The sequence below is a fragment of the Sphingobium limneticum genome, from assembly GCF_008710155.1.
GTDB lineage: Bacteria > Pseudomonadota > Alphaproteobacteria > Sphingomonadales > Sphingomonadaceae > Sphingobium > Sphingobium limneticum.
Genome location: NZ_VYPZ01000021.1, coordinates 1 through 56,301, shown reverse-complemented (window position 1 = coordinate 56,301; position 56,301 = coordinate 1). Strand labels below are relative to the sequence as shown.

The following is a 56,301-nucleotide window of genomic DNA, read 5'->3' as shown; positions in this document are numbered from 1 at the left end:
CGTCACGCTCGGCATGCTCGGCACCGCCAAGCGCGTCACCATCGACAAGGACAACACTGTCATCGTCGACGGCGCTGGCGACAGCGATTCGATCAAGGGCCGCACGGAGCAGATCCGTTCGCAGATCGAAAACACGACCAGCGACTATGACCGTGAAAAGCTTCAGGAACGTCTGGCGAAGCTTGCTGGCGGCGTGGCCGTCATCAAGGTCGGCGGCGCGACCGAAGTGGAAGTCAAGGAACGCAAGGACCGCGTCGACGACGCCCTGCACGCCACGCGCGCAGCCGTCGAAGAAGGCATCGTCCCCGGTGGCGGTACGGCTCTGCTGTACGCAACCAAGGCGCTGACCGGTCTGACGGGCGTCAATGACGACCAGACCCGCGGCATCGACATCGTCCGCAAGTCGCTGACCGCTCTGGTTCGCCAGATCGCCAGCAACGCCGGTCATGACGGCGCCGTCGTTTCGGGCAAGCTGCTGGATCAGGACGACACCTCGTTCGGCTTCAACGCTTCGACCGACGTGTACGAAAACCTGGTCGCCGCCGGCGTCATCGACCCGACCAAGGTCGTGCGCACCGCGCTCCAGAACGCTGCCTCGGTTGCTGGTCTGCTGATCACCACCGAAGCGGCCGTTTCGGAACTGCCCGCCGACGACAAGGCGCCGATGGGCATGCCCGGCGGCGGCATGGGCGGCATGGGCGGCATGGACTTCTGATAGGAAGTTCGACCCCGGCTCAGGCTGGGGTCGCATGTCACCAGGTGCAAGCCTGACAGAAAAAGCCGGTGGAGCGATCCACCGGCTTTTTTCTTTCCTACAGCGAACTGGGCTGACATGCTGCGCGTCTAGCTGGAGGATATATGCTATCGCTGACGATCGCTCTGCTGCTGTCGGCAACGCCGGCGGCCGCGTCCGAGCCACTGCCGTTACGCCGCTATTTTGCGCCGCAGACCGCGACGCATGATTGCGGTTTCCAAATCATACCGTTGGTCAATGAAAATGGACTGACTGCGGACGCGATTCTGCTGGCCAGCGCGCAGGAGCCATCGCTCCTGATCCCACGCACCGATGGCGCCACGATCCTGCGTTTTACATGGCTGCGCAGCTTTCATGCCCCCATCATCATTCGGCTGACCGTGCCGCGTCGTGGCAAGGGGCAGGTCGATATGATCCGCTTTTCCGGGCTGGGCGGCTATGACTATGGTCAGGTGCAGGATCGCAAAAGCCGCAGGGTGGCGCAGGAAGAGGTCGCCGATTTGCTGGTGGCTGCTGATGCCAAATCACTGATGCCCGCCAAACCCTTTTGCGGTCCGCCTGGCGCGGACGGCGCAAGCTGGCTGATCGAGCGCAGTGACGCAGGCGGGCATCATTTCGCTGAGCGACATTCGCCGCGCAATGGCCCCGTCAAGGATATCGGCATGGCACTGATCAGGCTGGCGGGACTGGAGGGCGAGGACATCTACTGACTTGTGCGGGTAACGACCATCATCGGCAATTCCGCCCGCACTTCGAACCCCAACGAGCGATACAAAGCGATCGTCTTGTCATGCGCGGCATAGGCGTGGAGGAAGGGCGTCTCACCCCTGTCCAGCATCGCCTGCGCCACCACCCGCATCAGCGCGCCGGCCAGCCCTCGGCCGCGCCAGTCGGGGTGGGTGCACACGCCGCTGACTTCGGTAAAGCCGGGCAGGCGCATCCGCTCGCCGGCCATGGCGACCAGTCGGCCTTCGTCCCGCACGCCGATGAAGCGCCCCAGCCTGTGGGTATGCGATCGGAACGGGCCGGGTTTCGTCAGCAGCGCGAGGTCCAGCATGTCCGCTGCATCGCTTTCGTCCAGCGGCACCCAGGCGGGCGGGGGCGCGGTAGCGGGCGTAACGGATGGCGCGACCATTTGCGCCAATGTGGCGGTGCGGGCGACATGGACGCCGGGCGGTGGCGTGATCGCATCTTGGCCGAGTAGCCATAATTCGTCATCCGGCGGGACCAGCGCGGCGAGCGCCCGGCGACTGGTGTCGCTGCCGTCCACCGCTGCGCCGAACGGGCCATGCAGGGAATCGAGTCGGCGGGCATGATCGTCGCCCTGCGCCAGTGCGGACCAGCCATGGGCCAGGCTATGCCAGATCGGGTGGCCGAGCGGGTGGATGATGCGGCTCCTCGGCATTGCGATGGGGAAGAGGAGGGCGGCCTATCATGGCATTTTGATTGCGACAATATTGTCACCGCGACACGACGCAGCATGTTGGATTCCGTAGGTGTCCGGGCGATCGGCGGTCGAATTGCCAATAGATCGTTTACCAAATGGCAATGCTGATCTCCGATAAGGTACAGCACGTGTCCCGGCCACTTCACTTTTTGCGCGATCAGTTGCGCATGCGCTTCGCGCCAGCAACCCAGCAAAGCGCTGAGGTGAAGGACAATCTCGTCAAGGCGCTATATGCGTCGCCGGCCTCTTTGCTCAGCGGCGCGATTTCCGGTGGATCGCTGGGGCTGGTCGTCGCCTATTCGGCGCGACTGACGCCCATAACCGTTATTTCGGTGCTGATCCTGGTCGTCGGGATCAGCCGATCCATTTCTGCCGTCTATTTCCAGCGGCAATTGGCGCACAAGGATGATCTGGCCAGTCCGATCTGGGGCGCGGCCTATGAGCTGGGCGCCTGGGTCTATGCCGCGCTGCTCGGCCTGCATTCCTTTGCGACGCTGACGATGACGGATGCCGCCAGCCTGCATGTGCTGAGCGTCGGCATGGTCGCTTCCTATGCCGGCGGCATTTCCGGGCGCAATGCGGGGCGGGTCCATGTCGCGGTGGGGCAGACCTGCTTTTCGCTGATGCCCACATCGCTGGGCCTGATCCTGGCCGGCGGACTTGGCTATATCGTCCTGGGCGTACTGTGCTTCCTGATGATCTTTGCCATGGCGGAAATCACTAAGACGACCCACAATATCGTTTTGCAGGCGCTGCTGGCGAAAAATGAAAAAGCGCTGCTGGCGCAGAAGTTCGAACGGTTGGCGCGCTATGACAGCCTGACCGGTGTCGAAAACCGCATGGCCATGCAAATGCGGCTGCGCGACCTGTTCGAACAGCGGAGTTCCGATCAGGAGGCGATGGCGATCCTGTGGATGGATCTGGATCGCTTCAAGGAAATCAACGACTCGCTCGGCCATATCGTGGGCGACCAGCTCTTGTGTCAGGTGGCCGAGCGGGTGACCCATGCGCTGGCCGGTCGCGGACATGTGTCGCGCTTTGGTGGCGACGAATTCATCATCATCTGTCCCTATGCCGACCGCGTCGTCGCCGAATCCGTGGCGTCGGACGTGATGCAGGAATTTTCGAGCGAGTTCGAAACGGGCGGTTACTCGCTCACCGTAACGGCTTCGATGGGCATCGCGGTGGCACCGGCCGACGGCCGCGACAGCGACGAACTGCTCCAGCATGCCGATCTGGCCCTCTATCAGGCCAAGCATGGCGGGCGTAATCGGCATAGCCGCTTCGACTGGTCGATGAAGGAACGGCAGAACCGTATCTACGAACTGGAAGTCGGGCTGCGCGCCGCGCTCGCCAATGGCGACCTGCGGCTTCATTATCAGCCGATCTTCAACAGCGAGACGGGCCGCATCGTCATCTGCGAAGCGCTGATGCGCTGGGACCATCCCCGATTGGGACCGATATCACCGGGTGAATTCATCCCCATCGCGGAAAGCAGTTCGATGATCGAGCCGATCACGACCTGGGCGCTGGAACGGGCCTGTCTGGATGCGATGGAATGGGATGATGATATCCGCGTCGCCGTCAACATCTCGCCCGCGCTCATCAAGAGCGACGGGCTTTCGCGCTCGGTGATGGCCGCGTTGCTCAAGGCTGGAATGCGAGCACGGCGGCTGGAACTGGAAGTGACCGAATCGACCTTCCTGGAAGATGATGGGCATACCCATCTGATCCTGGCGGAAATGCGTCGGATCGGCCTGCGACTGGCGCTCGACGATTTCGGTACGGGCTATTCCTCGCTGGGATCGCTGCGCTCGCATGCGTTTGACACGATCAAGGTCGACCAGAGCTTCATGCGCGGGGTTGGCGAAAATCCGCGCGATCGCGCCATCGCCCAATCCGTCGCCTATCTCGCGCGCTCGCTCGACGTGGAAACGGTCGCGGAAGGGATCGAGACGGAAGAGCAGTTGCGCTACGCCCGCGAAGTGGGCTTCACCAATGTTCAGGGCTTTGTGCTGGCTCGGCCGATGCCTGCCGATGCGCTGCTGGAATTGATGGCGCAGATGCGTTCGGACGGGCCGGACATGGTCGGGCTGATGCGTCAGCGGCGCCTCGCCTGAAGCGCCGCTGCGTCAGGCGGGTTCAGCGCGTCAGGCGTGTCTGTGCGGAGGCCAGCCGGCGCATCATCCGCATATCCTTCAGGTCGATCTTCACCGCCGACGCCGCCCAATTTTCGACGATGTCCTTGAGTTCTTCATAATCGAGCGGATCGACCCGTCGTCCGGCCTGGAACACGCCGACATGGCCTGAATGATGGGCGCGCGTGCTGCTGATATAATCGCGTACCGCCGCTTCGCCCTCACCATCCTCTACCAGGCGATGGACGATGCCCAGATCATACATTTCCTCTGCGGTGTAGACCTTGCCCGACAGGATCATGCGTTCGGCCATCAGGCGGCCCAGCTTGCGGGCCAGGATCGAATAGGCGCCCATGCCGGGGAACAGGCCGAACAGCATTTCCGGCAGGCCGAATCGGGCACTGCGTTCAGCGACCACGATGTCGAAGCAAAGCAGCGCTTCGAACCCGCCGCCCAGCGCATCGCCCTGCGCCAAAGCGATGGACACGACCGGCATGTCGCCATTGCGCCAAGTGCGATTGACCACGTCGATGCAGGCATGGCCATAATCGATCAAGCCGGGCAGGTCGCCGCGTTCGATGCAGCCGGCGAACAGTTCCAGATCGCCGCCCAGATTGAAAACGCCAGGAAAGCGGGAGCCGGCAACCAGATATTTGATCGGCAATTGGCCCGCATCGAACAGTCGCTTGCTCTCCACATACCAGCTGCGCACATCGCGCAGCATCGCCATCGAGAAATTCGGCCGCTCCTGCGGCGCCATGAATGCCCACAGGGTTTCCAGCGGCGCATCCCATTGCACGTCGATCTGGCCCAGATCGAACATCATCGACTGGCGAGTCAGTTCGGAAGCGACTGTTTCCGTAGCGTCGAACGCTACGTCTTCAGCCGATGAAAAGGGCTCTTGCGATGCCGTGTCCAATTCTCGTCCTGTCGAACTAAAACGTCCTGAATCAATCATGTGCGACCCCATTTTCCTATTCTGAATGAACAGATCAGGCTCGCAGGCAGCATGCAATCAACCCGAACATGATTGACAGACCGTTAACCATTTTTGCCTTGCACTGTTGCAAGGAGGTCGCCCCAAAAGCCCCAGAACCGGATCGGATGTGGCGCAGATGCCACAAAGGCCGTTGTTGCTCGACTGTAAAATTTTAGGCTCAGGCCTTTGTTAACCTTTGTTAATTATGCCGTCGCCCATGAACGAGCCGCGTCCACATAGCCCCAGCGTCACGCTGGCCCTGCATGACGAGCAGGGTGATCCCTGGCCTTTGCGGCTGTCTGCCGATTGTTTGCGCTTCATCGGCCCCTATCGCCGGATAGAGGGTTTTCACATAGATGCGATGGCTCTGTTCGAGGGCGTGCGAAAAGCGGGTTGAGGCCTGCTTCTTGAACAGACGCCGGTTCGCCATTAGAGCGCGGCGATGACCAAAGCCCGTTTTTCCTTCTCGATCCACGCCACCGATGGCAAGGCCCGCACCGGCGCGATCCAGATGCGCCGCGGTGAAATCCGCACGCCCGCCTTCATGCCTGTAGGCACCGCCGCCACCGTCAAGGCGATGCGCCCGGCCGAAGTGCGCGCAACCGGCGCGGACATCATCCTGGGCAACACCTATCATCTGATGCTGCGCCCCGGTGCCGAACGCATGGCGCGGCTGGGTGGCCTGCACGGCTTCATGGGCTGGGACCGGCCTATCCTGACCGACAGCGGCGGCTATCAGGTGATGAGCCTGAGTGCGCTGACCAAGATGAGCGAGGAAGGGGTCGCCTTCTCCAGCCATATCGACGGGTCCAAGCATATGCTGACGCCCGAGCGGTCGATGGAGATCCAACGGTTGCTCGATAGCGATATCGTCATGGCTTTCGACGAATGTACCAAAAATGGCTGCACCCATGACGAGGCCGCCCGGTCGATGGAGCGGTCGATGCGTTGGGCCAAGCGATCACGCGACGGCTTCGATGCGGGCGGGGATCATGCGGCACGCGCCGCGCTGTTCGGTATCCAGCAGGGGTCGCTGGATGAGGGGCTGCGCCGCATTTCCGCCGAAAAGCTGATCGAGGTCGGGTTCGACGGTTATGCCGTGGGTGGCCTGGCGGTGGGCGAGGGGCAGGAGGCGATGTTCGCCACGCTGGATTTCGCGCCCGACATGCTGCCGCAGGACAAGCCCCGTTACCTGATGGGCGTGGGCAAGCCGGACGATATCGTCGGCGCGGTGGAGCGCGGCATCGACATGTTCGATTGCGTGCTGCCCACCCGGTCGGGTCGTAACGGGCAGGCCTTTACCTGGGCTGGGCCGCTCAACATTCGCAATGCGAAGTTCAATGAGGATCAGGGGCCGCTCGATCCGCGTTGCGGTTGTCCGGTCTGTGCGACGTGGAGCCGCGCCTATCTGCATCATCTGGTTAAGGCAGGGGAAATGCTGGGCGCGATGCTGATGACCCAGCATAATATCCATTTCTACCAGGAACTGATGCAGGGCCTGCGCGACAATATCGCCGCCGGCACCTTGGCCAGCTTCACCGCCGATTTCCGTCGCGATTATCGGAAGGTCTGATCCGGTTTTGGAGCATGATCCGACTAGATTGAATCGGACCATGCTCTAGGCTCTAGAAGTTTTTTGTTGTCCGCATTTTGCGAGCCGTCAGCTGTGCCAGCTGACTTCAAAATGCTCTAGGGGATGACGGTGATGACGATGCTATAGCTGCCCGCCTCACCATCATATTCCAACGGGGTCCGCAACTGGCGCGACAGGCCGGTCAGTACCCGGCCATAACGCTCATCCAGATGGCTGGCCATGTCGTCCGAACTGCAAAGCCCCGTCGATCGCACCGTCAGCCGGGCGCGATCATCACGGTCCGGCTCCAGTTGCACGGAAATGCGCATCGTCGCCTGCGGGGCGAGCATCATCGCCAGTTCGACCAGTTCGGTCAGCAGGAAGGCGATCGGTACGGCCACGTCCTGGCTGATGTGCAGATTGTCGCTGTCGATCTGGATCGCGAACCGACGCGCCAAGGCGGGCGCGGTGCCGCGCAGGCTCGCCGACAATTCGCTGATGAGCGGGCGCACGCCGACGCCGCGATTTTCTTCCAGCTCCGCAAAATGGTTGCGATGGACGACCGACAGCGCATCGACGCGGCGCTGGATCGAGGCATAGGCGTCCGACGCTTCGATATTATGCGCAGACCGGGCGTGGAGGTTGATGAGGCTGGCAATGATCTGGAGGTTGTTCTTGACCCGATGGTGGACTTCGCGGGTCAGCTTGCGCTGCGTTTCCAGCCCTTCCGCCATCTCCGCCTCATGCGTGGCGACGTCCTTGCTGATCTCGTGGAACGTCTCGCCCAGCGCCATGATCTCCAACGCCGGCGTGCGAATGCGCTGCAACGGTTCCAGCACTTCGCCAGGCTGATAGGCGGCGACCACGCGGCGCAACAGCACCAGCGGACGGATCAGCAGGCGGTTGACCACGAACCAGCCGATGGCGGCGGCGGCGAACCACATGACCAGCGGCAGGAAGAGCGACAACATCCGCGCCAGCGTGGCGGGCGGCTCGCGCACGGTCATGGTGAGCAGAATGTCGGGTGGATCGAGCCGCGCGGACAGGCTGTTGCTATGGCCGCTGACGCCGCCGCCCGGCCGGCTGACGACCAGTTGGCGATTACCCTGGCGCAGGGTAAGCTGTCGGTTCTGCAATGCGGTGGCCGGATCGGCCACGCTCTCCAGATGGGCGCGCGAATAATAGGACAGGGCGACCAACCGTCCATTGCCGCTGCGTACGCGGCTGACCAGATGGGTCGGCAGCAATTGGGCGATCGGCCGATCGAAGCGATTGGCAGGGGTGATGCCAGCAGGTTCCGACTGAGACGATTGGCAAAGTATGTGCCCGGCCCGGTCGTAAATGTAGAAATGACCGCCCTCGGCATCATGGGACGTCAGGAAAAAAGCCAGCCGCCGGCACATGCCCTTGTCAGCGGCGCCATTGGCGATCGCATTGACGGTGAGTTCCAGGGCGGTGCGGTCAGACTGTAAATCGGCGGTCAGCTTGCGCGCGCTCTGCGTCACCGCGACGCGAAGCAAGGCTTCCTTTTCCAGGTCGGCGGTACGGATCGCCTGCAAGGAGGCAACCAGCGCGATCAGCCCGAGCGGCAACAGGGCAAGAGTCAAGATGAGGAACATCTTGACCCCGGTCGATCGGAAAAAATGCAGCAATGACTCGATCATCGAGCGGGCTGCCGGAGGAAGGCTGCCCCCCATCATAAACGTCTCAGTCCAGCTTACTCAGTAGATCCAGCATTTCGGAGGGAATATCTTCCTCCACGGCGCGCTGGTAAACAGTGCGCAACGCATGAGAGACATTGCCATCTTCCTTGCCAGCGCCGGACCGGCGCTTGGGTTGGGCGGCGGAGCCCTTCACCTTTGTTTCCGGAGGTGGGACGTCATTTCTGTCGTCATCGGCCACGCCCCGCTCCGTCGTTGAAGAAACCAAAATCAGCCCCTCTGCAGCAATTTCCGCCATGCCGGCGCGCCCGTTTCGCGGGTTTGCGTCATGACGTCAATTCGCACAACCGTGCAATCCATAGGAAAATCACGATATCGTTGAAAAAACCATGTGGATGCGAAACAAATCCGTCTGTCGATGGTTCCGTCCTCCGAAGCATTTTTTACGCTGCACAGCTCTGCGCGGCGATGGGGGCGACGGGGGGTTGTCATAATGACATGGACATTCCATCCTTCGCGGCGTTCCCATGCTTCGGGACAATGATGCCCAAACGGGCAGGGAGAAGACTTGACGATGTCGCTTGGACAGCAACTGCACCCCCATCTTCCGTTCCTGCGGCGCTATGCCCGGGCGCTGACCGGTAGCCAGAACCATGGCGACGCCTATGTCCGTGCCGCACTGGAAGCGATCGTCGCGGCGCCGGAGGAATTTCCCAGCGATGTCGACCCGCGCCTTGGCCTGTACAAGACGTTCCAGGCGATCTGGTCGTCCTCGCACCTCGAAGATCTGCCTAATTCGGGCGGCAACGGTCGTGAGGCGATCGCCCAGGCGCGGCTCGCCCGATTGACGCCGCTGCCGCGCCAGGCTCTGCTGCTGACGGCTCTGGAAGGCTTCACCGTCGATGACGTATCCTATCTGATCGACCTGGACAGCGCCGATGTGGAAGCGCTGGTCGAGGAAGCATTGGGCGAGATCGAAGCGCAGACCCGCGCGAAGGTGCTGATCATCGAGGACGAACCCATCATCGCGATGGATATCGAAACGATCGTCCGCGATCTGGGCCATGACGTCACCGCCATTGCTGTCACTCGCGAAGATGCGGTGCGTGAGGCGCTGGCCGACCGGCCGGGCCTGGTGCTGGCAGATATCCAGCTGGCGGACGATAGCAGCGGCATCGACGCGGTGAAGGACATTCTCGCCGAATTTTCGGTGCCGGTCATCTTCATCACCGCCTTCCCGGAACGATTGCTGACCGGCGAACGCCCGGAACCCACCTTCCTGATCACCAAGCCGTTCCAGCGCGCGACGGTGAAGGCCGCCATTTCGCAGGCGCTGTTCTTCGACGAGGCCACCGCGCCCGCCTGAAGCGCGGGAGGTCAGAAAGTCACGGAACCCCGATCGGAGCGCTGCGTTAATGATGCGTAACGATCGGGAGACGTGTCATGACCGGACAGGAAAGACATATCTCAACCGATGACGCGCGCGCAGGCGCCACGCCCCATGTGGTGCGCTACGTACTCGCCATCTCGCTGGCGCTGGCGGTACTCGCCATGCTGCTGGTGATCTGGCGATAGGCGATGCAACGGAAAGTTGGTTCTTGGCAGTGATCGGTTTAGGGTACGGATGCACTTATGGCTTTGACGACGTCGGTTCATGCGGCGGATGTAGAATCCGATACGAGGGTTGTTCCCATGAATGAGGACGTTGGTGCAGTCGCCGAGAGCGAAATCAGCGGCATCGAAGAGCGCGCGACGCTGTCCGATTCGGACTTCAAGCGCGAACTCGCGGCCGTAATCCCTCATCTGCGCGCCTTCGGCCGATCGCTGTCCGGCAATCGGGACGTGGCGGACGATCTGGTGCAGGAAACCCTGCTGAAGGCATGGGCGGCGCGCAATCGCTTCCAGGCCGGCACGAACATGCGGGCATGGACCTTCATCATCCTGCGCAACCATTATCTGTCGCAGATGCGCCGGTCGCGCTTCCGGGGCGATTGGGACGATCTGACGGCGGATCGCATCCTCGCCGCGCCGGCGGGACAGGACAAGCATGTCGAATTGAGCGATATGCAGCGCGCGCTGCTGCAACTGCCCCAGCCCCAGCGCGAAGCGCTTATCCTGGTCGGTGCAGGCGGCTTTGCCTATGAGGAAGCGGCCGAGATTTGCGGCGTCGCCGTCGGGACGATCAAGAGTCGCGTGGCGCGCGGTCGCGCTGCGCTGGAGCAGATATTGGAGAGCGGCGACTTGCCGTCCCGTCGTACCCAGCAGACCACCGACACGGCGGTGCTGGACGAGATCATGGACGATGTCGATCGCCTGAGCCGTGGCCGCAGCGTCGACACTATCCATGAGGATGACTGATCGGAACGTTCGGCTTCCCTTGTCCGTTATGCGGAGATCAAGGAGAGACTCTATGGGTGACATGCCCTCTGGCCGGGACGACGAACGAGTCCCGCCATCACCGCATATTTCCGTCGTCCGGCGCTCGCATGGCAGTGGCGTGGTTTTCGCGCTGATCGCCGTTGCGCTGGTGCTGGCGATCGGTTTTTTTTATATGACCAACGAGCGACGCGGCGATGCGCAGGCTGACAAGCTGACGCATGCGGCCGGATCGGTGGACGACGCGGCCCGGATCGTGGGCGATGCGGCGCAGAACGCCGCCGACACGCTGCGCAACGAGCATTGAAGCGGATCTGATTTTCGTTCTTTTATAGACGCGTCATCCATCTGGTGATCGTGCGGTACCCGACGGCGCGCCAGCACTCAGCGGCGGGTTCCTGCAAACAGTTGCCCCAGGATTCAGCATTTCTTTGCCATTGTCGGGCAGTGTGTATCCACTGTCGGATTATCTTACAGCTGCTGTAAGGAAAATCCGGTTCCCCCGAAGGTGCGCCACCATGGCGGCCAGCAGGATATGCGTGACGATGATAAGGCTGTTCAAACATTATGTGCCGCATGCGGTGCTGCTGCTGGGACTGCTCGATTTCGCGTTGCTGCTTTGCGCGGCCGAAGGGGGCTGGATATTGCGGGCGCGCCAGATCGGCATGGATGTCGATCATGTGATGACCCGTATGGGGCCGCTGATCAGTTTCGCCGTCGCGATCCAGACCGGCATGATCGCGGTCGGCGTCTATGGCACCGAAGCGCTGCAATCCATCCGATTCGCCTTTGCCCGCCTGCTGGTGGCCGTATCGCTGGGCGTGATTTTCCTGTCGGTTCTCTACTTCCTGCTGCCCGGCATGACGCTGTGGCGGTCCAATTCGCTCTACGCCATGGGGCTGGCCATTGCCCTGCTGGTCACTGTGCGGCTGCTGCTTGGGTCGATGCTGGGCGGGGAGGCGTTCAAGCGGCGGCTGGTGGTACTGGGCGCGGGTAATCGGGCGAACCGGATCAAGGATCTGGAGCAGAAGCGCGGCGCGGGCTTTCTGGTGGTGGGCTTCATCGCCATGAATGACGGGCCGCAAGTCATTCCCGAAGCGATCAACCGCGATGCGGTGTTCAACCTGTCCGACTTCGTCGTCCGGCTGAACGCCAGCGAAGTCGTGCTGGCGCTGGAAGAGCGGCGCAACGCCATTCCGATGAGCGACCTGTTGCGGATCAAGACCACGGGCGTTCATGTGAACGACCTGTCCAGCTTTCTGGAGCGTGAGACGGGCCGTGTCGACCTGGCCAGCGTTAATCCCAGCTGGCTGATCTTTTCCGACGGGTTTTCCGCCGGCCGCCGCCTGTCCAGCATCGCCAAACGCCTGTTCGACGTGATCGCCAGTTCCATCCTGCTGGCGCTGACCGGCCCGATCATCCTGCTTGCTGCCATATTGGTGAAACTCGATACCAAGGGACCGGCTTTCTACCGCCAGCAGCGCGTCGGCCTGTTCGGTCAGGAATTCTGGATCGTGAAGCTGCGCACGATGCGGCTGGACGCGGAGGTCGGTGGGCAGGCGGTCTGGGCGGAAAAGGACGATCCGCGCATCACGCGCCTCGGCTACTGGCTGCGTAAGCTGCGGATCGACGAATTGCCGCAGACCTGGACGGTGCTGAAGGGCGAGATGAGCTTCGTCGGCCCGCGCCCCGAACGGCGCCAGTTCGTCGAGGATCTGGAACAGCATCTACGCTATTATGCCGAACGCCATATGGTGAAGCCCGGCATCACCGGCTGGGCGCAGATCAACTATCCCTATGGCGCGTCGATCGAGGATGCCCGGCACAAGCTGGAATATGATCTCTATTATGCGAAGAACTACACGCCCTTTCTGGACCTGCTGATCCTGATCCAGACCTTGCGGGTCGTGCTCTGGCCCGACGGCGCGCGCTGAGGCGTTAGCGACCATGGGTGCGCTCCTTCAATTTGTCGGCGACTGGGGCCATGCGCTGGCGGCGGTGCTGTTCGCGGCGCTGGGCATCTTTCTGCTCCGTCGCCGAGACGAGGCGCCAGAGCCGCGGCTGCTCGCTGCGGCCCTGTTGCTGACGTCGTGCTGGGCGCTCTACGTGTCCTTCGGTGGCGTGTCGAAGCCGCTGTCGGGCGTCGGCGAAAGCATCCGCAATGCCGCCTGGGTGCTGGCCATGTATGTCATGCTGCGGCGTGGGCCGGTGGGCCGCGCAGGGCCGACGATGGCGGTCAGCGCCGTCTATCTGGCGGTGGCCGGCCTGTTGCTGATGCAGACCGTTACCGACCTTCTCTGGCGGCAATTGTCGCCCGCGAGCGACCTGCATCACGCGCTCGTCACCTGCTCGCTGATCCTGCGCATGATGACGGCGATCGGCAGCCTGTTGCTGGTCCATCATCTTTACACCGCCTGGCCTTCGCGGGAGCGGGGCGGCGTGTCGCTGCTGCTGGGATCGCTGGCGGCGATGTGGACCTATGACCTCAATCTTTACGCGATCTGCTGGTTCGCGCCGCATAGGGTGAATGAGCTTTACGCGCTGCGCGGGTTGCTGATGGGGCTGATCGCGCCGGTGATTGCGGTGGGCATGCGCAAGGGGATGGCGGGGCGGTTGCAATTGTCGCGGGCCATTACCTTTCAGTCGCTCTCCATCGTCGCGGTGGCCCTCTATGTCGCGGTACTGACCGCTGCGGCCGTCCTGATCGAGATGATCGCCGGTCCCTATGCACGCGTGGTGGAGATTGCAGCGGTCTTCTTCACCGCCGTCACCGCGCTGGTGCTGCTGCCTTCGCCGCAGGTCCGGGCGCTGTGGAAGGTGCAGGTCGCCAAGCATTTCTTCCAGCATCGCTATGATTATCGCACCGAATGGATGCGTTTTGGCGACACGATAGGCCGTCCGGGCGAGGATGCCGCGCCGCTCGGCCAGCGCGTCGCGAAGGCGATGGCCGACATCACCGATTCGCCCGGCGCGCTGCTGCTGTTGCGCGATGAGCAGGGTGGGTTGGCGTTCGAGACGCAATGGAACTGGGCCGGCGACCTGTCCGATGTCGGAACGGTCTCGCCCGGCATCGTGGCGCAATTGGAGCAGACCGGTTGGATCGTCGATCTGGGTCGGCGCAAGAGCGGAGAGGGCGCACTCGACCTGCCCGAGTGGATGACGCAGGAGCGGCGCTTCTGGGCGCTGGTGCCGCTGATCCATTATGGTCGGATGATCGGTGCGCTGCTGCTGGCCCCGCCGCCGATCGACCGGCGGCTGGACTGGGAGGATTTCGACATGTTGCGTGCCGCCGGGCGACAGGCCGCGACGCATATCAGTGAGGCGCAGGGCCAGCAGGCGCTGGACGACGCGCAACGGTTCGAGGAATTCAACCGCCGCTTCGCCTTCATCATCCATGACGTGAAGAATCTGGTGAGCCAATTGTCGCTGCTGTCCCGCAATGCAGAGCGCCATGCCGACAATCCCGAATTTCGCGCCGACATGGTGCTGACGCTCAAGGAATCGGTGGGCAAGATGAACGACATGCTCGCCCGCCTGTCCCAGCATAACAAAGGCAAGGCGGAAGAGCCGCGCCCCGTCGCGCTGATCGACCTGTTGCAGCAGGTCGCCCGTACGCGTGCGCGGCAGCATCCCGTGCATGTCAGTGGCGACGCGCCGCTGGCCCTGGCCGATCCGGTGCGGGTCGAACAGATCGTCATCCATCTGCTGCAAAATGCCATCGACGCCAGCACAGCCGACAGCCCGGTCGACCTGCGCCTGTCCGCCGAAGCGGGCGAGGCGGTGGTCGCCATCATCGACCGGGGCAAGGGCATGAGCGCGGAATATATCCGCCGCGACCTGTTCAAGCCCTTTTCCTCCAGCAAGGCGGCAGGCTTTGGCCTGGGCGCGTTCGAGGCGCGGACCCTGGCGCAGGCCATGGGTGGGCGGATCGAGGTGGAGAGCAAGCCCGGTGCGGGCAGCCGTTTCACATTGCGCCTGCCATTGGCGCCCCATAGCGATACACAAGAAAAGGCCGCCTGATGAGCGACACCCGCCCCAAATTGCTGATCGTGGAGGATGATCCGGGCCTTCAGCGCCAGTTGCGCTGGGCCTATGAGGATTATCAGCTGTTCATTGCCGGCGACCGGCAGGAAGCGATCGAGATTTTGCGCGCGGAAACGCCCGACGTGGTGACGCTGGACCTTGGCCTTCCGCCAGATCCCGATGGCACCAGCGAGGGCTTTGCCACGCTGGCGGAGATGCTGAAGATCAAGCCGGATACGAAGATCATCGTGGCGTCCGGCCATGGCGCGCGGGAAAGTGCGCTGGATGCGATTTCCGGTGGGGCTTATGACTTCTACCAGAAGCCGGTCGATATCGACGAACTGGGGCTGATCGTCCGTCGCGCCTTCCATGTTCATGCGCTGGAGCGGGAAAATGCGCGGCTGGCCGAAACCGCGCCGGAGGACAGCCGGGTGCTGGGGCGCATCATTTCGGGTGCGCCCGAAATGATGAAGGTCGCCCGCACGATCGAGCGGGTGGCCGGTGCGCAGGTGTCCGTTCTGCTGCTGGGCGCGAGCGGGACGGGCAAGGAATTGCTGGCGCAGGGCCTGCATGACGCCAGCCCACGTCGTGGTGGCGCGTTCGTGGCGATCAACTGCGCCGCGATTCCCGAGACGCTGCTGGAATCCGAACTGTTCGGTCATGAGAAAGGCGCCTTCACCGGCGCGATCAAGACCACGCCGGGCAAGATCGAACAGGCGCAGGGCGGCACGCTGTTTCTGGACGAGGTGGGGGACATTCCGCTGGCCTTGCAGGTCAAGCTGTTGCGCTTCCTGCAGGAACGGGTGATCGAACGGATCGGTGGGCGTCAGCCCATCGCCGTCGATACGCGGATCGTGTGCGCGACCCACCAGAATCTGGAACAGATGATCGAAGGCGGTGCCTTCCGCGAGGATCTTTATTACCGCCTTGCTGAAATCGTGGTGCGGATTCCGGCGCTCAAGGATCGGCCGGGCGATCCGGCGTTGCTGGCCCGCCATTTCCTGACGCGCTTCGCCCGTGACATGAACCCGCAGGTCAAGGGGCTGGCGCCCGATGCGCTGGCGGCGCTCGATGGCTGGGGCTGGCCGGGCAATGTGCGCGAACTGGAAAACCGGATGAAGCGCGCGGTCATCATGGCCGACGGGAAACTCATCACCGCTGCCGATCTGGACCTGGACGATGAGCGGGCGGAGGGCGGCGACCTCGTGAATTTGAAGGCGGCGCGCGAAATGGCAGATCGTCGTGCGATCCGTCGTGCGATCGCGCGGACCGATGGCAATATTTCCGGCGCGGCCAAGATGCTGGGGATCAGCCGGCCGACGCTGTATGATTTGCTCAAACAATATCAGATGCAGGGCTGACGCCGATGCGACGGTCCCGTCTGATCCTGATTGTCGGGGTGGCGCTGCTGGCGCTAGGTGCTACTGGCATATTGCAATGGCGGGCGCATGAACGCGATGGCAGTGCGGCGCTGACGCGCGGTCTGGCCGCACTCGACAAGGGTGACGCGCGCACGGCGCGGGTCGAGTTGATGAACGCCATCAAGCGCGATCCCAGATCGACGGCCGCCCATGTGGCGCAAGCACAGGCGCTGGTCGATCTGGGCGATGGGGCGGGCGCGCAGGCGGCCGTCGAACGTGCGCGAACATTGGGGTCGCCGCCGGCGGCGACGCGCGCCATCATGGCGCAGGCGCTCCTGTTGCAGGGGGACATGGATGGCGCTCTGAAGGAGGCGCGCGCGTCTGATTTGCCTCCGGAAGCGGGCGTGGTCGCGGCCCGCGTGATCGCGCAGGCTATGCTGGGGCAGGGCGACCTGCCGGCAGCGCGCGCGGCGTTGCAACATGCGTTGGCTAACGCGCCCGGTGATCCTGCCAATTGGGTCGAGCTAGGCCGGTTGCAGATGGTGGCGGGGGATCAGGCCGGTGCGATCATGGCCGCCGACCGCGCGGTTGCGCTGGCGCCCGGCGATGCGAGGGCGCTGACTTTGCGCGGCGAACTGACCCGCGCGCAATATGGCCTGGCTGCTTCGCTCCCCTGGTTCGAGCGGGCACTGGCCGCCAATCCGGATTCGGTGCCGACGCTGGAGCAATATGCCGCGACCCTGGCGGATGCCGGGCAGGCGAGCCATATGCTGGGCCTGACCCGCCGCCTTCTGGCACTCGACCCGTCCAATCCGCGCGCCTGGATGATGCAGGCGGTGATGGCGGCGCGGGTCGGGCAGGGCGATCTGGCCCGCAAGCTGCTGGAGCGAACCAAAGGCCGGCTGGACGATGAGCCGGCGACGCGCCTGCTGCGCGGCATATTGCAATTGCAGGATGGCAATCCGGTGCTGGCGACCGAGGCGCTGGCGCCACTGGTCGCCGCCCAGCCGGATAATCGCACGGCGCGTACGCTTTTGGCGCGGGCATTATATGATAATGACGATTTTGCATCCGCCGCGACGACGCTGGCGCCGATCGTGGCGCAGCGGGATGCCGATCCCTATGTGCTGACGCTTGCCGCGCGGGTGCAGGAGGCGCTGGGCAACCGGGCGATGGCGGATGATATGCTGGCGCGGGCCGCCTGGCCGGTGCGGGCGTCGAGCGATTCATTCGCCAGTGCGGCGGACCCTGGGCTGGCATCCGGTGCGGGGCCGGCCAGCAGCACGACCGCGCGCGACAATATTCCCTATATCCGGGCGCTGCTCAGCACCGGGCGCAATGGTGATGCTCTGGCCCGGGCGCGATTGCTCAGCCGTGCCAATCCCGGTGCGCCCGATGCCTGGCTGATATTGGGCGATACGTTGGGCGCGGCGAACCAGCCGCAGGAGGCGGCGCGTGCTTATGAAGCAGCCGGCAACATCCGGTTCGATCGCGATGCTGCGCTGCGGCTGGCCGCCGCATGGACTCGTGCGGGCAATGCGCCGCGCGCGCGCCAAGTGGTGCAATTGTCCCTGAGTCAGAATCCCAATGACGTGGAGGTTCAGCGTGTGGGCGCCGACATGGCAATGCAGGCGCAGGACTGGCGCGGCGCGCGACGGATGTTGCAGGCGGTGCGGGCACAGATTGGGGACAATGACGCGGTGCTGATGGCGGACCTCGCTCGCGCCGCGATGGAGGATGGCGATCGGAACGCCGCGCGCGCCTATGCGGCGCATGGCTATCGGTTGATGCCCGGCAATCCGGTAACGGCGGACATGTTCGGTTGGGTGTTGCTGCGCAGCGGCGAGAAGGGGCCGGCGGCGGTCGACCTGCTGGAAAAGGCGGTGGCGCTTGCGCCCGGAGCGCCTGCATTGCAACTGCATCTGGGGCAGGCCTATGCCGCAGCGGGGCGCAAGGGGGAGGCGAAGCTGGCGCTGGGCCGTGCGGCGGCTACCGGTCGTCAGGATGCACTGGACGCGCTGGCGGCGCTGTAAGGGCAAGCGCCCTTCGACAAGCTCAGGGCGAACGGATGTGGCGGTTTATGCTTTCGCCAGATCCAGATCGTCGATCCGCAGGCCAAGCCGCCGGATCTGCTCTGCGACGGGCGGCCAGACACTGTCGAGGAAGCGTTCGCGTTCGGCTTCGCGCAGGCGGCGGGTCGCGCCGTCCGAGACGAACATGCCGACGCCGCGCTTCACCACGACCAGCCCGTCATCCTGGAAACTCTGATAAGCCTTCGCCACGGTCAGCGGATTGGCGCCCTGCGCCGCAGCAAAAGCTCGCACCGATGGCAACAGGTCGCCATCGGTAAATTCCCCATCCAGGATGGAGGCGGCGATAATCTCACGCAGGCGGAGATAGACGGGTTTGGATTCGTCGGCCATAGTGCATCAGTGCCATAATACAGCCATGCGGGTCAATCCGCAGAGGTTGTTCGGCAATGCTTTGCGGTTATAATTATCTGTCCCAGGTCGATACGATCGCGTCATATTCTGGCCGGGGCCGTTCTTCCTGCGGTTTGCCGGACGTGCCGATGAACACGAAGCCGACAATCTTTTCGCCGTCCTTGCCAAAGGCGTCACGCACATCGTCGTTGAAGCTGGGCCAGCCGGTCAGCCAACCGCCGGCAAAGCCCAGCGCATGGGTGGCGTGGAGCAGGTTCATGATCGCGGCGCCCGCCGACAATTCCTGTTCCCAGACCGGAATCTTGCTGCCCGCGACCGGGGTGGACAGGGCCACCACCAGTGTGGGTGCCTGATGGGCGAACTGGTGCATCGCTTCGATTTCCAGCCGTCCGGCGTCCGGCTTTTCCGCGCGGTAGGCGGTTTCCAGCAGGTCGGCCAAGGCGGCGCGCTTGCCCTGCGGCACGATGACGAAACGCCATGGCGCCAGCTTGCCATGATCGGGGGTACGCAGCGCCACCTCCAATATCTGGCGCAGTTGCGCGTCGTCCGGGCCGGGCGCGATCAGGTCGCGCGGTTTGCCGGAACGGCGGGTCTGGAGCAGGGCGAGCGGGGAGGAGAGGTCGTTGAACATCGTGCCGACAGATGGCGTGCCCAACGCTTCGGCGCAAGGGTTCAGGCGCCCTTTTGACAGGGCGGACCGATCCGCTCTAGGTTCGCGCCCATAAGCGGCCCCCAGCATGGCGGGCCGGACACAAGAATAAGCAAAGGGTGCCGAATGGCGACTTCGGACATGATTTCTGCCGAGGCAGGGAAAACCTGGCTCGGCCATCCGCGCGGGCTGTATCTGCTCTTCTTCGCGGAAATGTGGGAGCGTTTCTCCTATTACGGGATGCGCGCCATCCTGATCTTCTACCTCACCAAACATTTCCTCTTCGGCGAGGATAAGGCGTATCTCCTCTATGGCGCCTATACCTCGCTGGTCTATATCACGCCGGTCATCGGCGGTTATCTGGCCGACCGGTTTCTGGGGCCGCGCAAGGCGGTGCTGGTCGGCGGCGTGTTCATCGCCATCGGCCATTTCCTGATCGCCATTACCGAGGGACCGGGCGGACAGGATCCGCTGTTCCTCAATGGCTTCTACCTTGCGCTGGCGTCCATCATCGTGGGCACCGGTTTCCTGAAGGCCAATATTTCCGTGCTGGTGGGCGAGCTTTACGCCCGCGACGATCATCGCCGCGATCCCGCCTTCTCCATCTTCTACATGGGGATCAACATGGGCGGGATGCTGGGGCCGGTCGTCTGCGGTCTGCTGGGCGAACTATGGGGCTGGAGCTGGGGTTTCGGCGCGGCTGGCGTCGGCATGCTGGCGGGGCTGGTCATGTTCGTGTGGCTGAAACCCTGGCTGCTGGGCAAGGGTGAGCCGCCCGCGCCGCAACAGTTGCGCGCGCGCACGGCCACCGGGCTGAGCCAGGAATGGACCATCTATCTGGCCGCGGCGCTGGGCGTGGCGGCGATCTGGTTGGTCATTCGCTACGCCGAATTGCTGGGCTATGCGCTGCTCGGTTTTTCGGCGCTGACCGTCGTCTATATCGTGTGGCGGACGGTCGGTACGTTGGGCAAGGTCGATCGCGATCGCATGTTCGCCGCGCTCTTCCTGATCGCGCTCAATCCGCTCTTCTGGGGCCTGTTCGAGCAGACCGGATCGTCGCTCAACATCTTTACCGACCGCAATGTCGACCGCAGCATGCTGGGGTGGGAAGTGCCTGCATCCCTGTTCCAGTCGGTCAATTCGGTTTTCATCATCCTGCTCGCGCCGCTCTTTGCGGTGCTGTGGACCTTCCTCGACAAGCGGCGTCTGGAGCCGTCCTCTCCCGCCAAATTCGGTATCGGGCTGGTGCTGTGCGGCGCGGGCTTCCTCGTGCTGGTCGCGGGCGCGGCAATGGCGGGCGAGAATCTCACGCCGGTCATCTTCGTCTTCCTGATCTATCTGCTCCACACCATGGCCGAACTCTGCTTCTCGCCGGTGGGGCTGTCCGCCATGACGCGCCTGTCGGTGTCGTCGATGGTCGGGCTGGTCATGGGCACCTGGTTCCTGGCCATGGCGGCGGGTAATTTCATCGCGGGCCTGATCGCCCGCGCGACGGGGAGCGGCGAGGCGGGTAACGTCACGCAGGTGCTGGACGTCTATACCCGCATCGGCTGGTTCGCGATCGTGGTGGGGGGGCTGGTGCTGCTCGTCTCCCCCTATGTGAAGCGGCTGATGCATCTCGATCTGATCGGTTCGGAGGAAAAGGCATGAACATGAGCGGCAAGATGCTGCTGATCGCGGCGTTGCTGGCGGGGACCGCCGGCCCGGTCGCGGCAAAGAAGGAGAAGGAGGTGCCGCCCGCTGCGCAGGGATCGTCGGCCGAGCCGGACAATCCTTATCCCTCCACCTACAAGCCCTATCCGGGGCGGCCGACGGTGATCCGCAATGCGACCATCTTCGACGGGGAAGGTGGGCGCATCGACGGGGGCGTGGTCTTCCTGAACGAAGGCCGGATCGTCGCGATCGGCGGGCCGGATACGCCGATCCCGGCCGATATCGCGGTGTTCGACGGGACCGGCAAATATGTGACGCCGGGCGTGATCGACATTCACAGCCATCTGGGCGTCTATGCTTCCCCTGGCGTCGATGCGCTGTCGGATGGCAATGAAATGACGTCGCCGGTGACGCCCCATGTGTGGGCCGAACATAGTATCTGGCCGCAAGATCCCGGCTTCGGCCGGGCGCTGGCCAATGGCGGCGTGACGACGCTCCAGATTCTGCCCGGATCGGGCAATCTGTTCGGCGGGCGCAGCGTGACGGTGAAGAATGTCCCCGCCCGCACCCAGCAGGGAATGAAATTCCCCGGCGCACCCTATGGGTTGAAGATGGCTTGTGGCGAAAATCCCAAGCGCGTCTATGGCGCCAAGGGACGCGAACCCAGCACCCGCATGGGCAATATGGCGGTTGATCGCCAGACCTGGATCAAGGCGCGGGAGTATCAGAAGAAGCGCGCCGCCGGGAAGGACCAGACCCGTGACCTGGGCATGGAGACGCTGGCCGATGTGCTGGAAGGCAAGATCCTGGTCCACAATCATTGCTATCGCGCGGACGAGATGGCCAATGTGATCGATATGTCGAAGGAGTTCGGCTATAAGATCACCGCCTTCCACCATGCGGTCGAAAGCTACAAGATCGCCGACCTGCTGCGTGAAAACGGCATATGTTCGGCCATGTGGGGCGATTGGTACGGCTTCAAGATGGAAGCCTATGACGGGATCAAGGAAAATGTCCCGCTGGTGCAGCAGGCTGGCGCCTGCGCGATCGTGCATAGCGACGATCAGGACGGCATCCAGCGCCTGAATCAGGAAGCGGCCAAGGCATTGGGCGCGGGGCGGCGCATGGGGATTAATATCTCCGATGAGGTCGCCTGGACCTGGCTGGCGATCAACCCTGCCAAGGCGATGGGCATTGCCGACCAGACCGGCAGCCTGAAGGTCGGCAAGATGGCCGACGTCGTGCTGTGGAACGGCAATCCGTTCAGCACCTATACGCGGCCGGAGAAGGTGTGGATCGACGGGGCGCTGATGTATGACAGCGGCAATCCCAAGCTGCGGCCGGTGAGTGATTTCGAACTAGGCCAGATCGGCGCGGGAGACGTGAAATGAGCATGACGCGAACGGTTCTTGCAATGTTGGCCATAGCCATTTCCACCTCCGCGCTGGCCCAGTCCGTCGCCATCACCGGCGCCACGCTGGCGATCGGGGACGGGTCGGAGCCGATTCGCAACGGCACGGTGGTCATCACCGCTGGCAAGGTGGTTGCGGCGGGTGCTGGCGTGGCCGTGCCGGCGGGAACGAAGACGATCGATGCAGGCGGTAAATGGGTGACGCCCGGTATCGTGTCGGGCTTTTCCCGCGTGGGTCTGGCCGAAGTGCCGGGGGTGAAGGAAACCAATGATACCCGCGCGGCCCGATCGCCATTCTCCGCCGCGATCGACGTCGCGCCCGCGATCAATCCGCTCGCCAATCCGATTGCGATCAGCCGCACCGCCGGCGTGACCCGCGCGGTGGTGGTGCCTGCGGCTGGTAATGGGATCTTCGCCGGGCAGGGCGCGGTGATCGACCTGGGCGCGGACATGACGCCCATTACCAAGGCCCGTGCCTTCCAATATGTGGAGATGGGTGAGGAGGGGAAGGATGATGCCGGCGGCAGTCGCGCGGCGACAGTTCTGACATTCCGCATGATGTTGCGGGAAGCGCAGGCATTTGCGAAGGCGCCAGCCAGCTATGATGGCCGGTCGCGCGATGCGCTGCTGAACCGGGTCGATGCCGAGGCGCTGGTACCGGTCGTCACCGGTGCGATGCCGCTGATGGTGCATGTCGAAAGCGCACGGGATATCCTGACCGTACTGTCGCTGCGGCAGGATTTCCCGGCGTTGAAACTGATCCTGGCAGGGGCGACCGAAGGCTGGATGGTCGCGCCGCAGATCGTGGCGGCCAAGGTGCCGGTCATTACGGCCGGGCTGGAAGACCTGCCGTCGAGCTTCGAGAAGCTGGCCGCGACCCAGAGCAACGTCGGGCGGATGGTGAAGGCGGGCGTCAGTGTTTCGATGGGGCTGCTGACGGGCGACGATGCCCTGCAACTGCGCGCGGCGACGCAGCAGGCTGGCAATATGGTGGCGCTCACGAAGGTGCCGGGCGCGACGGGGCTTAGCTGGGGGCAAGCGCTGCGCACTATCACATCGGCCCCGGCCGAGGCGATGGGGCTGGGCGACCGGTTCGGGTCGCTGAAGGCCGGCAAGGCGGGCGATGTGGTGATATGGGACGGCGATCCGCTGGAAATGACGTCGGCGCCGGTTTCGGTGTGGATCGACGGCGTGCAGCAACCGCTGGAAAACCGACAGACCAAGCTGCGCGACCGCTATGCCAGCCCAAGCGAAGGGGCGATGCCCAAAGCGTATGAGTGGTGAGAGGAGAGGGGGGCTGCATCAGTGTAACGTCGCTTCCCCCTCACCCAGCTTCGACTAGGCAGCAAGCTACCAAGTCTGCGCAGCCCTCTCCCCCTCTGGGGAGAGGGGTATCTTGATCCTTGGCTGTATCTTCCGCTAAGGGCGGGATATTCGCATGGACCCGGTGAAATTCCGGGTGGCTATTCCGGCCGCCGATCCGCCGGACAACATCCCACATGATCCAACCCGATGCGCCGCCTTCGTTGCGGCGTCATGTGCCTTGTTGTGGATTTTCTATGACCGATCTCCTGACCCGCTACCGTCGGCAGTGGTTTGTCGACTTTACCTCCGCCCGGCGCGATGCGCTGGCCGGGATCGTCGTCGCGCTGGCGCTTATTCCCGAAGCCATCGGCTTTTCCATCATCGCCGGCGTCGATCCGCGCGTCGGCCTCTATGCCTCCGTCGCGATCGCCATGACGATCGCGCTGATCGGCGGGCGGCCGGGGATGATTTCCGCCGCGACCGCCGCCGTCGCCGTGCTGGTCGGGCCGCTGGTGAAGCAGCATGGCGTGGAGTATCTGTTCGCAGCGACCATCATGATGGGCCTGATCCAGATCGCGGCCGGGCTGCTGCGGCTGGACCTGCTGATGCAGTTCGTGTCCCGATCGGTCATTACCGGCTTCGTCAATGCGCTCGCCATCCTGATCTTCATGGCGCAACTGCCGCAACTGACCCATGTCAGCTGGCACACTTATGCGATGGTCGCGGCGGGGCTGGCGATCATCTACCTGTTCCCGCGTGTGACGAAGGCGGTGCCTTCGCCGCTGGTGGCGATCGTGGTGCTGAGCGTGGCCGGCCTGTGGCTGGGCCTGCCGGTGCATAGCGTCGGCGACATGGGCAAGCTGCCGGAAGGGCTGCCCAGCTTTGCCCTGCCGCATGTGCCGCTGACGCTGGACACGCTGCGGATCATCCTGCCCTATTCGGTGACGATGGCGGCCGTCGGGCTGCTCGAATCCATGCTGACGGCGCAGATCGTCGACGACATGACCGATACGGACAGCGACAAGAAGCGTGAGGCGATGGGGCAGGGCGGAGCGAATATCGTCGCCGCGCTGTTTGGCGGCATGGGTGGATGCGCGATGATCGGCCAGTCGGTCATCAATGTGACGTCGGGCGGGCGCGGGCGCTTTTCGACCTTCGTGGCGGGCGGTTTCCTGCTGTTCCTGCTCACCGTACTGGGGCCGTGGGTGGGGCTGTTGCCCATGCCGGCCTTGGTGTCGGTGATGGTGATGGTGTCGATCGGCACGTTCAGCTGGAATTCGATCCCGAACCTGCGCCGTCATCCTCCGACGTCTTCGGTGGTGATGCTGGTGACGGTGGCCGTCGTGCTTGCCACGCGCGACCTGTCGCTGGGCGTGCTGGTCGGCGTGCTGCTGTCGGGCATTTTCTTTGCCGGCAAGGTGCAGCGCATGTTCGCGGTCGAACGGAGCGAGGCGGACGGGCGGACGGTCTATCGCGTCACCGGCCAGATATTCTTCGCATCGGTCGATCGCTTCACCCGCGCCTTCCGGCCGGAGGATGGCGCTGGCCCTATCCTGATCGACGTGAGCAGCGCGCATTTCTGGGATATTTCAGGCGTAGGGGCGCTCGACAAGGTGGTTGCGCGGTTGCGCGGGGATGGACGGCAGGTCGAGGTGGTCGGCTATAACCGGGCCAGCGCCGACCTGATCGACCGTTTTGCCGTGCATGACAAGACCGGGGTGGAACTGGGCGCTACGCCGCATTGAGACAGCGAGTTGGACAGTCCTATCGCGTGAGCGCGTCGGGCCGACGCGTAATATCATGTCCTATTTGCGTAAGAAAATATCCTACAGGGCGCGATCCTATTTGTCGGTCGCGCCCCAGATATCGCTGGTCTTCACATAGCCGCGCTGCCCCTTCGCATCGAAGGCGCACCAGCTGCCCGAACAATCGCTGAGCCGGCCCACGACGCCGCGTTGGGCGCGGAACAGCGCGCGCGCGCCGTCGCTGGCGGATTCGCGCAAGGGGGCTTCTTCGGAGCGGACGATCGCGGTCGGCGTGTCGCTGAGCAGGCGGACGTGCATCCAGCCCTGCGCGCCGTCGGCATCCTCCACCTTGCGCCACAGGCCCAGCACCTGCACCACCTTCACCGGCAGGTCGCGGCGACGATAGATCCAGTTGGAGGGATAATCCAGGCTTGGCCCGACGCGCATCCGCGCCTCGTCATGCGAGAGGGACGCCCAATAGGGCACCTTCTTGGCCGGCCCGGCCAGCGCAGCGCCGCCCATGGCCAGCGCCGCAGCCATGCCCGCGCCCAGCAGCAGACGCTTCATTCCAGACCCATTGCCGATGTCACCCATGGCTTTCCCTTACTCCCTGCCGGGCCGCCGCGACAAGCGCTGATCTTGCCGGTTGCGCCATATCCGCTTGACCGGGCGCGTGGGCAGGAATAGCGGCCTAGTCATGGCCAAAAAACAGCGCCCCGCTAAGCCGCGCGTCATCGTCACGCGCCGCCTGCCGCCCAATGTGGAGGCGCGCATGGCCCAATTGTTCGACGCCAGTTTCAATGTCGGCGACGTTGCGATGAGCCACGCCGACCTGGCCCATGCCATGGCGCAGTGCGACGTGCTGGTCCCGTGCATCAGCGATCCCATCGACGCCGCCCTGATCGAGGGCGCGCCGGAGCGGTTGCAACTGATCGCCAGTTTCGGCAGCGGGGTCGATCATATCGACCTGACGGCGGCGCGGAAGAAGGGCATCATCGTCACCAATACGCCCGGCGTGCTGACCGAGGATACGGCGGACATGACGATGGCGCTGATCCTGTCCGTCCCCCGCCGGCTGGCGGAGGGGGAGAAGCTGGTGCGGACGGGCGAGTGGCGCGGCTGGAGCCCGTCCGGCATGTTGGGTCATCGCATCGGCGGGAAGAAATTGGGCATTATCGGCATGGGGCGGATCGGCCGGGCCGTCGCCCGCCGGGCTCGCGCCTTCGGTCTGTCGATCGCCTATCACAACCGCCATCGCCTGCCGTTCGAGGTGGAGCAGGAATTGGAAGCGGAATGGCATGGCGATCTGGACGCGTTGCTGGCCGGGAGCGACATCGTGTCGATCCATTGTCCGCTCAATGCCGATAGTCGCGGGCTGATCGATGCGCGGCGGGTCGGGCTGATGCAGCAGCACGCCTATCTGATCAACACGTCGCGCGCGGAGATTACCGACGAGCAGGCGCTGATCGCGGCGCTGGACGAAGGGCGCATCGCGGGCGCCGGTTTCGACGTCTACACCCATGAGCCGGCCATCGATCAGCGGTTGCTGGCGCTGCCCAACGTCGCGCTGTCACCGCATATGGGGTCGGCGACGTTCGAGGGACGCGACGCGACGGGCGCGCGGGTCATTGCCAATATCCGCACCTGGGTGGACGGGCATCGCCCGCCCAATCAGGTTTTGGAGGGGTGGGTCTAAGGCGACCGGGCGGAACCGCCGTTCGGTTGGGCTCCCATGGCAGGGTCTTCCGCAAATCGTCATGCTGAAACAAGTTCAGGATGACGTTGCTTTTAAAGACAATCGGTTCGCGATCACGCGGTGGCCAATTGGTCCTTGAGGCCGGTCACGACCATATGGCCATGCGCCACCGATTCATGGGCGTGGCGGACGGCGGCCTGGGTTTCCGCGTCGATCGCCTCATCCTTGAGCACGCGCTCAAATTCCTCGCGCAGATAATCTTCACCCCGGTCGATCGCGTGGATCACGGCCTTGTCTCCGCCGCCCAGCGCCACGAAAATATCCTCCAGCCGGCGATGCACGGTGCCGGCGGTGGAACCGAACTCATTGGGCTTGCCGCCCAGCGCACGGCTGCGCGCCTGGAGCAGATCGACCGCCTTGGTCCGTTCGCCGGCCAGATCGCGGAAGAGGATCTGATATTCGGTCGACGTCACCTTGTCGGCGCTATGTTCATAGCCCTTCACGCTGTCGATCAAGGTGGTGATCAGGTCGTCCAGTTTGCTGATGGCATGATTGCTCGACATCTTGGTCTCCTTTTCGATCAGGCAACAACCGATCGGCAGCGGCGATTGTTCAATCAAGCGCCTGATAATCGACCTTAATTTCCCGTTATCCATCTTTGTGCCGCAGGTGGAACAAGTGGCGTTATCGTCGGTTGAACGGACCATCACCTCCCAAGGAAGGATATTTCCATGATCAAGCTTGCGATCATCTCCCTCGTCATTGCCGCGGTACTGGCACTGCTCGGCTTTGGCGGCGCGGCGGGCACCTTCGTCGGTATCGCCAAGATCCTGTTCTTCATCGCCATTGCCGTGTTCGTGCTGTTCCTGGTGCTGGGCGTGCTGGCTGGCAAGGGCATCAAGGATGCTATAGACTGACGCCTATGATAGAGATTGGCGCTGGAGTGGATGAGACAGGCAGATTGCTGCGCGATGAGGCCGGCTTTCTGCTCCAGCGTGATCTGGGCGGGAGTTACCGCCTCGTCCTGCTGCGCGTGCCCGTGGATCATGTCGAGAAACGGGTGCGGGTGCAGGGCTATTATGCCGGTGATGGCATAGTCGAAGCGGAGGGCGTGGCTGCGGCCTGACGCCTCTTGCCAAAAGCGGTGGGACGCGCGATCCATTGCGTCCATGCGCAAGATTCTTTCTTTCCTCATCGCTATTTCCGTGCCGGTTCTGGCCCATGCCCAGATGCCAGCGCAGACGGCGCCCCACGACCAATTGACCAGGATCATCGACGATCATTGGGCCTGGTATCTGTCGACCCATCCTGTCGAGGCGACGGCGCGGGGCGTGCGCGCGTATGACGATCGCATTTCCGATATGTCGCTGGGTGCGCGCGATGCGCAGATCAAGGCGGAGCAAGGCTTCGTCAGCCGGCTGGATGCCGTGCCCGCGCAACAGCTGGATGCGGCCGACCGGGTGAACCGTGACGTGCTTCTGTGGATGCTGCGCGACGATATCGATGGGGACAAGCATCCGGCCGAGCGGTTGATGCTGTTTACGACCTATTATGGCTGGCATCAGGGCTTTTCCGGCATGGCGGACGGCCTGCCTTTCTACAATCGCGCCGATTATGACAGCTATCTGAAGCGGTTGGCGCTCTATCCCAAGATGAATGGCGATGCGCTGGCCATCACGCGGCAGGCGATCAAGGGCGGCTATGTCCAGCCCTGTTCGGTGCTGCAAAATTATGCCGGGACGATCAGCGGCATCGTGGATGGCAAGCCGGAGGAGACGCGCTTCTACGAGCCGTTCGCGCGGGCCAAGCCGCGCGACATCGGCGACGCGGACTGGAGTGCGATGCAGGCGCGGGCCGTTACCATCATCCGTGATGTGCTGACGCCGGAATATCGCAAATGGCATGATTTGTTCGTGACCGACTATCTGCCCCATTGCCGCAAGAGCGATAGCGCGTCGGCCCTGCCGGGCGGGGCGGCCTGGTATGCGGCCCGTGTGAAGGCGCATACGACGACCGACCTGACGCCGGAAGAGATCCATCAGATCGGGCTGGATGAAGTCGCGCGCATCGGCAAGCGGATGGACGAGATTGCGGCCAAGGCCGGATACCCCAGCCGCGCGGCCTATATCCAGCATCTGCGCACCGATCCGTCCTATTATGCCAAGACGCCCGAGGAATTGCTGCGCGTATCGGCGCGGCAGGCCAAGACGATCGACGGACTGCTGCCGCGCTATTTCGGCACGTTGCCGCGATTGCCCTATGGGTTGAAGCCGATCCCGGCGGCCGAGGCGGAAGGCACGACGACGGCCTATTATGGGCCGGGCGCGCCGGAGAGCGGCATATCCGGCACCTATTGGGTCAATACGTCGAAGCTGGACCAGCGCCCTTTCTGGGAAGTACCGGCGCTGACCGCGCATGAGGCGGTGCCGGGCCACCACAACCAGATCGCGCTGCAACAGGAATTGCCGTTGCCGCCATTCCGCAAATATCTGGCGGGTTTTACCGCCTATGTGGAGGGGTGGGCGCTCTATACCGAATATTTGGGCGAAGAAATGGGCCTGTACGACACGCCCGAGAAGATGATGGGGCGCCTGTCCTACGAAATGTGGCGCGCCTGTCGGTTGGTGGTCGATACCGGCATCCATGCCAAGGGATGGGACAAGGCCAAGGCGGTCGCCTTCATGAAGAGCAACAGCGCGCTGTCCGACGCGAATATCGATGCCGAGGTCAATCGCTATATCAGCTGGCCAGGGCAGGCGCTGGGCTACAAGCTGGGCGAAATCAAGATCCGGGCGCTGCGGGCGAAGGCGGAGGCGGCATTGGGACCGAAATTCGACTTGCGTCGCTTCCATGATGCGGTGCTGGCGCAGGGCGCGGTGCCGCTCACTGTGCTGGAAAGCCAGATCGACGGGTGGATCGCGGCGGAGAAGGCGCGGAGTTAACCGTCCTACTAAAGTCCATTCTTTACTCAGACTAATGGCAAAAGCCGCAGTTTTCGGCCAGTTGTCGCACTTGGCAGCAACATTTTGCTGCGCTGCGGCGGCTTGCCAATTCGCGTCTCTTGGCGTACCGGGGCGGCGTCAGCTCCCGGACCGGGCATATAAGTCGGCAAGTGGCGCTGCGCGTCGACTCCGTGCACTTTATATGACGTTGGGAACGAGATGAGCATTTACCTGGATTATCTGGCCGAAATCGAAAGCCGTAAGACTCAGGGACTCGCGCCCAAGCCGATCGACGACGGCGCTCTGGTCGGCGAAATCATCGCCATCATCCAGGACGCGGGCAGCGAACATCGCGCCGACGCACTGAAATTCTTCATCTACAACACGCTGCCCGGCACCACGAGCGCTGCGGGCGTGAAGGCGGCTTTCCTCAAGAAGATCATCCTGGGCGACGTGGCCGTGGCGGAAATCACGCCGGCCTTCGCGCTGGAACTGCTCAGCCACATGAAGGGTGGTCCCTCGATCGAGGTGCTGCTCGACCTGACGCTGGGCGATGACGCAGCGATCGCCAGCCAAGCCGGCGACGTGCTCAAGACACAGGTGTTCCTGTACGACGCCGACATGTTCCGCCTGCGCGATGCGTTCGCGGCGGGCAATGCGGTCGCCAAGGATGTGCTGGAAAGCTACGCCAAGGCGGAGTTCTTCACCAAGCTTCCCGAAGTCGAAGACGAAATCAAGGTTGTGACCTTCATCGCCGGTGAAGGCGATATTTCGACCGATCTTCTGTCGCCGGGCAATCAGGCGCATTCGCGCTCCGACCGCGAACTGCACGGCCTGTGCATGATCACGCCCGAAGCGCAGCAGCAGATCGTGGCGCTGAAGGAACAGCATCCCGACAAGCGCGTGATGCTGATCGCCGAAAAGGGCACGATGGGCGTGGGCAGCTCGCGTATGTCGGGCGTCAACAATGTAGCGCTGTGGGCTGGCAAGCAGTCCAGCCCCTATGTGCCCTTCGTCAACTATGCCCCGGTCGTCGCGGGCACCAACGGCATTTCGCCGATCTTCGCGACCACGGTGGACGTGACCGGCGGCATCGGCCTGAACCTGAAAAACTGGGTCAAGATGACCGGCCCGGACGGCAAGGCCATTTTGAACAATGACGGCAATCCGGTGCTGGAAGAGGCCTTCTCGGTCGCGACCGGGACGGTGCTCAAGATCGACGTCAAGAACCGCAAGCTGACCGACGAGGCCGGTAACGAACTGGTCGACGTCGCCGCCGCCTTCACCCCGCAGAAGATGGAATTCATGAAGGCGGGCAGCAGCTACGCCATCGTGTTCGGCAAGAAGCTACAGACCTTCGCCGCCGAAACGCTGGGCGTCGAAGCGCCGGCCGTGTTCGCGCCGAACAAGGAAATCACCGTCGAGGGCCAGGGCCTGACTGCGGTGGAGAAGATCTTCAACCGCAATGCCGTGGGCGTCGCGCCGGGCAAGGTGCTGCATGCCGGGTCGGACGTGCGCGTCACGGTGAACATCGTGGGGTCGCAGGACACGACCGGTCTGATGACCGCGCAGGAACTGGAAGCGATGGCGGCCACCGTCATTTCGCCGCTGGTCGACGGCGCCTATCAGTCGGGCTGCCACACCGCGTCGGTGTGGGACAAGAAGGCGCAGGCCAACATCCCCAAGCTGATGTCCTTCATGAACAATTTCGGCCTGATCACCGCGCGCGATCCCAAGGGCGTCTATCATGCGATGACCGACGTCATCCACAAGGTGCTGAACGACATCACCGTGGACGATTGGGCGATCATCATCGGCGGCGACAGCCACACGCGCATGTCGAAGGGCGTGGCGTTCGGTGCGGATTCCGGCACGGTCGCGCTGGCGCTGGCCACCGGTGAAGCGACCATGCCGATCCCGCAGTCGGTGAAGGTCACCTTCAAGGGCAAGATGCAGCCCTATATGGACTTCCGCGACGTGGTGCACGCGACCCAGGCACAGATGCTGGCCCAGTTCGGCGGCGAAAACGTGTTCCAGGGCCGCATCATCGAAGTGCATATCGGCACGCTGCTGGCCGATCAGGCCTTCACCTTCACCGACTGGACGGCCGAAATGAAGGCCAAGGCGTCGATCTGCATTTCCGAGAATGAAACGCTGATCGAATCGCTGGAAATCGCCAAGTCGCGTATCCAGATCATGATCGACAAGGGCATGGAAAATGCCGCCGGTACCTTGAAGGGCCTGATCGCCCTGGCGGACAAGCGCATCGCGGAAATCCGTTCGGGTGAGAAGCCTGCGCTGACGCCCGACGACAATGCGAAATATTTCGCCGAAGTCGTGGTCGACCTGGACCTGATCGACGAACCGATGATCGCCGATCCGGACGTCAACAATGCCGACGTGTCGAAGCGCTACACCCACGACACGATCCGCCCCGTGTCCTATTATGGCGGCACGAAGAAGGTCGATCTGGGCTTCATCGGATCGTGCATGGTGCATAAGGGCGACATGAAGATCCTGGCCCAGATGTTGAAGAATATCGAAGCCAAGGAAGGCAAGGTCGAGTTCAAGGCACCTCTGGTCGTCGCGCCGCCGACCTATAATATTGTCGACGAGCTGAAGGCCGAAGGCGATTGGGACGTCCTGAAGAAATATGCCGGGTTCGAGTTCGACGATCTTCACCCGAAGAACGCCGCGCGCACCGAATATGAGAATATGCTCTATCTGGAGCGTCCGGGCTGCAACCTGTGCATGGGCAATCAGGAAAAGGCTGCGAAGGGCGACACCGTCCTCGCCACCTCGACCCGCCTGTTCCAGGGCCGCGTCGTGGAAGATACGGCCAACAAGAAGGGGGAGTCGCTGCTCGCTTCGACCCCGCTGGTGGTGCTGTCCACCATATTGGGCCGCACGCCGAATATGGACGAGTATCGCAGCGCGGTGACGGGTATCGACCTGACGAAGTTTGCGCCGCCCGCCGCGCATTGATCTGGCATTGATCTAGGGAGGGCTAAGGCCCTTTTGCGACAAGGCCGCCGCCATGCTTTCCGCCTGATCGGGGAAGTATGGCTGCGGCCTTTTCGTTTATGCCAATAAGCGGTGATGTGGATTCATAGCTCTCCGTTCCCCGGCGTTAGGCCGGGGTCCAGTTTAGAGCGTGGAACTGGGCCCCGGCTTACGCCGGGGAACGCTCCATCTGATATGCGCTTATCGGCGTGAAGGCAGTTCGGATCAGAGACTGGACGTAAGTGGAAGCGGCGCCAGAGACGGCGTCAACCACGCACGATGTTGCGATGCAGCAAGGGGTAAGGGCGTGTCGCAATGGGCGCATTCGGCCACCACGCGGCCCACGATCCACTGGCTGCCGCCGCAGTCGGGGCAGGGGGTTTTGCGGCCAAGATAATATTGCGGATTGATAGCAATTACGCCGGTTTCGACGGGCGAAAAACCTGTGTCCATGACTGTCTCCCCTTTTCTGCCGATGCAACGTTTAAAGGGGTGAAACGTATCCCTACATAAGCACCACAGACTGCGTCGCCATTTGATTTGAAACGATCAAATGTTATGGCAGCGCAGCATCGGGACATATCTGCTTCGACCATGGGTTGGGGTGTATCCTTGCCACCTTGCCATTCGGCGAGCCTCTGGTGGAAACGCGCCCTCCTTTGGCCGAGGCCATGCGAGGAGACGCACATCTTATGACCGTCATCGGACAGGACACTCTGGGCACGCGCGACACGTTGAATGTCGGCGGCAAGGACATTGCCTATTATTCGTTGAAGAAGGCCGCGCAGAAGCTGGGCGACGTATCCCGCCTGCCTTTTTCGATGAAGGTGCTGCTGGAAAATCTGCTCCGTTTCGAAGATGGCGTGACCGTGACCGCCGAGGATATCCAGGCGATCGTCGACTGGCAGAATGACCGGGGCAAGGCTGAGCGGGAAATCCAGTATCGCCCCGCGCGCGTGCTGTTGCAGGATTTTACCGGGGTGCCCTGCGTGGTCGATCTGGCCGCGATGCGCGACGCGATGAACGCGCTGGGCGCCGACGCCAGCAAGATCAATCCGCAGGTGCCCGTCCACCTCGTCATCGACCATAGCGTCATGGTCGACGAGTTCGGCACGCCCAAGGCGTTCGAGCAGAATATGGAGATCGAATATCAGCGCAATATGGAGCGCTACGACTTCCTGAAATGGGGCAGCAAGTCCCTCGCCAATTTCTACGCCGTGCCGCCGGGCACGGGCATCTGCCATCAGGTCAATCTGGAGAATATCGCGCAGGGCGTGTGGTCTTCGGTCGATGAAAGCGGCGCCACCGTCGCCTATCCCGACACCTGCGTCGGCACCGACAGCCACACCACGATGGTCAATGGCCTGGGCGTGCTGGGTTGGGGCGTGGGCGGGATCGAGGCGGAGGCCGCGATGCTGGGCCAGCCTGTATCCATGCTGATCCCCGAAGTCGTGGGCTTCAAATTCACCGGTACGCTGAAGGAAGGCGTGACCGCCACCGACCTGGTGCTGACCTGCACCCAGATGCTGCGCGCGCGTGGCGTGGTGGGGCGGTTCGTCGAATATTTCGGGCCGGGTCTGGCGACGCTGAGCCTCGCGGACCGGGCGACTTTGGCCAATATGGCGCCGGAATATGGCGCGACCTGCGGCTTCTTCGGCATCGATGACAAGACGCTGGACTATATGCGTCTGACCGGTCGCCCGGACGAGACGATCGCGCTGGTCGAAGCCTATGCCAAGGAGCAGGGGTTCTGGATCGACCCGTCGATCGAACCGGTGTTCACCGACACGTTGGAACTGGACCTGTCCACCGTCGTGCCCAGCCTGGCCGGGCCGAAGCGTCCGCAGGATCGGGTCGCGCTGCCCGACGTCGATGACGTGTTCAATGCCGACATGGTCAATACCTACAAGAAGGCACAGACCCGCGTGCCGGTGGAAGGCAAGGATTTCGACATTGGCGACGGCGACGTCACCATCGCGGCGATCACCAGCTGCACCAATACGTCGAACCCCAGCGTGCTGATCGCGGCTGGGCTGGTCGCCAAGAAGGCGAACGAGCTGGGCCTGAAGCCCAAGCCATGGGTGAAGACGTCGCTGGCGCCGGGTAGCCAGGTCGTGACCGATTATCTGGAAAAGGCGGGGTTGCAGTCGCATCTGGACGCCATCGGTTTCAATCTGGTGGGCTATGGCTGCACCACCTGCATCGGCAATTCGGGGCCGCTGGCGCCCGCGATCAGCGCTGCGATCAATGAAAATGGGCTGGTGGCCGCCGCCGTGATTTCGGGCAACCGCAATTTCGAAGGGCGCGTGTCGCCGGACGTGCGCGCCAACTTCCTCGCGTCGCCGCCGCTGGTGGTCGCCTATGCGCTCAAGGGCACGGTGATCGAGGATTTCCTGACCACGCCGATCGGCGTCAGCACGGCGGGTAACGACGTGTATCTCAAGGACATCTGGCCGACCAACGACGAGATTGCGACCACCATCGCGGGCGCGGTGGACCGGCCGATGTTCCAGGCGCGCTATGCCAATGTCTATAAGGGCGACGCGCATTGGCAGGCGATCGACGTTACCGGATCGGACACCTATCAGTGGCGCGCGGGATCGACCTATGTCGCCAATCCGCCCTATTTCGAGGGGCTGAGCATGACTCCGGCGCCGGTCACGGACATTGTCGAGGCCAAGCCGCTGGCGATCTTCGGCGATTCCATCACCACCGACCATATTTCGCCGGCAGGGTCGATCAAGGCGTCGTCGCCGGCCGGCAAATGGCTGAGCGAGCATCAGGTGAGCCAGGCCGACTTCAACAGCTACGGGTCGCGGCGCGGGCATCATGAGGTGATGATGCGCGGCACCTTCGCCAATATCCGCATCAAGAATCTGATGCTGGATGGCGTCGAGGGCGGCATGACCAGTTATGACGGCGAGGTCATGCCGATCTATGACGCGGCGATGAAGCATAAGGCCGACGGGACGCCGCTGGTCGTGATCGGCGGCAAGGAATATGGCACCGGATCGTCGCGCGACTGGGCGGCGAAGGGCACCAATTTGCTGGGCGTGCGCTCGGTGATCGTGGAAAGCTTCGAGCGCATCCATCGGTCGAACCTGGTCGGCATGGGCGTGTTGCCGCTCCAGTTCAAGGATGGCGACACGCGCGATACGCTGGGTCTGACGGGGGACGAGACGTTCACCATTCAGGGCGTCGCCGACCTGAAGCCGCGTCAGGATGTGGATGTGGTCGTGAAGCGGGCCGATGGTTCGACCTTCACCTTCACCGCGCTGTGCCGCATCGATACCGTCAACGAGCTGGAATATTTCCTGAACGGCGGCATTTTGCAATATGTGCTGCGCAAGCTGGCCGCTTGATCGGCTGAGGCGCTGAGTTAAGAGGAGAGGGCTTCTTCCGGTTGGGAGGAGCCCTTTTTCTATGGGCGCGGCGCGATCATAAAATCGTCATGATTGTCTGAAAATCTCTATTTTCTGGCAGGTTGAGGTGATGGTCATGAACATAGCCATGGTGATTTTGCTGCTGTCGGCGACCGCTGCGCAGGGGCAGGGCAGCGCTCCCTCTTCGGACAAGGACTTTGGCGCCTATGGGCGTGGCACGGCCGAAAATGCGATGACCGAATTTGCGCAATGCGTCGTGCGCGGGGCGCCGGAGAAGGCCGCACAGGCGCTCAAGACGCAGCCGGGATCGCCTGAGGAGACGGCCAGCTTCATCGCGATGGCCAATAGCCGTAAGGGATGTCTGCACCAGGGCAAGCTGCGGATGAAGGGCCATGCGATGCGTGGCGCGCTGGCCGAGCAGCTCTATCTGCACCGTTTCACCGCCCCGCTGGTCGAGCCGGCCAATCCTGCCGCGCCGACGCCGGCCGTGGCGGAAGGGGAGGATGCCTATCATGCCTATGCCGGCTGCATCGTCGCGCGCAACGCGCCTGCGGTGGACAGCCTGATCCGGTACAAGGCCGGCAGCGAGGAGGAACGCGCGGCTTTTCAGCGTGCGATGCCGGCATTGTCCTCCTGTCTGGCGGGCGGCGAAAGCAACCGGTTGCGGATCGACCGCGCCGTGCTGCGCGGCTATCTGGCTGAGGCGTTGCTGGATTTTCGTAATGCCGGCGCCGGCTGATCCTTATCGGCCATAGTCGGTCATCGAATAGGGTCGGGCCTTCTTGCCGGTGGCCCAGGCCTTGTTCGGGGTCGCCTGCATGGTGAAGTGGAGCGTGCCGCCGGCACGGATTTCGGCGTCCGTGATATAGGCACGATCCAGCGGTTTGCCGTTCAACGTGACCGTGCCGATATAGCGGTTGGCGTCCGACAGGCCATCCGTCGTCACGGTGAAATGCTGGCCGTTCGGCAGCGCCATGTCCGCGCGATCCACGAAGGGGCGGCCGATCACATATTCGTTGCTGCCCGGTGCGACGGGATAGAAGCCCAAGGCGGTGAAGACCAGCCAGGCCGACATCTGGCCCAGATCGTCATTGCCGGCGAGGCCGTCGGGCGCGGGCTTATATTGGCTCTCGACGATCTGTTTCAGCCGTTCCTGCGTGCGCCAGGGCTGGCCGGCATAATTGTAGAGATAGGCGACATGGTGGCTGGGTTCGTTGCCATGGATATATTGGCCGATCAGACCCGATATATCCTCGGCATGGCTGTAATCGATCTTGCTATTGTCATAGTCGAACATGGCGTCGAGCTTCGCGACGGTCTTTGCGTCGCCGCCCAGCAGGCGGAACAGGCCGGCCTGATCATGGGGCATGAACCAGCTATATTGCCAGGCATTGCCCTCCGTATAGTCGGACCCATAGTTGATGGCGGTGGGGTCGAAGGGGGTGCGGAAGCTGCCGTCCGCCTTGCGCGCGCGCAGGAAACCGGTTTTCGCGTCGAAGCTGTTGCGCCAGTTCCCGGCGCGCTTTTCGAAGCGTTGAGCCGTGGCGCTGTCGCCAAGCTGGCGGGCGAGGCGGGCGATGGTCCAGTCGTCATAGGCATATTCGACCGTCTTGGACGCGGCTTCGGGTTCGCGATCGATGGGGACATAGCCCAGCTTCATATAGTCGCCCAGGCCGCCATAAGGGGCATAGTCGGCGCTGGCGACCATGGCTTTGAGCGCGGCGGCGCAGTCGATGCCCTTGATCCCTTTCAGGCAGGCGTCGGCGATTACGGGCACGGCATGATAGCCGATCATGGTCCAGGTTTCCTTGCCGCCGAACTGCCAGACGGGGAGGATGCCGAAGGGGCTGGTCTTCTGCCCCGCGACCAGCGCGTTCACGAAATCGGCATTCTTCGCTTCCGGCTGGACCAGCGTGAGCAGCGGATGTTCGGCCCGGAACGTGTCCCAGAGCGAGAAAGTGGAGTGCATGGTGAAGCCTTCACCGGCATGGACCTGATCGTCCGGTCCGCGCCAGCGGCCGTCGGCGTCGCTCCAAATGCTAGGGGCCATCAGGCTGTGATAGAGAGCGGTGTAGACGTTGCGGCGCATCGGAGCAGGCGCGGCGATCTTTACAGCGCCCAGGGCTTCGTTCCAGGTGGTACGGGTGCTGGCGCGGATCGTGTCGAAGTCGCCGGCTTCGCTGGTGAGGTTGGCGATGGCGCCGTCCTCATCCACGCCGGACAAGGCGACTTTCACCTCCAGCGGCTTGGCGAGTTGGCCGAAGTCGAGTTGCGCCACCAGCGCGCGACCGGCGAGGGCGTCGAGCGTTTCGGGGCCACGGCCCGGTCCCTTGAACCCCTTGTAGAGGATGTCCTTTTCCGTGCTGACGAATTGATGGCCGGTCAGCGGCGCAGAGAAACGCATCGCAAAGAAGATGCGGCGCGGGGTGGCCCAGCCGCGTATTTCGCGGGAGCCGGTGATGGTGCCATCGGGGCGGATGCGGACCGACGACCAGAGGATCTTGCCGGGATAGTCGTAGATGATCGAGCGCAGGTCCAGCACCAGATGCGCGGCCTTGCCCGCCGGGAAGCTGTAGCGGTGGACGCCGACGCGCGTGCCGGCCGTCAATTCCGCGCGAACGCCGGGATCGGTCAGGGTAACGGCATAATAGCCGGGCGAGGCGACCTCGTCAGCCTTGCGGGAGCGATAGCCGGGCGTCTTGTCGTCGCCGGCCTCCAGCGGGACGCTGTCGCCGCTGACAGGCGTGACGAGGAAATCGCCCAGGTCGCTATGGCCAGCGCCAGAGAAATGAGTGTGGGAGAAGCCGAGGATCGTCGGGTCTTCGTGGCGGTAGCCGGCGGCCCAGTTGTAGGTCTGGCGCGCGGGGCCGACATGGGTGTCGGGCGAAAGCTGGACCATGCCGAAGGGGGCGACCGCGCCTGGGAAGGTGTGGCCTTCGCCCGAGGTGCCGATGAAAGGATCGACGGCCTCGACCGGATCGTCGCTCACGGACGTTTGGGCAGGGCCTTGGGCGAGAAGGGCGGTGCCGGCGAGGAGGCTGGCGGCGATGGCGGTGCGGGCGATGCGGAAGGCGTTCATGGTCCGTGGTTAAATCATGGACGCGGGCATTGGCCAATAGCGCTGATTTTACCGCGCCAAGAAAGGCTGGGGTGGCGGCGGCGCGCGGGATTGTCTAGCGTCCGACTCAGCAATGAAAAGAGCGTTGATCGTCCGTCATGTCCCGCGCGAAGGCGCTGCGGGCTATCTCCAGCCGATAGAGGCTGCCGGTTATCATATCGATCGCATCGATGTGGCCAGCCCCGATTTCGGGCAGGTGGATCTGTGCGATCCCGACCTGCTGATCATGATGGGTGGCCCGATGGGCGTTTATGAGCAGGAATTGCATCCGTGGATTCCGGTGCAGATCGCGAAACTGGCCGATCGGCTGGCGGCGGATCGGCCGACTTTGGGCGTGTGCCTGGGCAGTCAGATGATCGCGGCGGCGCTCGGCGCGCGGGTCTATCCGGGTGGGCATATAGAACTGGGCTTCGCGCCGGTCAGCGTGAACGACGCGGGGGCGGCGTCCCCGTTGCGGCATATCGACGGCGTGCCGATCCTGCATTGGCATAGCGATACGTTCGATTTGCCGGACAATGTGGAACTGCTGGCGTCGACGTCCAAATATGCGCATCAGGCGTTTCGGCGTGGGAGCAATGTGCTGGCGCTGCAATTTCATGCGGAAATGGGCGAAGATCCGCGTTTCGAGGATTGGTTGACGCATTTCTGGGCGGATCTGGATATGGCGCAGCAATGCGGGATCGCTTTGCGGGAGGATCATGGGCTGCATGGGCCGATTGCGGTTGCGGCGGGGCGGGCGATGATCGGCGAATGGCTGGCGGGGATCGAGGTCTAGCTTTTTTCGTCTTTCATCTCTCCTCTGATTTCCTGGATTTTAAGAAAAGTGAGATCCCAGCCTTCGCTGGGATGACGGAGGTTGCTTTTTCATTTGCAGGTCTATTAACTCCTACAAATGATGAGGATGAACTGGAAAGCCAGCCGCCGCGATATGATCGCGGGTGGTATGGCAGGGCTTGCGGCTGCGGGAGCAGTCCGTGCGGGGGCAGCACCGGTGGAGCGGGGTGGGGCGATATTGGCGCCGCGACCGCCGATGGGGTGGAATAGCTGGAACAGCTTTGCCACCACCATTACCGAGCGCCAAGCGCGCGAAACCGCGAAGATCATGGCGGAGAAGCTGCTGCCGTTCGGCTATGATATCTTTACCGTCGATATTCAATGGTATGAACCGGACGCGTCCAGCTACACCTATAATGCCAAGCCCAAGCCGGCGATGGATGGCTATGGCCGGATGATCCCGGCGCCCAATCGCTTTCCGTCCAGTGCCGGGGGCAAGGGGTTCACGCAATTGGCCAAAGAGGTGCATGCGCTGGGCATGCAATTCGGCATCCATGTCATGCGCGGCATTCCGCGCGCGGCGGTGGAGGCGAACCTGCCGATCCTGGGCACCAACTATCGCGCGGCCGATGTGGCGGACAAGAGCAGCATCTGTTCCTGGAACCCCGACATGTATGGAGTCGACATGACGCGGCCGAGCGCGCAGGCCTATTATGACAGCATCTTCCGCCTCTATGCCGACTGGGGCGTCGATTTCGTCAAGATGGACGATATGAGCCGGCCCTATGACGCCCATGCGCCGGAGATCGAGGCGGCACACAAGGCGATCGTCGCGACGGGCCGGCCGATCATCCTGAGCCTGTCGCCGGGGGAGACGCCGGTGATCCGGGGCGATCATGTACGCAAATATGCGCAGATGTGGCGGATTTCCGATGACTTCTGGGATGAATGGGAGATGTTGGAGGCGCAGTTCACCCGGCTGGAGAATTGGACGCCCTATCGCGGGCCGGGGTCCTGGCCGGATGCGGACATGCTGCCGCTGGGGCGGCTGGCGCTGGGCGAGCGCGATACGCGCTTTACCCCGGACGAGCAGAAGACGCTGATGACATTATGGGCGATCGCGCGGTCGCCGCTGATCATGGGGGGCGATTTGCGCCATCTGGATGCGCCGACATTGGCGCTGCTGACCAATAGAGAGGTGATCGCGGTCAATCAGGCGAGCCAGGGCAACTGCCCGCATTTCGTCGAGGATGGCGTGCGGGTCTGGTCGGCGGTGCCGGAGGATGGGAAGGGGCGTTATGTCGCGCTGTTCAACACCGGCGACAAGCCGCGCGAGGTTGGCGTCACGTTGCGCGATCTGGGCGTGGGCGGACCGGTGGCGGTTCGGGACTTGTGGGCCGGTAAGATGCTGGGGCAGCAGGCGGAGCGGGTGTCGGTGATGCTGCCGGCGCATGGGAGCGCATTGTATCGGTTGGGTTGATATAACAGGCTGTTCCCCGGCGCAGGCCGGGGTCCAGTTACGACCGTTGAACTGGACCCCGGCCTGCGCCGGGGAACAACTTTGGTTCTACTTCCGTACCGCCGCGCTTTTGTCGCGGATCGCCTTGAATTCCGATCCGGCTTTCCATTGCGGCCAGCGGGTCGAGTTTGCGAGGTCGCGACCGATGTCGAGCATCAGGTCCACGTCCTGGGCGGCGCCGTCCAGCTTCCATGTATCATCGACGGCGTCGCAGGCCTGATGATAGCATTTGCCGGTATAGGCGTCGATCCACGCCTGGCCCGCGGCGCGGCTGCCCTCCACCATGTCGGATGCGCCGGCCAGGCCCATCATGAGCAATACGGGCACGCCGCGCTTGGCCATGGAGAAATGGTCGGCACGATAGAAGAGGCCGCGTTCAGGCAGGCTTTCCTGCGTGATGACGCGGCCCTGCGCCGTGGCGAATTTGGCCAGATCATCTTCAAGGCTGTTCTGGCCCTTGCCGATCAGGATCACGTCCTTCGCCTTGCCGGCGGTCTGGAGCACGTCGATGGTCAGGTTGGCGACGGTCTTGTCGATCGGATAGACCGGGTTCTGGGCATAATGTTCCGAGCCGAGCAGGCCGCGTTCCTCCGCCGTCCAGGCGGCGAAGACGATCGAACGGTCGGGCGCGGGTGCGGCCTTGAACGCGCGGGCGATTTCGAACAGGCCGGCGAGGCCGAGCGCATCGTCATTGGCGCCGGCGCGGTAGATGCGGCCCCGCGCGTCCGGCTTGCCTTCGCCATAGGCGTCCCAATGGGCGCCATACATCACGGTTTCTTGCGGGCGCTTGGCGCCGGGGATGCGGGCGAGGACGTTGGCGCTCTGCACCACTTCCTGTTTGACCGGGAAGGCGGCGGAGAAGGTCGCGCCCTTCAATTCCACCGGCTTGAACTTGGCGGACCGGGCCTGTTTGCGCAGGGTGGCGAGATCCTGACCGGCGCCGTTGAACAGCGCCTTGGCCGCGTCACCCTCGACCCAGCCCTGGACTTGCAGGCTGGTCAGCTTGTCGGCGGGGCGGACGAGGTCGTAATTTTCGCCGCTGGGGCTGACGACGACGTTCCAGCCATAGCCCGCGCCCGGCGTGTCATGGACGATCAGCGCGCCGATCGCGCCGCGACGGGCCGCTTCCTCGAACTTGTAGGTCCAGCGGCCATAATAGGTCATGGTCTTGCCGCCGAACTTGCCGAACGGGTCTTCGCCCTTGGCGGCCTCGAAATCCGGGTCGTTGATCAGGAAGACGGCGACCTTGCCCTTCAGGTCCGCGCCCTTGAAATCGTCCCAGCCGCGTTCGGGGGCGGAGACGCCATAGCCGACGAAGACCAGCGGCGCGTTGGCGATCGCGACATTGTCCTTGGGCTGGAGGGTGGAGAGATACACCTGCTTGCCGAAGGTCCAGGGGGTGGCGGCGCCATTCTGGGCAACCGAGAGGGTTTGCGACTGGCCGAGGCGGGTGTGGAGCAGGGGCACGGTCTGCACCCACTGACCGTCGGGGCCGCCCGGTTCCAGCCCCAGTTGCTCGAAGCGGGCGACGAGATAGCCGATCGTGCGTTCTTCGCCGATGGTGCCGGGCGCGCGACCCTGAAACAGGTCGGAGGCGAGCGTGCGCACGGACTGTTCGAGGCGGGCCGGTTCGACGGTCTGGGCCTGGGCAGTCAAAGGACAGGAAAGGACGGCGGCGAGGCCAAGGGCCAGAGCGAGGGTGCGTGTGATCATGGACCCGCTCTAACCCCCCGGCGCGATGGGGGAAAGGGCGTTCAGAACTCGGTTTCGAGTTCGATCATCTCATCCGGTTCGGCGCGGGCATCGTCGATCCACTCGCGCATCAGCGACCAGCTGTTGATGGTCTGGCAATAGGCGGCGGTGGCCTGCGATACCGGCACGGCGTAGGTCAGGAAGCGTTGGGCGACCGGCGCGAACATGGCGTCGGCCACCGTCGGTTCGTCGCCGAACAGCCAGGGGCCGCCATAGCTGTCCAGACATTCGGCCCAGATGGTTTCGATCCGCTCGATATCCGGGCGGGCGCCGGGGAAGATCGGGAATTTGCTGTGCCGGACCTTCAGGTTCATCGGCAAGGCGGAGCGGAGGTTGGCGAAGCCGGAATGGATTTCGCCCGATACCGACCGGCAATGGGCGCGCGCCTTCCGATCGGTGGGGTACATGCCGACATTGGGATAGAGTTCGTGCAGATATTCGGCGATGGCCAACGTGTCCCATACGCTGGCGCCCTCATGCGTCAGGCGCGGGACCAGCACGGAGGGGGAGAGGAGGAGCAGTTCGGCGCGATTTTCCGGGTCGTCCAGCGCGATCGTCTGTTCGACGATCCGAAGTCCCGCGAGCCGGCACAAAAGCCAGCCCCGCAGCGACCAGGACGAGTAGTTCTTGCTGGATAAAGTGAGTGTCGCGGCCGCCATGGTGACTCTCCTACGTTAGTCCAAAGTCACATTTATGATGATGCAGCGCAACATAAAAAGCATGTATAGCGTTGCGACAAAATACCGATTCGGATCGCGGCAACAGAATAAGGCTTTTTGGCTATCATGCGCATGCTCTACAGTGGTTATCAGGCCTGGAACGACATGCTGGCCCCAGCGCGGTTCGGCGCGCAGATGGCCCTTGGCCTGCGCGACAAGATGGGACCGATGGCCGATTGGGCGATGCCGCGCCGCATGTTCGCGCTGATGGACGTATTCCAGGGTGCCAAGCTGACCCACAAGCGGCCGGCCTATGAAATCCGTACGGTGACCAGCGGCAATGCCGAAGTGGCGGTGCGCGAAGAAGTCGCGCTGGACCTGCCGTTCGGCGACCTGCTGCATTTCGTGAAGGACGAGGTGGAGGCGGAGCAGCCGCGCGTATTGGTGGTGGCGCCGATGTCCGGCCATTTTTCGACATTGTTGCGCAGCACGGTGCAGACGTTGTTGCGCGACCATGACGTCTATATCACCGACTGGAAGAATGCACGCGACGTGCCGTTGGAAGCCGGGCGCTTCGGTTTCGACGATTATGTCGATTATATCATCCAGTTCCTGCACGAATTGGGCGAGGGCGCGCATCTGGTGTCGGTATGCCAGCCCTGCGTGCCGGCAATGGCGGCCGTCGCGCTGATGTCGGAAGACAAGGACAAGGCGACGCCGCGGTCGATGACGCTGATGGGCGGGCCGATCGACCCCAATGCCGCGCCGACTTCGGTGAACGATCTGGCCAATGAAAAGCCGATCGAATGGTTCGAGGAAAATCTGATTTCCGTCGTACCGTTCCGCTATGCCGGGCGCGGGCGGGAGGTCTATCCGGGCTTCGTGCAACTGTCCGCCTTCATGGCGATGAACATGGAGCGGCATTCGTCGCAGCATCGCGAATTGTATCAGTTGCTGGCCGACGGCAAGACGGTCGAGGCCGACAAGATCAAGAATTTTTACGAGGAATATTTCGCGGTCCTGGACATGACCAAGGAATTTTATCTGGAAACCGTGGACATGGTGTTCCAGCGGACCTTGCTGGCCAAGGGCGAGATGACCGTGCGCGGGCGCAAGGTCAATCCGGGCGCGATCCACAATACCGCGCTGCTGACGGTCGAAGGTGAACGGGACGATGTGTGCGCGGTGGGCCAGACGTCTGCGGCGCATGCGCTGTGCACCGGGCTGCGGCCGCATATGAAGCGCCATCATCTGCAACCGGGCGTGGGCCATTATGGCGTGTTTTCGGGCAGCAAATGGGAAAAGCAGGTCTATCCGCAGGTGCGGAACATGATCCTGGCGATGAACTGAGGCGATGAACTGAGCACCGGGGCCTAACTCTTCTTCCCGTCGATCAGGACGGCCTGCTGCCACTTTCCGGGCGCCTTGTCAGTGCGGTGGATGCAGCCGGGCCAGCAGCAAGGGCGCTTCTTGCCCTCCAGCAATTCTTCGCAGGTGCGGGCGATGCGGCGTGCGCGGGTCTTGGCCTGTTTGGCGTCGTCCACCCAGCAGATGAACTCGTTGCGGCCGAGCGGGGTCAGGCCTTCCCATAGCTGAAGGATGTGCGGGGCCGATCGGAGCGCGGCTTGCAGGTCTTCGGCCGCTTGATGGACCGTGCCATGGGCGAAAGCGTCTGACATATCGTGATTCCCGGTGGTGCCAGCATAGTCTGACCGCGCGTTGGGCGAATGTCCATGGCGGGGCGCTCAGCCCTCCGGACGAGTCCATATCCAGCTGCCGCCGATCAGCGCGGCGGTGATGGGGGCCAGGAACCAGGGCCAAGGGGAGAATATCAGCGCCAATAGGACGCTGAAGGCGAAGGCGCCAAGCGCGGCCTTCTTGCCCCGACGGCTGATTGCGCCATGTTCGCGCCAGCGGCGGATATGCGGGCCGAAATGCTTGTGATCCAGCAGCTTGGCCTCAAGGCGCGGGCTGGAGCGGGCGAAGCAGAAGGCGGCGAGGATCATGAAAGGGACGGTCGGCAGCAGCGGCAGGAAAGCGCCGATCGTGCCGAGGCCGATCGAGAGAAACCCTCCGATGAGATACAGATGCCGCCGCATGGGGTGTCCTGTCGATGGGCTTGCGCCACTATTGCTTCGCAGCTGCGGAGTGGGATGGCAAGGCGGATGTGGGCATGGCGGGGGTCTGGACGGTCATCCCCGCGAAGGCGAGGATCTGTTCCTATGGACCCGTGCAATGCCGTTCCGCAGTCGGCCCGTAGCGGCACTTTGCAGAATGCCCCGCAGCCCGTAAAGGCAGATCATCTGGATTTTGAGTCACAATGAATTATCGCCATTCCTTCCATGCCGGCAACAGCGCCGATGTCGTGAAACACAGCCTCCTGATCGCTTTGGTGCGGGCCTTGCAGTTCAAGGAGGGCGCGCTGACTTTGATCGACACCCATGCCGGCTGCGGGCTGTACGACCTTGGCGGCGATCAAGCGCAACGCACCGGGGAGGCTGTGCAGGGCGTGCTGCGCGCCTTTGCCGACCCGAACCCCTTGCTGGACGATTATCGCGCCGCCGTGCAGGCGGTGAATGCGGGTGACGAACCGCAGCTTTACCCCGGCTCGCCACGGTTTCTGGCGCAGCTTTTGCGCCCGCAGGATGTCCTGATCCTCAACGAAAAGCATCCTGAAGACGCTTATACCCTGCGCGGCGTGATGCGGGACACCGGCGCGGCCGTGCATGAACGCGACGCCTATGAACTATGGCTGGCTATGGTGCCGCCCCGCACCGCGCGCGGCGTGGTTGTGGTCGATCCGCCCTATGAGCAGACGGAAGAACGCGCGCGCATCACCGCCACCCTCGCCGCCGCTCACCGCAAATGGGCGCATGGCGTGACGGTGATCTGGTATCCGTTGAAAGACCAGGCCACGCATTGGAAGTGGAAGCAGCAGTTGCGCAGGATCGGCATCCCGAAATTGCTGCTGGTGGAGCATTGGCTATACGATAGCGAGCAACCCGGCATCTATAACGGCGCGGGCCTCTTCATCGTCAACCCGCCCTACGCTTTTACGCAGGCACTGCCGCCAATGCTGGAAGCCTTGCGCGCTGCGCTGGCGCCCGAAGGACATAGGGGCGAGATCATATCCGGCTGGTTGGGCGATTGAGCTAAATCCTCGCCTCACCCCTATGCCAGAGGGGAAATTGCCGCGCTCCATATAATGTGACTGAGGGCGCCGAGAAAATCCTGCGATACTATGGGTGAAGTAGCGCTGCCGACATGCTAATGGCATGACATGTTTCAAGCACCCGGCCGCAGCGGCACTGTCGAGATCGGCGGATTCAAATATGATTGGGAACTCCTGAGCGAGCCTCAATTATCCTCTTTCGATGGTTGGAAGGGCATGACCGTCTCCCTGCGTCAGAGGGACATGCCCCGCGAAGCCGTGCTGGAATTTCCGACACCCAAGCGCCTGATGAAAGGATTGCCCAAAGGGCGTCTGCACATCAACGATGCGATTGCGTCGCGCGGGGTGCGGGCCGCCTTATCGGCAGGATGGGATCCGTCGTCGCGAGGCAAACCCACGGTTTTCATGGTCGATGCCAATGGTGACTAAGGGGACGTAGATCGTACACCTTCGCCATCACAGATATGGATGGGGTCGGGCGGCATCATGTCATTCGCCCGCTCATGCACCTGGGGAAGTGGGAGGTCGTAGCTGGGTGAGGGGCCGCAAGCTCGCGGCAGTACGTCAATTTTGCGCCGATCCCCCCATCCAACTTCGCCTGGGCTGCTTCGACGCCAAGGCTTCATATCCTTCTCCCTCAAGGGGAGAAGGAAAGTCCGCTTCTGCTTGCTTGCACTTACGCCGCCGGTAGCCTCAGCCGCACCAGCAAGCCGCCCAGATCCTCGCTTTCCTCCAGCGCCACCGCTCCGCCGTAGATTTCGGCGACGTCGCGGACGATGGCCAGGCCGAGGCCGGTGCCGGGCTTGCCGCTGTCCAGACGCACACCCCGATCGAAGATTCGGACGCGGTCGGCCTCCGGTATGCCCATGCCGTCATCCTCGACCTGAATTTCCACCATGCCGCCGGTGCGGGCGACGACCGTGGCGAAGACGCTGCCGCCGCCATATTTGGCCGCGTTCTCGATGAGGTTGCCGAGCATTTCGTCCAGATCCTGCCGCTCGACGCGCACGGCAGCGTCCTTGTCGCCGTCCATGTCGACGCGGGCTTCGGGATAGAGGCGCTGGACGGCGCGCTCGACGGCGGTGAGGCTGGCCCAGACCTCGGCGCGGCTCTGGGCAGCGCCGCGACGGCCGACGGCGCGGGCACGAGCGAGGTGATGGTCGACCTGCCGCCGCATCGTCGTCGCTTCGCGGATCACCGCGTCGCCAAGGTCGGGCGCCTGCGCGGTGGCGGCGTTCATGATGACGGTCAGCGGGGTCTTGAGCGCATGGGCAAGGTTGCCGGCATGGGTGCGCGCTTCCTCCGCCTGCCGCTCATTATGGGCGAGCAGGGCGTTGAGTTCCTCGACCATGGGGAGGACTTCGGCGGGCATGGGTTCGGTGACGCGGCTTTTTTCGCCGCCGCGCATCTTGATGATTTCCAGCCGCACCTTGCGCAGGGGGCGCAGGCCATAGATGGTCTGGAGCGTCGCCAGCATGAACAGGCCGAGCGCCAGGAGCGCGAAACTGTTGAACAAAGTGGTGCGTAGCGTCCGGATCTGCCCATCCAGTCCTTCGCGCGCCTGCGCCACCATGAACAGCCAGCGCGTGTCGGAGCCGGGCAGGATGACGGTGCGTTCCATGATGCGCAAATCCTCGCCGGGGAATTGCTTGCTGTCATAGGTGTGGAGATGGCGGTCGTGATGCTGCGCCGGTGCCTTGAGCGCGCGGTCCCACAGCGAGCGGGAGCGCCAGTCTTCATGCCCCTTCGCGCTGATCTGATAATAGAGGCCGCTGCTGGGTTCCAGGAAGCGCTGGTCGGCCAGCTCGCGGTTGAAGAGGACTTCGCCGTCCGGGCCGATTTCCGACGCCGCGATCATCGCGGTCAGCACATAATTCATGCCGTCGTCGAAATTGCGGGTGATCGCGTCGGCCAGCACCCGGTCCAGCGCCACGCCGCCGCCGATCAGCAACACGCTGATCCACAGCGCGGCGATGCCGATCATCCGCCGGCTGATGGAGCCGGTGGAGCGGACGGGGGGAGGGGATTGGTTGTCCATCTGGACCTGACTTACACCCGTTCGTTTCGAGCGTGTCGACAAACGAGAAGCGCAATACTTGCCGCTTCTCGACTTCGCTCGAAGCGAACGAAGGTGGGTGCCGTTTCGATCAGCGCCCCGGCTCGTCCAGGCTGTAGCCAAGGCCGCGGATGGTGGTGATGACGTCGGCGCCGAGTTTCTTGCGGATACGCGTCACGAACACTTCGATCGTGTTGGAATCGCGGTCGAAATCCTGATCGTAAATATGTTCGATCAATTCGGTGCGGCTGACCACCTTGCCCTTGTGATGGAGCAGGTAGGAGAGCAGCTTATATTCCTGCGCGGTGAGCTTGACCGGGTCTCCGCCCAACGTGACCTTGCCCGAACGGGTGTCGAGGCGGACGTCGCCGGCGGTCAGTTCGCTTGATGCATTACCCGATGCGCGACGGATGAGGGCGCGCAGGCGGGCGATGAGTTCTTCGCTCTGGAAGGGTTTGGCGAGATAATCGTCGGCGCCCGCATCCAGCCCGGCGACCTTGTCCGACCAGCTATCGCGCGCGGTGAGGACGAGGACCGGGAAGCTGCGGCCTTCCTTGCGCCAGCGGTCGAGCACGGTGAGGCCGTCGATGGTGGGCAGGCCAAGGTCGAGCACGACCGCGTCATAGCTTTCGGTAGCACCCAGGAAATGGCCGTCTTCGCCGTCTGTGGCGAGGTCCACGGCATAGCCCGCGCCTTCCAGCGTGTTCCTGAGCTGCTGGCCCAGATTCGGTTCATCCTCGACGATCAGCAGGCGCATGGGGCTTTTGTCCGTTTCTATTATGCGTTGAGTCTAAAGGCGGGCGCGGGTCAGCGCGCCATGCCGATGATATCGCCGGTCCGGCCGTCGGCATCAACCCATACGACCTTGCCGTCCTTCACATATTTCAGGCGGTAGCGGTTGGAGGAGGGGTTGAATTCGCTGCCGACATAGGAGGCGCCATCGACCGCCGCATCGACGCGGCGCTTGATCATGGCGAAGGGCATGACCTGCCCGTCCAGCATCGCGCGGCGCGCGGCATCCTGCTCGTCGCGGCGATTGCCCGCGTCGGCGGCGGGAATCGCCACCGAAAGGGCAAGGGCTGCCGTGATCGCAGCGACCAGAGAGCGGGGCAGGCTGTTCCACTTCATATTCATGGGCATGGCATAGGTGAATGGCATTGAACAGGTGGTGAATGGCGGGAATATGAACAGAAAAGGCGACGATGCACAAACATCGCCGCCTTTTCCAAATGTCCGTCACTCCCGCGAAGGCGGGAATAACGTTTAAGGTTTAGCGCCGTTTCTTACTTTTCCAGCGCATATTGCACCGTCAGCGTGACGGACGCGCTGACCTGGCCGGGTTCGACCGGGGTGACGGGAGCGGCATCCGCCTTGAAGCGCGCGCTCTGCATCATCGGCATGGGCGGTTGGCCGCCGCTGTTGCTTTCCGCGATCGAAATCAGCCGCGCGGTGCGATAGCCCGCCGCCTGGGCGTAGAAATCGGCCTGCGTCTTGGCGCTCTTGAGCGCGGTGCCGCGGGCCTGCTGGATCAACGGAGAGGGATCTTCGATCGAGAAGCTGGGGCCGTTGATGTTGGTGGCACCGGCGGCGACGAAGGCGTCGAGCGAGGCGCCGACCTTCTTGATGTCGCGCAGCTTCACGGTCAGCTGGTTGGACGCTTCGTAACCGATGAAGCGCGGCCCTTCCGGCTGGCCGTCGCGGTTGCTGTAATCATATTGGGCGGAAAGGTTGATGCCGCTGGTCTGGATGTCCTTTTTCGCGATGCCGACCTTGGCCAGGGCGGCGATCAGCTTTTCGGTCTTGGCGGCATTGTCCTGCATGGCGGCCTGCGCCGTCTGGGCGCGGGTCTGGACGCCGGTGCCGACGGTCGCGATGTTCGGCGCGGCCTCGACGCTTTCGGTGACGTTCAATGTCACGACCGGCGCCGTCTCGGCGATGGTGACGCTGGTCTGGGCGACAGCCGCGATCGGAAGGGCGGCGGCGCCGAGCGCCATCAGGGCGAGAGCGGATTTCATGGACGTTTCTCCTCTGTAAGTCCTTGCACCCGTTTTGGCCGGGGTGCGATGAATGGACGCTGTCCTGCGTTGAAAGCCGTCTGAAAGCTTTCCGGTTCCGGTCTTGCTCATCAGCGTAGGAGCGCTTAGCTGCACCTTCATGGCAGCTCCTATTCTCTCGTTCGAAAATCTTGGCCTTTCGCAAGGCTCCCACTGGCTGTTTCGCGGCCTGAATATCGCCGTCGGCGCGCGCGATCGGCTGGCGCTGATCGGCCGCAATGGCGTGGGCAAGACGACGCTGCTGAAATTGCTGGGCGGGCAGATCGAGGCGGATGAGGGCGTGCGGTCGGTGCAGCCGGGCGCGCGGGTCATTACGCTGGAGCAGGATCCGGACGTTACGCCGTTCAAGACGCTGCATGATTTCGCGCTGGCAGGCGAGTTCGCGCCACCCGCGCATGAGGTGGAGGCGATCGCCGATCAACTGGGCATCGACCTCAGCCGCGAAGCGAAGACGGCGAGCGGGGGCGAGCGGCGCCGCGCCGCCATCGCCCGCGCGCTGGCGAGCGAGCCGGACCTGCTGCTGCTGGACGAGCCGACCAACCATCTGGACATCGCCGCGATCGACTGGATCGAAAACTGGATGGCGCGTTATAGCGGCGCCTTCATCGTCATCAGCCATGACCGCGCCTTCCTGACGCGGCTGACCCGCCAGACCCTGTGGCTGGACCGGGGCCAGATGCGCCGCAACGAAATCGGCTTCGGCGGGTTCGAACAGTGGATGGAAGCGGTCTATGCCGAAGAGGCGCGGGCGGCGGAAAAGCTGGACGCGAAGCTGAAGATCGAGGCGCACTGGCTGGAACGCGGCGTCACCGCGCGGCGCAAGCGCAATCAAGGGCGGCTCGCCAAGCTGTGGGAAATGCGCGAAACGCGCGCGGCGATGCAGGGGCCGCAGGGCACCGCCAAGATCGCGGTGGCGAGCGACGACAGCAAGACCAAGAGCGTCATCAAGGTCGAGCATGTCACCAAGACATTCGGTGAGCGCACGATCATCGACGACCTGTCGATCCGTGTGCAGCGCGGCGACCGGATCGGCATCGTGGGCGGCAATGGCGCGGGCAAGTCCACCTTGCTGAAGCTGCTGACCGGCGAACTGGCGCCCGATAGCGGCAGCGTGACGCTGGCCAAGACGCTGGACATGATCTTCATCGACCAGCAGCGCAGCCTGATGCAGGGCGACAAGACGGTGCGCGATGTGCTGGCCGAAGGCGGCGACTGGATAGACGTACGCGGGGTGCGCAAGCATATCCATGGGTACCTCAAGGACTTTCTGTTCGACCCGTCTCTGGCGGAGGCGAAGGTCGCGACATTGTCCGGCGGGGAGCGCTCGCGGCTGTTGTTCGCGCGGGAATTTGCGCGCGAATCCAACCTGCTGGTGCTGGACGAGCCGACCAACGACCTGGACCTGGAAACGCTGGACCTGTTGCAGGAAGTGATCGCGGATTATGACGGGACGGTGTTGATCGTCAGCCATGACCGTGACTTTCTGGATCGTACGGTCACGGTGACTTTGGGGCTGGATGGCACCGGGGTCGTGGATGTGATCGTGGGCGGCTATGCCGACTGGATCAACAAGCGCGACCCGCGCAAGGCCGCGAAGATCGAGAAGAAGGAAGCCGCGCCGCCTCCGCCGCCAAAGCCCGTGTCGGCCAAGCTGACCTATAAGGATCAGCGCGATCTGGACCTGCTGCCCAAGCGGATCGAGGAGCTGGAAGCGGCGATCCTGCGCGACGAGGAAGCGCTGGCCGATCCGGTGCTTTATACGAAAGATCCAAAGAGGTTCGCGGCGCTGACCGGGGCGATCGAAAAGGCGCGCGCCGACAAGGATGCGGCCGAGGAGCGCTGGCTGGAACTGGCGGAGAAGGCCGAGGGGCTGGCGGGGTAAACTCTCGCTCATATCCCCCGTTCGGATTGAGCAACTGGCGTCAACAGCTTGGTGGTAAAGGGAAGCCCATGGACACGCAAAACACGCCGATCCCCCATCATGCGGTCCATTATGTCAACCGGGTCGGCTGGCTGCGCGCGGCGGTGCTGGGGGCGAATGACGGGATCGTGTCGACCGCCAGCCTGATGACCGGGATCGCCGCATCGGGGGCGGGATCGCAGTCGATCCTGCTGTCGGGCGTGGCGGCTTTGGTGGCGGGCGCCATGTCGATGGCGGCGGGCGAATATGTGTCCGTCAGCGCGCAGTCCGATACAGAACGCGCGGACCTTGCCAAGGAAGAAAAGGCGTTGCGGACCCAGCCCCATGCCGAATGGGTGGAGTTGCGCGACATCTATGTCGATCGTGGGCTGACGCCGGATCTGGCAGGGCAGGTGGCCGAGCAGTTGATGGCCGCCGATGCGCTGGGCGCCCATGCGCGCGACGAACTGGGCATTTCCGATTCTGTTACGGCGCGACCGGTGCAGGCGGCGCTGGCGTCTGCCGCGAGTTTCGCCGCTGGCGCTGCGCCGCCGGTGGTGGCGGCCGGGCTGACGACGGCGGAGAGTGCGATCCCGGCGATCGTGGGCATGTGCCTGCTTTGCCTCATTATATTGGGCTATGCCGGCGCGAAGCTGGGCGGGGCGAAGCCGTTGCGGTCGATCGTGCGGACGCTTTTCTGGGGTGTGCTGGCGATGGCGATCACGGCGGGTGCGGGGCATCTGTTCGGCGCGGCGATTTGATGCCAAGGTCCGGCGCAACCTGATTCCCACAAGGAGACGCCCCATGACCGATATCCAGCAGATCCCGCTCAAGACCATCAAGGGGGCGGACGCCAGCCTGGCCGACTATGCGGGCAAGGTTGTGCTGGCGGTCAATGTGGCGTCCAAATGCGGCCTGACCCCGCAATATGAGGGGCTGGAAAAGCTCTATGCCGAATATCAGGACAAGGGATTGGTGGTCGCCGGCTTTCCCACCAATGATTTCGGCGCGCAGGAGCCGGGCAGCAATGACGAGATCGCGACCTTCTGCACCACCAATTTCGGCGTCGAATTTCCGATGTTCGAGAAGATCGTCGTTACCGGGCCGGACAAGCATCCGCTCTATGCCGCGCTGACCAGCGCGCAGCCCGATGCGCAGGGCGATGGCGCGGCGTTTCGCGAGAAGCTGACCGGCTATGGCATCACGCCCAATCCGGAGCCGGAAGTGCTGTGGAATTTCGAGAAATTCCTGATCGCCAAGGATGGCCGCGTGGCCGCCCGCTTTGCGCCGACCACCGCGCCCGACGATGCGGCGCTGGTCGCGGCGATCGAGGCGGAACTCGCCAAGTGATGGTGCGGAGTCTGATTGCAAGCGCGCTGCTGCTGGGTGGCGCGCCGATGGCGCATGCGGCGCTCAGCCCGGCGGAGCAGAAGATCGGCGCGACCGTGGAGGCGGGCTATGAACCGTCGGTCGGCTTGCTGGAAAAGCTGGTCAACCAGAATAGCGGGTCGATGAACCTGGCGGGCGTGAAGGCGGTGGCCGACATGCTGCGGCCCGAATTCGAAGCGCTGGGCTTTGCCGTGACGTGGAAGCCGATGGATGCGGCCAAGCGCGCGGGCCACCTGGTCGCGGTGCACAAGGGCAAGACGGGCAGCACGAAAATGCTGCTGATCGGGCATCTGGATACTGTGTTCGAGCCGGATTCGCCGGTCCAGAAATTCGTCCGTGAGGGAGATTTTGCGCGCGGTCCGGGCGTCGCGGATGACAAGGGTGGCGTGGTGACGATGATCCTCGCGCTGAAGGCCATGCAGGCGGCCGGGACGCTGAAGGGCGCCAATATCGAAGTGGTGCTGACCGGGGACGAGGAGGATTCGGGCGATCCGGTGGAGATAGCGCGGGCCGATCTGGTTGCTGCTGGCAAGCGGGCCGATGTGGCGCTCGACTTCGAGGGGCTGAGCCAGGAGGGCGGCAAGGATATGGGGTCGATCGCCCGCCGCTCCTCCAATAACTGGACGCTGACCACGACGGCCAAGTCGGGCCATAGTTCGGGCATCTTTTCCGCCGAAGCGGGGGATGGCGCGGTCTATGAGCTGGCGCGGATATTGGTCGCCTTCCGCAAGGAATTGCCGGAGCCGAACCTGACCTTCAACGCCGGGCTGATCGGCGGCGGGCAGAGCGCGGAGATCGACAAGGACGGCGTGCGCATCGCAGTGACGGGCAAGACCAATATCATTCCGTCGATCGCGGTGGCGAAGGGGGATTTTCGCACGTTGAGCGAAGAGCAGACGCAGCGTGTGCGGGGCAAGATGCAGGGAATCGTAGACCGCGAGCATTTGAACGGCACGTCGGCGAAGATCGCTTTCGATCAGGGCTATCCGTCCATGGCCCCGACCGAGGGTAACAAGACGCTGCTGGGCAAGTTGAACGGCATCAATCGCGACCTTGGCCTGCCGGAAATGGCGGCGCTCGATCCGTTGAAGCGCGGTGCGGGCGATATCAGCTTCGTGGCGGCCGATACGGACGGGCTGGTGGGGCTGGGTCTGGCGTCCAGCGGCGACCATAGCCCGGCGGAAAAGGCCGACCTTTCCACCATGAAGCGCCAGGCGAAGCGCGCTGCGATATTGATGAGCCGGCTGGCGGCGGAGAAGGGACGGAAATAGGGGGGGCTTTCGTGTCCCGCGCTCAAGATAATATGTTCCCCGGCGCAGGCCGGGGTCCAGGTCTGCGCGCGGAATCTGGACCCCGGCCTGCGCC

51 protein-coding genes and 1 other annotated feature (1 of these 52 only partly in view) are annotated in these 56,301 nt (G+C 63.5%); of the genes, 33 read left to right on the top strand and 18 right to left on the bottom strand.

Annotated features, from left to right (window positions below):
- On the top strand, positions 1-715 hold the 3' portion of the coding sequence (groL, locus tag F4U94_RS18495) for a chaperonin GroEL (protein WP_120250469.1). It extends 932 nt beyond the left edge of the window; the window shows 715 of its 1,647 coding nt (coding positions 933-1,647); the start codon falls outside the window, past its left edge; its stop codon occupies positions 713-715.
- A 143-nt stretch (positions 716-858) separates the two neighbouring features.
- The gene (locus tag F4U94_RS18490; protein WP_120250468.1) at positions 859-1,464 is read left to right on the top strand and encodes a hypothetical protein; all 606 of its coding nucleotides are present in this window, start codon (positions 859-861) and stop codon (positions 1,462-1,464) included.
- Here F4U94_RS18490 and F4U94_RS18485 read toward each other — a convergent pair.
- Positions 1,458-2,159, bottom strand: a complete 702-nt coding sequence (locus tag F4U94_RS18485) for a GNAT family N-acetyltransferase (protein ID WP_232016002.1) — start codon at positions 2,157-2,159, stop codon at positions 1,458-1,460. The genes F4U94_RS18490 and F4U94_RS18485 overlap by 7 nt on opposite strands.
- Before the next feature lie 209 nt (positions 2,160-2,368).
- On the opposite strand from F4U94_RS18485, the gene F4U94_RS18480 reads away from it, so the two are divergent.
- Complete coding sequence (locus F4U94_RS18480) at positions 2,369-4,321, top strand: putative bifunctional diguanylate cyclase/phosphodiesterase (RefSeq protein ID WP_249042087.1); 1,953 nt, start codon at positions 2,369-2,371, stop codon at positions 4,319-4,321.
- Positions 4,322-4,343: 22 nt separating this feature from the next.
- Here F4U94_RS18480 and F4U94_RS18475 read toward each other — a convergent pair whose 3' ends face one another.
- Positions 4,344-5,297: a crotonase/enoyl-CoA hydratase family protein gene (locus F4U94_RS18475; protein ID WP_120250467.1), complete on the bottom strand. Its 954-nt coding sequence runs from the start codon at positions 5,295-5,297 to the stop codon at positions 4,344-4,346.
- A 238-nt stretch (positions 5,298-5,535) separates the two neighbouring features.
- Between F4U94_RS18475 and F4U94_RS18470 the strand changes: the two genes are divergently transcribed.
- Positions 5,536-5,715: a hypothetical protein gene (locus tag F4U94_RS18470; protein WP_120252098.1), complete on the top strand. Its 180-nt coding sequence runs from the start codon at positions 5,536-5,538 to the stop codon at positions 5,713-5,715.
- Positions 5,716-5,760: 45 nt separating this feature from the next.
- Positions 5,761-6,891, top strand: coding sequence for a tRNA guanosine(34) transglycosylase Tgt (tgt, locus tag F4U94_RS18465; protein WP_120250466.1), 1,131 nt, complete (start codon positions 5,761-5,763; stop codon positions 6,889-6,891).
- A gap of 116 nt (positions 6,892-7,007) precedes the next feature.
- On the opposite strand, the gene F4U94_RS18460 is transcribed toward tgt, so the two are convergent.
- Complete coding sequence (locus F4U94_RS18460; RefSeq protein ID WP_249042086.1) at positions 7,008-8,555, bottom strand: sensor histidine kinase; 1,548 nt, start codon at positions 8,553-8,555, stop codon at positions 7,008-7,010.
- 43 nt (positions 8,556-8,598) lie between these two features.
- Positions 8,599-8,850 carry a NepR family anti-sigma factor gene (locus F4U94_RS18455; protein ID WP_120250465.1) on the bottom strand — a complete coding sequence of 84 codons (252 nt, stop codon included), beginning with the start codon at positions 8,848-8,850 and terminating at the stop codon, positions 8,599-8,601.
- 276 nt (positions 8,851-9,126) lie between these two features.
- Here F4U94_RS18455 and F4U94_RS18450 point away from each other — a divergent pair, with 276 nt between their 5' ends.
- The 8 genes from F4U94_RS18450 to F4U94_RS18420 all read left to right on the top strand — a co-directional run bounded on the left by F4U94_RS18450 (position 9,127) and on the right by F4U94_RS18420 (position 18,345).
- Positions 9,127-9,918 carry a response regulator gene (locus F4U94_RS18450; RefSeq protein WP_120250464.1) on the top strand — a complete coding sequence of 264 codons (792 nt, stop codon included), beginning with the start codon at positions 9,127-9,129 and terminating at the stop codon, positions 9,916-9,918.
- A 77-nt stretch (positions 9,919-9,995) separates the two neighbouring features.
- Entirely contained in the window at positions 9,996-10,127 is a 132-nt protein-coding gene (locus tag F4U94_RS25395; RefSeq protein ID WP_269462537.1) for a hypothetical protein, read from the top strand.
- A 117-nt stretch (positions 10,128-10,244) separates the two neighbouring features.
- Positions 10,245-10,910: a sigma-70 family RNA polymerase sigma factor gene (locus tag F4U94_RS18445; RefSeq protein ID WP_120250463.1), complete on the top strand. Its 666-nt coding sequence runs from the start codon at positions 10,245-10,247 to the stop codon at positions 10,908-10,910.
- 52 nt (positions 10,911-10,962) lie between these two features.
- Positions 10,963-11,235 (top strand): hypothetical protein, encoded by a 273-nt coding sequence (locus F4U94_RS18440; RefSeq protein WP_120250462.1) that lies wholly within the window; start codon positions 10,963-10,965, stop codon positions 11,233-11,235.
- Between the two features lie 238 nt (positions 11,236-11,473).
- Positions 11,474-12,862, top strand: a complete 1,389-nt coding sequence (locus F4U94_RS18435; protein ID WP_120252096.1) for a TIGR03013 family XrtA/PEP-CTERM system glycosyltransferase — start codon at positions 11,474-11,476, stop codon at positions 12,860-12,862.
- Between the two features lie 13 nt (positions 12,863-12,875).
- Complete coding sequence (gene prsK / locus F4U94_RS18430; RefSeq protein ID WP_120250461.1) at positions 12,876-14,948, top strand: XrtA/PEP-CTERM system histidine kinase PrsK; 2,073 nt, start codon at positions 12,876-12,878, stop codon at positions 14,946-14,948.
- Positions 14,948-16,312, top strand: coding sequence for a PEP-CTERM-box response regulator transcription factor (gene prsR / locus F4U94_RS18425; RefSeq protein ID WP_120250460.1), 1,365 nt, complete (start codon positions 14,948-14,950; stop codon positions 16,310-16,312). Before prsK ends, prsR begins: the two co-directional genes overlap by 1 nt.
- A 5-nt stretch (positions 16,313-16,317) precedes the next feature.
- Positions 16,318-18,345: a tetratricopeptide repeat protein gene (locus F4U94_RS18420; protein ID WP_120250459.1), complete on the top strand. Its 2,028-nt coding sequence runs from the start codon at positions 16,318-16,320 to the stop codon at positions 18,343-18,345.
- 45 nt (positions 18,346-18,390) lie between these two features.
- On the opposite strand, the gene F4U94_RS18415 is transcribed toward F4U94_RS18420, so the two are convergent.
- On the bottom strand, positions 18,391-18,735 hold the full coding sequence (locus tag F4U94_RS18415) for a GntR family transcriptional regulator (RefSeq protein ID WP_120250458.1): 345 nt from the start codon (positions 18,733-18,735) through the stop codon (positions 18,391-18,393).
- Between the two features lie 73 nt (positions 18,736-18,808).
- Positions 18,809-19,387, bottom strand: coding sequence for a nitroreductase family protein (locus F4U94_RS18410; RefSeq protein WP_120250457.1), 579 nt, complete (start codon positions 19,385-19,387; stop codon positions 18,809-18,811).
- Between the two features lie 159 nt (positions 19,388-19,546).
- Here F4U94_RS18410 and F4U94_RS18405 point away from each other — a divergent pair, with 159 nt between their 5' ends.
- From F4U94_RS18405 to F4U94_RS18390, 4 genes are all read left to right on the top strand, one after another.
- Positions 19,547-21,055: a peptide MFS transporter gene (locus F4U94_RS18405; protein WP_427771308.1), complete on the top strand. Its 1,509-nt coding sequence runs from the start codon at positions 19,547-19,549 to the stop codon at positions 21,053-21,055.
- A complete protein-coding gene (locus F4U94_RS18400) occupies positions 21,052-22,449 on the top strand; it encodes an amidohydrolase (protein ID WP_120250455.1) in 1,398 nt (465 codons plus the stop codon). The genes F4U94_RS18405 and F4U94_RS18400 overlap by 4 nt, the downstream gene beginning before the upstream one ends.
- On the top strand, positions 22,446-23,753 hold the full coding sequence (locus F4U94_RS18395) for an amidohydrolase family protein (protein WP_427771310.1): 1,308 nt from the start codon (positions 22,446-22,448) through the stop codon (positions 23,751-23,753). Before F4U94_RS18400 ends, F4U94_RS18395 begins: the two co-directional genes overlap by 4 nt.
- Positions 23,754-23,906: 153 nt before the next feature.
- Positions 23,907-23,962, top strand: a sequence feature (sul1 is cis-regulatory element that is thought to sense ions involved in sulfur or methionine metabolism; They are found in Alphaproteobacteria).
- A 66-nt stretch (positions 23,963-24,028) separates the two neighbouring features.
- Positions 24,029-25,519, top strand: coding sequence for a SulP family inorganic anion transporter (locus tag F4U94_RS18390; protein ID WP_120252094.1), 1,491 nt, complete (start codon positions 24,029-24,031; stop codon positions 25,517-25,519).
- Between the two features lie 96 nt (positions 25,520-25,615).
- On the opposite strand, the gene F4U94_RS18385 is transcribed toward F4U94_RS18390, so the two are convergent.
- On the bottom strand, positions 25,616-26,113 hold the full coding sequence (locus F4U94_RS18385; RefSeq protein ID WP_120250454.1) for an SH3 domain-containing protein: 498 nt from the start codon (positions 26,111-26,113) through the stop codon (positions 25,616-25,618).
- A 103-nt stretch (positions 26,114-26,216) separates the two neighbouring features.
- On the opposite strand from F4U94_RS18385, the gene F4U94_RS18380 reads away from it, so the two are divergent.
- The gene (locus F4U94_RS18380) at positions 26,217-27,215 is read left to right on the top strand and encodes a 2-hydroxyacid dehydrogenase (RefSeq protein ID WP_120250453.1); all 999 of its coding nucleotides are present in this window, start codon (positions 26,217-26,219) and stop codon (positions 27,213-27,215) included.
- A gap of 113 nt (positions 27,216-27,328) precedes the next feature.
- On the opposite strand, the gene F4U94_RS18375 is transcribed toward F4U94_RS18380, so the two are convergent.
- Positions 27,329-27,778, bottom strand: coding sequence for a PA2169 family four-helix-bundle protein (locus F4U94_RS18375; RefSeq protein ID WP_170271962.1), 450 nt, complete (start codon positions 27,776-27,778; stop codon positions 27,329-27,331).
- Between the two features lie 168 nt (positions 27,779-27,946).
- On the opposite strand from F4U94_RS18375, the gene F4U94_RS18370 reads away from it, so the two are divergent.
- From F4U94_RS18370 to F4U94_RS18355, 4 genes are all read left to right on the top strand, one after another.
- The gene (locus tag F4U94_RS18370; RefSeq protein ID WP_120250451.1) at positions 27,947-28,132 is read left to right on the top strand and encodes a DUF1328 domain-containing protein; all 186 of its coding nucleotides are present in this window, start codon (positions 27,947-27,949) and stop codon (positions 28,130-28,132) included.
- A 5-nt stretch (positions 28,133-28,137) separates the two neighbouring features.
- Positions 28,138-28,341 carry a DUF5818 domain-containing protein gene (locus F4U94_RS18365; protein ID WP_120250450.1) on the top strand — a complete coding sequence of 68 codons (204 nt, stop codon included), beginning with the start codon at positions 28,138-28,140 and terminating at the stop codon, positions 28,339-28,341.
- 43 nt (positions 28,342-28,384) lie between these two features.
- The gene (locus tag F4U94_RS18360; protein ID WP_120250449.1) at positions 28,385-30,157 is read left to right on the top strand and encodes a DUF885 domain-containing protein; all 1,773 of its coding nucleotides are present in this window, start codon (positions 28,385-28,387) and stop codon (positions 30,155-30,157) included.
- A gap of 219 nt (positions 30,158-30,376) precedes the next feature.
- Positions 30,377-33,142, top strand: coding sequence for a bifunctional aconitate hydratase 2/2-methylisocitrate dehydratase (locus F4U94_RS18355; RefSeq protein ID WP_120250448.1), 2,766 nt, complete (start codon positions 30,377-30,379; stop codon positions 33,140-33,142).
- 243 nt (positions 33,143-33,385) lie between these two features.
- Here the strand turns inward: F4U94_RS18355 and F4U94_RS18350 are convergent, their stop codons facing one another.
- A complete protein-coding gene (locus tag F4U94_RS18350; protein ID WP_145986215.1) occupies positions 33,386-33,613 on the bottom strand; it encodes a hypothetical protein in 228 nt (75 codons plus the stop codon).
- A gap of 239 nt (positions 33,614-33,852) precedes the next feature.
- On the opposite strand from F4U94_RS18350, the gene acnA reads away from it, so the two are divergent.
- Together acnA and F4U94_RS18340 are read left to right on the top strand one after the other, a co-directional pair.
- Positions 33,853-36,522, top strand: coding sequence for an aconitate hydratase AcnA (gene acnA, locus F4U94_RS18345; RefSeq protein ID WP_120250447.1), 2,670 nt, complete (start codon positions 33,853-33,855; stop codon positions 36,520-36,522).
- A gap of 136 nt (positions 36,523-36,658) precedes the next feature.
- Positions 36,659-37,282, top strand: a complete 624-nt coding sequence (locus F4U94_RS18340) for a hypothetical protein (RefSeq protein ID WP_145986214.1) — start codon at positions 36,659-36,661, stop codon at positions 37,280-37,282.
- 3 nt (positions 37,283-37,285) lie between these two features.
- On the opposite strand, the gene F4U94_RS18335 is transcribed toward F4U94_RS18340, so the two are convergent.
- Entirely contained in the window at positions 37,286-39,622 is a 2,337-nt protein-coding gene (locus F4U94_RS18335; protein WP_120250445.1) for a GH92 family glycosyl hydrolase, read from the bottom strand.
- Positions 39,623-39,734: 112 nt separating this feature from the next.
- On the opposite strand from F4U94_RS18335, the gene F4U94_RS18330 reads away from it, so the two are divergent.
- The gene (locus tag F4U94_RS18330; RefSeq protein WP_120250444.1) at positions 39,735-40,436 is read left to right on the top strand and encodes a glutamine amidotransferase; all 702 of its coding nucleotides are present in this window, start codon (positions 39,735-39,737) and stop codon (positions 40,434-40,436) included.
- A 126-nt stretch (positions 40,437-40,562) separates the two neighbouring features.
- Positions 40,563-41,915 carry a glycoside hydrolase family 27 protein gene (locus F4U94_RS18325; protein WP_120250443.1) on the top strand — a complete coding sequence of 451 codons (1,353 nt, stop codon included), beginning with the start codon at positions 40,563-40,565 and terminating at the stop codon, positions 41,913-41,915.
- 87 nt (positions 41,916-42,002) lie between these two features.
- On the opposite strand, the gene F4U94_RS18320 is transcribed toward F4U94_RS18325, so the two are convergent.
- Both F4U94_RS18320 and F4U94_RS18315 read right to left on the bottom strand, forming a co-directional pair.
- The gene (locus F4U94_RS18320) at positions 42,003-43,667 is read right to left on the bottom strand and encodes a M28 family metallopeptidase (protein WP_120250442.1); all 1,665 of its coding nucleotides are present in this window, start codon (positions 43,665-43,667) and stop codon (positions 42,003-42,005) included.
- A gap of 41 nt (positions 43,668-43,708) precedes the next feature.
- Positions 43,709-44,365 (bottom strand): glutathione S-transferase, encoded by a 657-nt coding sequence (locus F4U94_RS18315; protein WP_120250441.1) that lies wholly within the window; start codon positions 44,363-44,365, stop codon positions 43,709-43,711.
- Between the two features lie 126 nt (positions 44,366-44,491).
- Between F4U94_RS18315 and F4U94_RS18310 the strand changes: the two genes are divergently transcribed.
- Complete coding sequence (locus F4U94_RS18310; protein ID WP_120250440.1) at positions 44,492-45,715, top strand: polyhydroxyalkanoate depolymerase; 1,224 nt, start codon at positions 44,492-44,494, stop codon at positions 45,713-45,715.
- 23 nt (positions 45,716-45,738) lie between these two features.
- Here the strand turns inward: F4U94_RS18310 and F4U94_RS18305 are convergent, their stop codons facing one another.
- Entirely contained in the window at positions 45,739-46,044 is a 306-nt protein-coding gene (locus tag F4U94_RS18305) for a YdeI/OmpD-associated family protein (RefSeq protein ID WP_120250439.1), read from the bottom strand.
- Between the two features lie 66 nt (positions 46,045-46,110).
- The gene (locus F4U94_RS18300; RefSeq protein WP_120250438.1) at positions 46,111-46,464 is read right to left on the bottom strand and encodes a YbaN family protein; all 354 of its coding nucleotides are present in this window, start codon (positions 46,462-46,464) and stop codon (positions 46,111-46,113) included.
- Between the two features lie 221 nt (positions 46,465-46,685).
- Between F4U94_RS18300 and F4U94_RS18295 the strand changes: the two genes are divergently transcribed.
- Entirely contained in the window at positions 46,686-47,516 is an 831-nt protein-coding gene (locus F4U94_RS18295) for a 23S rRNA (adenine(2030)-N(6))-methyltransferase RlmJ (RefSeq protein WP_120250437.1), read from the top strand.
- A 129-nt stretch (positions 47,517-47,645) separates the two neighbouring features.
- Positions 47,646-47,966 carry a hypothetical protein gene (locus F4U94_RS18290; protein WP_120250436.1) on the top strand — a complete coding sequence of 107 codons (321 nt, stop codon included), beginning with the start codon at positions 47,646-47,648 and terminating at the stop codon, positions 47,964-47,966.
- A gap of 247 nt (positions 47,967-48,213) precedes the next feature.
- On the opposite strand, the gene F4U94_RS18285 is transcribed toward F4U94_RS18290, so the two are convergent.
- The 4 genes from F4U94_RS18285 to F4U94_RS18265 all read right to left on the bottom strand — a co-directional run bounded on the left by F4U94_RS18285 (position 48,214) and on the right by F4U94_RS18265 (position 51,608).
- Entirely contained in the window at positions 48,214-49,521 is a 1,308-nt protein-coding gene (locus F4U94_RS18285) for a sensor histidine kinase (protein ID WP_150412126.1), read from the bottom strand.
- A 163-nt stretch (positions 49,522-49,684) separates the two neighbouring features.
- Positions 49,685-50,350 carry a response regulator transcription factor gene (locus F4U94_RS18275; RefSeq protein WP_120250434.1) on the bottom strand — a complete coding sequence of 222 codons (666 nt, stop codon included), beginning with the start codon at positions 50,348-50,350 and terminating at the stop codon, positions 49,685-49,687.
- A gap of 50 nt (positions 50,351-50,400) precedes the next feature.
- Complete coding sequence (locus F4U94_RS18270; RefSeq protein WP_120250433.1) at positions 50,401-50,751, bottom strand: hypothetical protein; 351 nt, start codon at positions 50,749-50,751, stop codon at positions 50,401-50,403.
- A gap of 125 nt (positions 50,752-50,876) precedes the next feature.
- Positions 50,877-51,608, bottom strand: coding sequence for an SIMPL domain-containing protein (locus tag F4U94_RS18265; protein ID WP_120250432.1), 732 nt, complete (start codon positions 51,606-51,608; stop codon positions 50,877-50,879).
- A gap of 139 nt (positions 51,609-51,747) precedes the next feature.
- On the opposite strand from F4U94_RS18265, the gene F4U94_RS18260 reads away from it, so the two are divergent.
- From F4U94_RS18260 to F4U94_RS18245, 4 genes are all read left to right on the top strand, one after another.
- Positions 51,748-53,529, top strand: coding sequence for an ABC-F family ATP-binding cassette domain-containing protein (locus tag F4U94_RS18260; protein WP_120250431.1), 1,782 nt, complete (start codon positions 51,748-51,750; stop codon positions 53,527-53,529).
- Positions 53,530-53,597: 68 nt separating this feature from the next.
- On the top strand, positions 53,598-54,308 hold the full coding sequence (locus tag F4U94_RS18255; protein ID WP_120250430.1) for a VIT1/CCC1 transporter family protein: 711 nt from the start codon (positions 53,598-53,600) through the stop codon (positions 54,306-54,308).
- Positions 54,309-54,351: 43 nt separating this feature from the next.
- Positions 54,352-54,897 (top strand): glutathione peroxidase, encoded by a 546-nt coding sequence (locus tag F4U94_RS18250; RefSeq protein ID WP_120250429.1) that lies wholly within the window; start codon positions 54,352-54,354, stop codon positions 54,895-54,897.
- Complete coding sequence (locus F4U94_RS18245) at positions 54,897-56,207, top strand: M20/M25/M40 family metallo-hydrolase (protein WP_120250428.1); 1,311 nt, start codon at positions 54,897-54,899, stop codon at positions 56,205-56,207. The genes F4U94_RS18250 and F4U94_RS18245 overlap by 1 nt, the downstream gene beginning before the upstream one ends.
- Positions 56,208-56,301: the final 94 nt, after the last annotated feature.

Coding starts and splice junctions, on each gene's coding strand:
- F4U94_RS18490 (WP_120250468.1), top strand. CDS start 859: ATGCTATCGCTGACGATCGCTCTGCTGCTGTCGGCAACGCCGGCGGCC.
- F4U94_RS18485 (WP_232016002.1), bottom strand. CDS start 2,159: ATGCCGAGGAGCCGCATCATCCACCCGCTCGGCCACCCGATCTGGCAT.
- F4U94_RS18480 (WP_249042087.1), top strand. CDS start 2,369: ATGCGCTTCGCGCCAGCAACCCAGCAAAGCGCTGAGGTGAAGGACAAT.
- F4U94_RS18475 (WP_120250467.1), bottom strand. CDS start 5,297: ATGATTGATTCAGGACGTTTTAGTTCGACAGGACGAGAATTGGACACG.
- F4U94_RS18470 (WP_120252098.1), top strand. CDS start 5,536: ATGAACGAGCCGCGTCCACATAGCCCCAGCGTCACGCTGGCCCTGCAT.
- tgt (WP_120250466.1), top strand. CDS start 5,761: ATGACCAAAGCCCGTTTTTCCTTCTCGATCCACGCCACCGATGGCAAG.
- F4U94_RS18460 (WP_249042086.1), bottom strand. CDS start 8,555: ATGATCGAGTCATTGCTGCATTTTTTCCGATCGACCGGGGTCAAGATG.
- F4U94_RS18455 (WP_120250465.1), bottom strand. CDS start 8,850: ATGGCGGAAATTGCTGCAGAGGGGCTGATTTTGGTTTCTTCAACGACG.
- F4U94_RS18450 (WP_120250464.1), top strand. CDS start 9,127: ATGTCGCTTGGACAGCAACTGCACCCCCATCTTCCGTTCCTGCGGCGC.
- F4U94_RS25395 (WP_269462537.1), top strand. CDS start 9,996: ATGACCGGACAGGAAAGACATATCTCAACCGATGACGCGCGCGCAGGC.
- F4U94_RS18445 (WP_120250463.1), top strand. CDS start 10,245: ATGAATGAGGACGTTGGTGCAGTCGCCGAGAGCGAAATCAGCGGCATC.
- F4U94_RS18440 (WP_120250462.1), top strand. CDS start 10,963: ATGGGTGACATGCCCTCTGGCCGGGACGACGAACGAGTCCCGCCATCA.
- F4U94_RS18435 (WP_120252096.1), top strand. CDS start 11,474: ATGATAAGGCTGTTCAAACATTATGTGCCGCATGCGGTGCTGCTGCTG.
- prsK (WP_120250461.1), top strand. CDS start 12,876: ATGGGTGCGCTCCTTCAATTTGTCGGCGACTGGGGCCATGCGCTGGCG.
- prsR (WP_120250460.1), top strand. CDS start 14,948: ATGAGCGACACCCGCCCCAAATTGCTGATCGTGGAGGATGATCCGGGC.
- F4U94_RS18420 (WP_120250459.1), top strand. CDS start 16,318: ATGCGACGGTCCCGTCTGATCCTGATTGTCGGGGTGGCGCTGCTGGCG.
- F4U94_RS18415 (WP_120250458.1), bottom strand. CDS start 18,735: ATGGCCGACGAATCCAAACCCGTCTATCTCCGCCTGCGTGAGATTATC.
- F4U94_RS18410 (WP_120250457.1), bottom strand. CDS start 19,387: ATGTTCAACGACCTCTCCTCCCCGCTCGCCCTGCTCCAGACCCGCCGT.
- F4U94_RS18405 (WP_427771308.1), top strand. CDS start 19,547: ATGATTTCTGCCGAGGCAGGGAAAACCTGGCTCGGCCATCCGCGCGGG.
- F4U94_RS18400 (WP_120250455.1), top strand. CDS start 21,052: ATGAACATGAGCGGCAAGATGCTGCTGATCGCGGCGTTGCTGGCGGGG.
- F4U94_RS18395 (WP_427771310.1), top strand. CDS start 22,446: ATGAGCATGACGCGAACGGTTCTTGCAATGTTGGCCATAGCCATTTCC.
- F4U94_RS18390 (WP_120252094.1), top strand. CDS start 24,029: ATGACCGATCTCCTGACCCGCTACCGTCGGCAGTGGTTTGTCGACTTT.
- F4U94_RS18385 (WP_120250454.1), bottom strand. CDS start 26,113: ATGGGTGACATCGGCAATGGGTCTGGAATGAAGCGTCTGCTGCTGGGC.
- F4U94_RS18380 (WP_120250453.1), top strand. CDS start 26,217: ATGGCCAAAAAACAGCGCCCCGCTAAGCCGCGCGTCATCGTCACGCGC.
- F4U94_RS18375 (WP_170271962.1), bottom strand. CDS start 27,778: ATGTCGAGCAATCATGCCATCAGCAAACTGGACGACCTGATCACCACC.
- F4U94_RS18370 (WP_120250451.1), top strand. CDS start 27,947: ATGATCAAGCTTGCGATCATCTCCCTCGTCATTGCCGCGGTACTGGCA.
- F4U94_RS18365 (WP_120250450.1), top strand. CDS start 28,138: ATGATAGAGATTGGCGCTGGAGTGGATGAGACAGGCAGATTGCTGCGC.
- F4U94_RS18360 (WP_120250449.1), top strand. CDS start 28,385: ATGCGCAAGATTCTTTCTTTCCTCATCGCTATTTCCGTGCCGGTTCTG.
- F4U94_RS18355 (WP_120250448.1), top strand. CDS start 30,377: ATGAGCATTTACCTGGATTATCTGGCCGAAATCGAAAGCCGTAAGACT.
- F4U94_RS18350 (WP_145986215.1), bottom strand. CDS start 33,613: ATGGACACAGGTTTTTCGCCCGTCGAAACCGGCGTAATTGCTATCAAT.
- acnA (WP_120250447.1), top strand. CDS start 33,853: ATGACCGTCATCGGACAGGACACTCTGGGCACGCGCGACACGTTGAAT.
- F4U94_RS18340 (WP_145986214.1), top strand. CDS start 36,659: ATGAACATAGCCATGGTGATTTTGCTGCTGTCGGCGACCGCTGCGCAG.
- F4U94_RS18335 (WP_120250445.1), bottom strand. CDS start 39,622: ATGAACGCCTTCCGCATCGCCCGCACCGCCATCGCCGCCAGCCTCCTC.
- F4U94_RS18330 (WP_120250444.1), top strand. CDS start 39,735: ATGAAAAGAGCGTTGATCGTCCGTCATGTCCCGCGCGAAGGCGCTGCG.
- F4U94_RS18325 (WP_120250443.1), top strand. CDS start 40,563: ATGAACTGGAAAGCCAGCCGCCGCGATATGATCGCGGGTGGTATGGCA.
- F4U94_RS18320 (WP_120250442.1), bottom strand. CDS start 43,667: ATGATCACACGCACCCTCGCTCTGGCCCTTGGCCTCGCCGCCGTCCTT.
- F4U94_RS18315 (WP_120250441.1), bottom strand. CDS start 44,365: ATGGCGGCCGCGACACTCACTTTATCCAGCAAGAACTACTCGTCCTGG.
- F4U94_RS18310 (WP_120250440.1), top strand. CDS start 44,492: ATGCGCATGCTCTACAGTGGTTATCAGGCCTGGAACGACATGCTGGCC.
- F4U94_RS18305 (WP_120250439.1), bottom strand. CDS start 46,044: ATGTCAGACGCTTTCGCCCATGGCACGGTCCATCAAGCGGCCGAAGAC.
- F4U94_RS18300 (WP_120250438.1), bottom strand. CDS start 46,464: ATGCGGCGGCATCTGTATCTCATCGGAGGGTTTCTCTCGATCGGCCTC.
- F4U94_RS18295 (WP_120250437.1), top strand. CDS start 46,686: ATGAATTATCGCCATTCCTTCCATGCCGGCAACAGCGCCGATGTCGTG.
- F4U94_RS18290 (WP_120250436.1), top strand. CDS start 47,646: ATGTTTCAAGCACCCGGCCGCAGCGGCACTGTCGAGATCGGCGGATTC.
- F4U94_RS18285 (WP_150412126.1), bottom strand. CDS start 49,521: ATGATCGGCATCGCCGCGCTGTGGATCAGCGTGTTGCTGATCGGCGGC.
- F4U94_RS18275 (WP_120250434.1), bottom strand. CDS start 50,350: ATGCGCCTGCTGATCGTCGAGGATGAACCGAATCTGGGCCAGCAGCTC.
- F4U94_RS18270 (WP_120250433.1), bottom strand. CDS start 50,751: ATGCCATTCACCTATGCCATGCCCATGAATATGAAGTGGAACAGCCTG.
- F4U94_RS18265 (WP_120250432.1), bottom strand. CDS start 51,608: ATGAAATCCGCTCTCGCCCTGATGGCGCTCGGCGCCGCCGCCCTTCCG.
- F4U94_RS18260 (WP_120250431.1), top strand. CDS start 51,748: ATGGCAGCTCCTATTCTCTCGTTCGAAAATCTTGGCCTTTCGCAAGGC.
- F4U94_RS18255 (WP_120250430.1), top strand. CDS start 53,598: ATGGACACGCAAAACACGCCGATCCCCCATCATGCGGTCCATTATGTC.
- F4U94_RS18250 (WP_120250429.1), top strand. CDS start 54,352: ATGACCGATATCCAGCAGATCCCGCTCAAGACCATCAAGGGGGCGGAC.
- F4U94_RS18245 (WP_120250428.1), top strand. CDS start 54,897: ATGGTGCGGAGTCTGATTGCAAGCGCGCTGCTGCTGGGTGGCGCGCCG.